The following is a 50,634-nucleotide window of genomic DNA, read 5'->3' on the forward strand; positions in this document are numbered from 1 at the left end:
GGCCGAAGACGCCGTGCCCCAGGCTCGGCCAGTAGGCGATCTCGCCGTTGCCGATCCGCACCAGGTCGTGACGGCGGGCACCAGCGAGGAGTTGTCCACCAGCCGACGCAGGTGCGCGGGCTGGAAGTTGGAGACACCGGCGGCACGGATCCGCCCGTCGGCGGCCAGCTTCTCGATGGCGCTCCACGAGTCGAGGTAGAGGTCCCGCGCCGGCGTCGGCCAGTGGATCAGGTACAGGTCGACGTACTCCAGGCCCAGCTTGGCGAGGCTCGCGTCGAACGCGCGGAGCGTGGCGTCGTAACCCTGGTCCGCGTTCCACAGCTTGGTGGTCACGAAGAGGTCCTCGCGGGCGAGGTCCGAGGCGGCGAGGGCGGCGCCGACGCCGGCCTCGTTGCCGTAGATCGCGGCGGTGTCGATGCTGCGGTAGCCCGCCTGAAGGGCGTTGGTGACGGCGGCGGTGGTCTCGGCGTCGGGGACCTGGAAGACGCCGAAGCCGAGCTGGGGGATCTCGACGCCGTTGTTGAGGGTGACGGTGGGGGTCATGTGCGCTGTTCCTTTGCGGTGTTGTCGGGGCGGTGCGGTCGGTTCGGTGGTCGTCGGTTCGCTGTCGGCCGGTGTGGTCGGTTCAGTGCCGGGCGGCGACGGGGACGTCGTCGGCCGGGGCGGACGCGGCCACGACATGGCCGGTGGTGGTGCGGGTACGGCGGTCCAGGGCCGCGGCCAGGAAGGCCAGCAGCAGCGCCGCGCCGGACAGCAGGGCGCCGATCCAGTTCGGCGAGGTGTAGCCGAGCCCGGCGGAGATCACGACACCGCCCAGCCAGGCGGCCAGCGCGTTGCCGAGGTTGAAGGCGCCGATGTTGACGGCCGAGGCGAGGGTCGGGGCGGCGGACGCCTGGTCGAGTACCCACTTCTGCAGCGGGGGAACGGTGGCGAAGCCGAGCGCGCCGATCAGCGTCAGCGTGATCGCGGCGAGAACCTTGTCGTGCGCGGTCGCCGTGAAGAGCAGCAGCGTCGCGGACAGGGCGGCGAGCGCGGTGAACAGCATCGGCATCAGCGCGCGGTCGGCGAACCGGCCGCCCAGCAGGTTGCCCAGGAACATGCCGACCCCGAACAGCACCAGCAGCCACGTCACCGCGCCGGCCGAGTAGCCGGCCACCTCGGTCATCATCGGCGTGATGTAGGTGATCGCGGCGAAGACACCGCCGTAGCCGAGGACGGTCATCGCCAGCGCGAGCCAGACCTGGACATTGCGGAAGGCGGCGAACTCGGCTCGTACATCAGGGGACTTGGGCTTGCCCGCGTCGGGCACGAGCTTCGCCAGACCGAGCAGCCCGACGATGCCGAGCGAGGCGACGAGAACGAAGGTGACGCGCCAGCCGGCGGCCTGGCCGATGTAGGTGCCCAGCGGCACGCCGACGATGTTCGCGACCGTGAGCCCCATGAACATCAGGGAGATCGCGGAGGCCTTCTTCTCCGGGGCGACCAGGTCCGCGGCGACCACGGAGCCGATGCCGAAGAACGCGCCGTGTGCCAGGGAGGCGATCACGCGGCCGATCAGCATCACGCCGAAGCCGGGGGCGAACGCGGACAGGGCGTTGCCGACCACGAAGAGTCCCATGAGGAACATGAGCATCTTCTTGCGCGAGACCTTGGTGCCCAGGATGGTCAGCAGCGGCGCGCCGATGACGACGCCGAGGGCATAGCCGGAGACCAGCCAGCCGGCGGTCGGGATGGAGACCCCGAAGTCGTCCGCGACCTCGGGCAGCACGCCCATGATCACGAATTCCGTCGTGCCGATCCCGAAGGCCCCGATGGCGAGGGCCAGAAGGGCGAGAGGCATGGGAGGTACCTTCCAGGCGATTGCGTGTGGCGCTTACGAGCGTCGACAATAGTTGCAGGCGCGGGATAAATGCAAGTGCAGGGAAGTTCGGGGGCGGGTAGCGCGCGTCTGCAAGCATGGAGGCAAGCGAGAGCCCCCGTGGCGGCGGCACCTCGGGGGCTCGGCTTCAGAGGCGGAGGAAGTGCCCGGTGTCAGGCGGCCACGCGGAGCGTCTCGACCGCCTTGACCAGCGGGGCGAGCTCGGGGTTCGCCGCGGCCTCGTCGAGGGCCTCGCGCAGGGCGGCCTCGTTGGTCGGCCGGGCCTCTTCGAGCAGCTTGAAGCCGGCCTCGGTGACGTTCGTATAGATGCCGCGCCGGTCCGTGGGGCACAGGTAGCGGGTCAGCAGCCCGCGGTCCTCCAGGCGGGTGACCAGCCGGGTCGTGGCGCTCTGGCTGAGTACGACCGCGTCGGCGACCTGCTTCATCTGCAGATGTCCGCCGTCGCCGTCGTGCTGCCGGCTCAGGACGTCCAGCAGTGAGTACTCGCGCACGCTCAGGTCGTGGTCCGCCTGCAGGGCGCGCTCGATGTGCGCCTCGATCCTGCCGTGCAGCAGCGAGAGGGCGCACCAGCTCTGGGCGAGGGCGGTGAGTGCCGGGTCCGTCGCGGTCATGGCCTGGGTCCTCCGTCGCTTGGTGACTGGGATCCAGGATAGGGGATCGGTGAAATTACCGGCGGAAGCATGTAGCGCGCGCATGCAACGAGTGACCGCCGGTGCGGATCCGTGCCCGTCCGTGCGGCTGATATACACGTCGGGTGACGGACGACTCCCGTGGGTTCCAGGCAGGACAGACAGGTCTCGTGGTGCTGGTCCCAGAGGCCGAGCCGGTGGTCCGGACGTGGCGCGAACGCCTCGATCCCGCCGCCCGCGCGGGCGTCCCGGCCCATGCCACCGTCCTCTTCCCGTTCCTACCCGCGGACCTCGTCGACGACGGCACTCGCGCCGCCCTCGGTGAACTGGCCGCCCGGCACCCGGCGTTCGACGTCAGCTTCGAGCGCTGCGGCCGCTTTCCCGGCGTGCTGTACCTCGCGCCGACGCCGGACACCCCGTTCCGCCGCCTCACCGAGGCCGTCGTCGAACGCTGGCCGGAAGCCCCGCCGTACGGCGGCAAGTACGAGCCCGTGCCCCATCTGACCGTCGGACAGGTCCGCGACGAGGCAGCCCTTTCCGAGGCGGAGGCGGACATCGGTCCGAAGCTTCCCGTCGCGGCTCACGTCTCGTCGGTCGACCTGGTGGTGTTCAGCGGCACGGAGTGGCGGCTTGAGGCGTCGTTCCCTCTCGGGTAGCCGGGCGGAACGGGGCAGGCGCACCCCCTCGGTCGACCGTCACGGCCGCGCCAAGTGCCGCATCGCCAGCGCCAGTTGGAGCCTGAGCCGGCCCTGTGGTGTGCGTACCGGCCAGCCCAGCAGGTGCTCCGCCTGGGTCAACCGGTCCTGGAGCGTGGAGTGGTGGACGTTGATCTCGGCCGCGGCCGCCCGCTGACTCGCCGTCATGGCCACGGCGTTGAGCGTGGCCAGCAGCCCGGGCACGGCAGCGGCGGCCGCCTCGATGGCGTGCACGTCGGCCGGCGGCTCGGCGCCCGGTGCGATCAGCCCGGCGAGCAGGGCGATGCCGCCCAGCTCATCGGCGTACATCACCCGCGGGCCGGGGTCCTGCGCGGTGCCGTCGGCCGTGAAACGCAGGGCCGTGCGGGCCTCGGACCAGGAGCGCGGCAGGTCGAGTACGGGGACGGCGGGGCCGACGCCGACGCGGCCGGCGGGGAGTTCCGCGCCGGCGATCAGCAGGCGGGGTCTGCCGTCGGCCGGGGCGAGGGCGCGTACGCGGACGGCCGGGTCGGCGGGGTCGACGCCGATGAGACGGGCCGCGTGCAGCCGGGCGTCCTGCGGGACCGTCGCGTCCAGCAGCGTCTCCACCAGCGCCGGGTCGTCGGCGAGCGAGGCCGGGGCGCGGCCCCGGGTGCGGTCCAGGACGAGCCGGACGGCCCCCGCGGCCCGCTCCACGATCACGGCGTCGACGACGCTGGGCTGCCCGGCCGGACGCTCCAGCCACAGTGCCGGGACACCGCCCGGCTCCAGTGCGGCGGACGGCCAGGCCGGGTCCGGCGGGGTGTCGACGTCCTTGCGGGTGCCGTCAGGCTCGACCCGGACCCGTACGCGCCGACCGCCGTCGACGAGCCGCGCCGGGCAGCCGGCCAGCACGGCGGCGCCCCGCACCAGGGTCTCCAGACCGGCCCTGGCCTCGGCCAGGTGATCGAAGTAGGAGATGACCTGCACCGCGGCTCCGGCGTCCGGGTCCAGCGTGGTCAGTCGTCCGGCCAGCTCTTTCATACGTTCATGGTCCTCCATGGCGCGGATACCGGGGAGTCCGCGGACCCGTGGGATGTCGGCCCGGCGGCCGTGCGCGGCGGAGCGGCGAGCGGCTGCCCGGGCCGACGTGAACGGACCGGCCGACGGTGCCGCGAGGGGAGGGGCCGAAACTCCCCGCGGCTGCCAGGGACCGTCACTCGCCGATGAGCCGCCTCAGCCAGTTCAGCCGCGCCGCCCCGGTCGCCCGGGACACCGCCGCCTGCGGGGCGAAGCCGTCGTAGCCGTGGAAGCCGCCCGGCCATACGTGCAGCTCGGCCACTCCGCCGGCCTGCCAGATCCGGGAGGCGTAGGCGACTGCCTCGTCGCGGAAGGTCTCCGCCGAGCCGACGTCGATGAAGGTGGGCGGCAGGCCGGCGAGGTCCTCTGCGCGGGCGGGGGAGGCGTAGGGGGACACGTCCGGGCCGCCGCGCTCTCCACCGAGCAGCGCCGTCCAGCCGGTCTCGTTGGCCGTGTGGTCCCAGACGCCGAGGCCCGCCATCTGGTGGGAGGAGACGGTGTCGTTGCGGTCGTCGAGCATCGGGCACATCAGCACCTGGCCCATCGGCCGCGGACCCTTGCGGTCGCGGGTCAGCAGGCCGAGCGCGGCCGTCAGCCCGCCGCCGGCGCTGGCACCCGCGATCACGATCCGCTGCGCGTCGGCGCCGAGTTCGGCCGCGTGCTCCGCCGTCCAGACCAGCCCGGTGTAGACGTCCTCGATCGGCGCCGGATGGGGATGCTCCGGTGCCAGCCGGTACTCCACGGAGACGACGACCGCGTCCAGTTCCTTCGCCCAGTCGAGGGCCGCGGTCACGCCGACCTGGTTGTTGCCGATCACCATGCCGCCGCCGTGCACGTGGTAGAAGACGGGCCGCGGGCCGACGGTCGCGGGGGCGGTGGGACGGCAGATGAGCAGCGAGATGTCCGGCTCGCCCTCGGGGCCCGGCACCGTACGGTCCTCGACCTCGAAGAACCCGTCGAGGGTCAGGTCGAGCTCGCCCAGGAAGTCGACCCCCATTCCCTCGCGCATCGTGGCGATGTCGTCCATCGTGAGGCTGGGCGAGATCATCTCCTTGACCAGTTCGAGCGCGGCGGCGAGCTCGGGGTCGAACGGGGGCGGTACCTGGGTCATGACGTCTCCTCACGCGGGGCGCGGCGGCTCTCACCCGTCATGGTCCGCGCGCCGCTGCCGCCCGGTCCGCCGCCGTCCGGCGGAAGGTGCCCGCCGAATGGCGGGTGGACGCCGCGAAACCGCCTCATTGCCCGCTGTTCACCTGTACGTGGTGGAAGAGATCACAAGTCACGACAACGCTGACCAGACCCCCACCGCACCAGGAGTACCACCCGTGAACGTCTCCCTCACCGTCTGGCTGCTGACCGTACTGGCACTGTGCGTGCTCGTCGCCGTCGACTTCTTCATCGGCCGCAAACCCCACGATGTGTCGGTCAGGGAAGCCGGGGTCTGGACGATCGTCTGGGTCGTCCTGGCCTGTCTCTTCGGGGTGGGGCTGCTCGTCTTCGGCGGGGCGGGGCCCACGGGCGAGTTCTTCGCCGGGTACGTGACCGAGAAGTCGCTGAGCGTCGACAATCTTTTCGTCTTCGTCCTGATCATGGCGAAGTTCGCCGTGCCCTCGCAGTACCAGCAGCGGGTGCTGATGGTCGGCGTCCTCGTGGCCCTGGTGCTGCGGGCCGGCTTCATCGCGGCCGGTGCGGCGATCATCTCCACCTTCTCCTGGGTGTTCTACCTCTTCGGCGCCTTCCTGATCTGGACCGCCTGGAAGCTCATCCAGGACGCGCGCAAGGAGGGGCACGAGGAGGACTACGAGGAGAGCAAGCTGCTGAAGGCGGTGGAGAAGCGGTTCGGTGTCGCCGACCGCTACCACGGCACGAAGCTCTGGATCGAGGAGAACGGCAAGCGGGTCATGACCCCCATGCTGGTCGTGATGCTCGCGATCGGCTCCACGGACGTGCTGTTCGCGCTCGACTCGATCCCGGCCATCTACGGGCTGACCCAGGACCCGTACATCGTGTTCACGGCCAACGCCTTCGCGCTGATGGGCCTGCGGCAGCTGTACTTCCTCATCGGCGGCCTGCTCAGGAAGCTCGTCCACCTCAGCTACGGCCTGTCGATCATCCTGGGCTTCATCGGCGTCAAGCTGGTGCTGCACGCCCTGCACGAGTCCGGCGTGCACGTCCCGGAGATCTCCATCCCCTTCTCGCTCGGCTTCATCGTCCTGGTCCTGGCGATCACGACGTTCACCAGCCTGCGGGCGTCGAAGAAGCAGGAGGAGCGGGAAGCGAGGGAAGCGGCGCGCCCCTGAGCGAGAGGCGACCCGTCCCTCAGCGTGAGACGGCGCGTCCTTGACTTCGAGAGCGCTCGAAGATCTAACGTCACCCGGGTCGGCACGGGCCGGGGCGAACGGAGACGGACATGCGTGTGGGTGTGCACATCAACCGGTTCGACCACAGCGGGGGAGGGCCCGCGCTCGGGTCCGAGCTCGCCGCGGCCGGTCGCGCGGCCGAGGCGGCCGGGGTCAGCTGGCTGTCGGTCATGGACCACTACTTCCAGATGGAGTTCAACGGCGGGGCCGAGGCGCCGATGCTGGAGGCCTACACGACCCTCGGCTATCTGGCGGGCCAGACCTCCACGGTCCAACTGGGCGCGCTGGTAACGGGTGTGACGTACCGTCACCCGGGACTGCTCGCCAAGATCGCCACCTCGCTCGACGTGGTGTCCGGCGGCCGGGCCACCCTCGGCATCGGCGCGGCCTGGTACGGCCGAGAGCACGAGGGCCTCGGCGTGCCCTTCCCGCCGCTCGCCGAACGCTTCGAGCGCCTGGAGGAGGCCCTGCGCGTCTGCCTCCAGATGTGGGACCCGGAGAACAACGGCCCGTTCGAGGGCAAGCACTACCGGCTGGCCGAGACCCTGTGCGTACCGGCCCCGGTCAGCACTCCCCGCCCCGAGATCATGATCGGCGGTGGGGGCGAGAAGAAGACGCTGCGCCTGGTCGCCCGCTACGGCGACGCGTGCAACCTCTTCACGACCTCCCCGGACGAGGTCCGCCACAAGCTCGACGTGCTGCGCGCCCACTGCGACACCGAGGGGCGCGACTACGACACGATCCGCAAGACCGTCGCCCACAGCGGAGAGGCGGTCAACGAGGGCGACCTCGACACCGTCACGCGGGACCTGGAGGGCTACACCGGGCTCGGCATCGACACGGTCATTCTCTCGCCACGCCTCGGTGAGACCTCCGGCTGGCTGGAGAGCTTCGTGGCGCCGGCGGTTCAGCGGCTGGCCGGGCTCGACTGAGCGGCGGCGGGGCGGCTGCGCGAGACGATCCGCACACCGCGGTCGTCGACGCTCCTGACCTGGAGCGAACCGCAGCCGCAGCGCGTCCAGAGGGTGAGTCCCGTGGCGGTGGCGTGCCGGGACAGCACCTGGAAGGGGTCGGCGGCATCCGGCCAACCACAGTGCGGGCAGGCGGCGCCGGTCGGGCTGGTCATGGCAACTCCTCGTACCTCGTGGCTGATCGACCGTCGCGACACAGCCAGGGTGCCGCTGGACCTCCGTACACGTCCAGGTTGACTTTCCGGACCGGACCTTGAAGCGTGGGCTTCATGATTGATCTGCGCCGGCTCCACGTCCTGCGCGCGGTCGCGCACTACGGCACGGTCACCGCGGCCGCCCGCGCCCTGCACTTCACGCCGTCCGCCGCCTCCCAGCAGATCCGCCAGCTCGCCCGCGACCTCGACGTCGACCTGCTGGAACCGCAGGGCCGCGGGGTACGGCTCACCCCGGCCGCCGAGAGCCTGCTCGCGCACGCCGACGCCATCCAGACCCGCTGGGAACAGGCCGAGTTGGAGTTGCGTGCCGATCACGGTTCTCCCGGCGGCCCGTTGCGGGTGAGCGGCTTCCCGACGGCCGTGTCGGTGTTGGTGGCCCCGATGGCGGCCCGGTTGCAGCAGCGGCATCCGCGGCTGTCGGTGCGCATCCGGGAGGCGGGTGTGCCGGACAGCTTCGACCAGCTCTTCGAGGGCGAGGCCGATCTGGCGGTCGTGGAGGCCACTCCGTACAACCCGCCGTTGAGCGACGCCCGCTTCGACCAACAGCCTTTGCTGGACGACCCGTTCGACCTCGTCGTGCCCGACGACCATCCGCTGGCGGGGCGTGAGCGCGTCGACCTCTCCGACGCGGCGCACGAGGACTGGATCGCCCCGATGCCCGACAGCCCCTGCAGCCCGCACGTGCTGTCGGCGTGCGGCGAGGCCGGGTTCAGCCCAGGAGTCGTCCACTACACGGTGGAGTGGAACGTCACCGCCCACCTGGTCGCCCACCGGCTCGGCGTGGCCCTGATCCCGAGGCTCTCCCAGCTCACCCCGCACCTGCCGATCACCCGCGTCCGCTGCACTGGCAACCCGCACCGCACGCTCCTCACCTGCACCCGCACGGGCGGCCGGGAACGCCCCGCGGTCGCGGCCGCGCTGCGCGAACTGCGGGAGCTGGCACCGACGGTGGTGGCCTGAGGCCCAGAGGCCGGGCCGATGCGAACGACGGCCCCTGGCCGCGATGAGTTCCGGCCGCTTCGCGAGTCTGTTCCGATGAGCGTCGTAGCGCGCTGTGCGGCGCTGCCCGGTATCGGACACCACGGAGGACACCATGACGACCACGCCCGGCAACGCGAGCGGCGACCTTCCCGGCAAACCGCCGGTCGTCGACCTGGCCACCTGGCAGGCGGCGCGCGAGGAGCTGCTGGTCCGGGAGAAGGCGCACACCCATGAGGGCGACGCGATCGCAGCGGCCCGGCGGCGGCTGCCGATGGTCGAGTTCGACGGCAAGGTCGAGGTCACCGGCGCCGAGGGGCCGGTGCCGTTCCTGGACCTGTTCCAGGGCCGCGAGGAGCTCGTGGTCTACAAGCACATGTGGTACGACGGCGCACCCCACCAGGGACAGTGCGAGGGCTGCACCACCACGGCCTGGCACCTCCAGGACGCCGTCTATCTCAACGCCCGCGGCGTCTCGTTCGCCGTACTGGCCACGGGCCCGTGGGACGAGATCGCCTCGTACACCGAGTTCATGGGCTACACCGAGCCCTGGTACTCGGTGCGCGGTGTGGACGGGCCGGCCGGCGGTCACATGGGCTTCCTCACCAGCTACCTGCGCGACGGCGACCGCGTGTTCCTCACCTACTCCACGACGGGGCGCGGCAACGAGCGGGTCAACGGATCCCTCGGCCTGCTCGACATGACCCCCTACGGCCGCGGCGAGACGTGGGAGGACAACCCTGAGGGCTGGCCCGCGGGCGCACACGCGTGCTGGTCCTGGCGTACGGACGCGGACGGGAACCCCACCTGGGGCGGAACCAGCCGACCGGTGCCGCAGTGGAACCGCCCCGGCGTCACCCCTGCGGAGACCCTGGGCCGGAAGGGCCCCCACCACTGACCCGCCTCGCGTGCACAGATCGATCGGCCGGATTCGTAGCCGAGAAGCCGAGTAGCGGAGTACCCGAGTACTCGACTACCCCAGTACCCGAAAGAAGGAGGCCGGAGCTCAGAGCTCCGGCCTCCTTCGGGTGATGCGTTCGCGGATCAGGCGGCGACCGTCTCGCCCGCATGCCCGTGCAGACGGGCGATGACCTCGGTCACCTGCGCGGCGACCTCGGCGTCGTCGGCCGGGTGGGTCTCGGCGAAGCGGACCACGGAACCGGGGATGGAGAGCTTGAGGTCCTCGATCACCTTGCCGCCGGCGATGCCGACGGCCTTGCGGGCCTCGTCCTGCGCCCATACGCCGCCGAACTGGCCGTAGGCGGTGCCGACCACGGCGACGGGCTTGCCGCCGAAGCCGCTGGCGCCGTACGGGCGGGACAGCCAGTCGATGGCGTTCTTCAGGACGGCCGGGATGGTGCCGTTGTACTCGGGGGAGAAGAGCAGGAAGGCGTCGGCGGCCTGGGCGGCGTCGCGCAGCTTGGCGGCGGCGGGCGGCACATCGCCCTCGACGTCGATGTCCTCGTTGTAGAAGGGGATCTCGGCCAGGCCCTCGAACAGCACGACGTCAGCGCCCTCCGGGGCCAGCTTCACAGCGGCCTCGGCGAGCTGGCGGTTGTGCGAACCGGCGCGAAGGCTGCCGACGAGCGCGAGGATGCGAACAGACATGGGGGACTCCAGAGGGGGGTGCTGAAACATTGCCGTTACGATCCGGACCGAGGTCCGTTTAATTTCTAGCACTCTAAGCGGACTGCGGTCCAGTTTTGTTCCCATGCTTTACGCTGTCTTCATGTCCGCCACCCTGCCGCCCATACCGGCGCCTCAGGAGCCCGTAGGCGAGCCGGAGTTGTTGCAGCTCAGTGCCGTCGAGGACGAGCCCTGTCTGCGGGCCGACGCCGCGCGCAACCGGGCCGCGCTGCTGGAGGCGGCCGCCCGGCTGATCGCCGAGCACGGCGCGGCCGGGGTCACGATGGAGGCGGTGGCCGCCGCGGCCAAAGTGGGCAAGGGGACGGTCTTCCGTCGCTTCGGGGACCGGACCGGACTGCTGATGGCCCTGCTGGACCACTCGGCGAAGAAGCTGCAGGCCGACTTCCTCGGCGGCCCGCCCCCGCTGGGACCCGGGGCCCCGCCCCTGGATCGGCTGCGAGCGTTCGGCGTGGCGGTGCTGTACCGCACGCACGAGCAGTTGGACCTGCAACTGGCCGCGCAGCCGGAGCCGACCCGCAAGTTCGGCCTGCCGCCGATACAGGCGCTCACAATGCACGTCACCGTCCTGCTGCGGCAGCTCGTGCCGGACGCCGACTGCGAACTGCTGGCGCGGACGCTGATGGGTTACCTCGACCCGGCCCTGATCCACCACCTCACCAAGCAGTGCGGGATGCCCATGGACCGGTTGGAGGCCGGCTGGGTCGACCTGGTGAACCGGGTGACGGGCGGCGCGTAGCCGCTCCCCGGAGGCTCCCGCTCAGCCGTGGCTGGCGAACATGTCCAGCAGGCCCTGCGGCGCGTCGTCGCGGAACAGCAGCAGGCCGTTGTGCGCCGACTCGGCCGCGGAGATCTCGCTGCGGGGGAACAGCTTCTCCTCGTAGGCGGCGAGGGCGGCCTCCGTGTCGCCGGGGTGTGCGACGAGCGCGAGGGCCAGCTCGGCGCCGTCGAGCAGCGCGAGGTTCGCGCCCTCGCCCGCGAACGGGGACATCAGGTGCGCGGCGTCGCCCAGCAGCGTGACGCCGGGCACGCGCTCCCAGCGGTGGCCCACCGGCAGGGCGTGGATGCGGCGCGGCACCAGCGTGCCGTCCGCCTCCGCGAGCAGGGAGCGCAGGCTCTTGTCCCAGTCCTCGAAGTGCGCCAGCACGTACGCCTTGCCGGCCTCGGTGTCGGCGAAGTCGACGCCGTCGAGCCACTCCTCGGGGGCCACCACGGCGACGTAGACGTGCAGGCTGCCGTCGCTCTCGCGGTGCACGAGGAACCCCTTGCCGGCGCCGAGCGCGAAGAGGGCTCCGCCGCCGACGACCTCGGCGCCCACCGGGTGGCGCACGTCCGCGTCCGGGAGGTCCGCCTCCACGAACGACACGCCCGTGTAGACGGGCCGGGCGTCCGAGAGCAACGGCCGGACACGCGACCAGGCGCCGTCCGCGCCCACCAGCAGATCCGTGGTGAAGACGGTCCCGTCGGCGAGGGTCACCTCGTGCCGCCCCGCACCCAGCGGGCGCGCGCCGTCCACCTTCGCGCCCCAGCGGACGGTGCCTTCGGGCAGTGAGCCGAGCATGAGGTCGCGCAGGTCGCCGCGGTCGATCTCCGGGCGGTCGCCGTCGCCCTCGTCGGGCTGGTCCAGGCGGACCGTCGCGTCCTTGTCGAGGACCCGCGTGGCCTGCCCGCCCTGATGGACGAGGGTCAGGAACGTCTCGTAGAGCCCGGCGGCGCGCAGCGCCACCTGGCCGGAGTCGCCGTGGATGTCGAGCATGCCGCCCTGCGTACGGGCGGCGGGGGAGGCGTCCAGGTCGAAGACGGCCGCCTCGATGCCGTGCACATGCAGCACACGGGCGAGGGCGAGGCCGCCGACACCGGCGCCGACGATCGCGATGGGGTGGTGGGTGGTGGGGGTGGTCATGGCGTGCTCCTCGATGTGGGTCGGAAGGGTCTGGTGGGTACGGAGATCAGTCCGGTACGGCGGTCCGCTCTATGCCGGTGATCACCGCGCGCAGCGCCCACGACTGGCGGGCCTCGGGCGGCCCCGACAGCAGGTCGCTGGCGAGTGCGGCGACGCGTGGATGCGTGCGGTCGGAGGCGTCCCGCACGGCACGGCGTACGGCGTCCCACTCCTCGTCGGACGTGTCCTCCACGTGCTCGGCGGCCTGCGTGGTGGCGTGCTGCAGCAGCAGGTCCACGCCCCACGCGGCCTGCGCCGGCGGGACACCGCCCTCGTCGAGCAGGGTCAGCAGTGTCTCGATCAGGGTCAGGTAGTGCGGGCCGCTCGGCCGGGCGGTGAGCGCGGAGCGGGCCAGGCTCGGGTGCTCGAAGAGCATCCCGGTGTAGGCGGTGAGCACGCGCTCCAGCCGCTCGCGCCACGGGCCCTCCGCCGGGACGGGACCGAGGGTGCCCAGCAGCTCGTCCAGCACCAGCGCGTGCAGCTCCGCGGTGTTGCGCACGTAGACGTACAGCGAGGCCGGGCCGGTGTCGAGCTCCTGCGCCAGGCGCCGCATGGTCACCTTCGGCAGACCCTCGGCACGCAGCACGGTCAGGGCGGCGGCCACGATGCCCTCCCTGGACAGGGCGGGCTTGGCCGGACGCTCACGGCGGCTGCGGGGGATCTCGGGGCGGTCTGTCATGCCTCCACGGTAACGAACATGTTCGTTGAGAACAAGTTCGTGACGAACATGTTCGTCGTGGACCGGGTGTGGCCTCCGACACAGGTTCTGCAAAGATGCGTCACGTCATGGTGCAGATACCGAACACGCCCGCGCTCGCGTCCCCAGCCGCGCGCCCCGTGCCCACGAGTGCCGATGTGGCCCGCCTCGCCGGAGTCTCGCGCGCGACCGTCTCCTACGTCCTCAACAACACCAGCGCCGTACGCATCAGCGAGCCCACGCGCCGCCGCGTCCACGAAGCCGCGAAGGAACTCGGGTACGTGCCCCACGCGGCCGCCCGCAGCCTGCGCGCCGGACACAGCCGCCTGGTCCTGATGCCGGCCCCGACCATCCCGGTCGGCCCGCTCTACAGCCAGTTCATCAACGAACTCCAGTGGGCGCTCAGCCGCCTCGACTACACGGTGGTCCAGTACGGCACCGTCGGTCTGCAGGGCGACGAGGCCGCCCGCGCCTGGGCCGAACTGCGGCCCGTCGCCGTCCTGGTGCCCGGCGCTGGCCTGGGCCCGCAGGGCGTGACGCTGCTCAAGCGCTCCGGCGCCCGGGCCGTCGTCACCCTCGGCCCCGAGTCCGTCGAGGGCGCCCACGCCCTGCTCATGGACCACGAGGCCGTCGGCTTCTGCGCGGGCCGCCACCTGTACGACCGAGGCCGGCGCCGCGTCGGTGTCCTCGTCCCCGAGGAGGGCGGCCTGGAGCCCTTCTCGCTGCCCCGCCTCAAGGGCGTGCGCCGAGCCCTCGACGACACCGACGCCGTGGTCACCGACCTGCCCCTCGCCTACGAGGAGCAGGCCGCCGCGCGCCTCGCCGCCCGCTGGCGCGACCTCGACCTCGACTCCGTGTTCGCGTACAACGACGAGTACGCGATGCTGCTGATGCGCGCCCTGCAGGACGCGGGTGTACGAATTCCCCAGGACACGGCCGTGATCGGTGCCGACGACCTCGTGCTCGGCCGGCTGCTGCGGCCCCGGCTGAGCACGGTGCACATCGAGCTCCCGTCCGGCCGGGACCTCGCCGAACTGGTGGACCGCGCGGTGCGCGACCCGGGCGCCGGGCCCGAGACGCACGAAGTGCTGGGCGCCACGGTGGTCCACCGAGACTCCAGCTGAACCCTCAGGAGGCGCCCATGCGCACGACGGTCGGCATCATCGGCGGCGGCCCCGCCGGGCTGCTCCTCGCCCGGCTGCTGCACCGCGCGGGCCTGGACTGTGTCGTCCTGGAGGCCAGGACGCGGGAGTACGTCGAGCAGCGCCAGCGCGCCGGGATGCTGGAGCAGGGCACGGTGGACGCCCTGCGCGAGGCCGGCGCCGCCGACCGACTCGGCGCCGAAGGCCTCGTGCACCAGGGCATCGAGCTGCGCTTCGACCGCGAACGCCACCACATCGACTTCCCGGCCCTCACCGGCGGCCGCACGGTCACCATCTACGCCCAGACCGAGATCGTGAAGGACCTCGTCGCCCTCCAACTGGCCGAGGGGCCACCGCTGTTGTTCGAGGCGGAGGCCCTCACGGTCGAGAAGCCGGAGACCGACACGCCTGTCGTCCGGTTCGTGCACGAGGGCCGCGAACAGACGCTGAGCTGCGACTGGGTGGTCGGCTGCGACGGCTTCCACGGCATCTCGCGCGGGACCTTCCCCGCCGAGGCCGGACGCTCGTACGCGCACGACTACCCGTACTCCTGGCTCGGTGTCCTGGCCGATGTGGCGCCGTCCTGCGACGAGTTGATCTACGCGCGCGGGGAGGGCGGCTTCGCCCTGCACAGCATGCGCTCGCCGCATGTCTCACGCCTGTATCTGCAAGTGCCCAACGACACCGACCCCGACGACTGGCCGGAGGAGCGGATCTGGGACGAACTCGCCGCGCGGTTCGCCGTCGACGCCGACTGGACCCTCAAGCGCGGCCCGATCACCGCCAAGTCCGTGACGCCGATGCGCAGTTACGTCCACGAACCGATGCGCCTGGGCCGGCTGCTGCTGGCGGGCGACGCCGCGCACATCGTCCCGCCGACCGGCGCCAAGGGACTCAACCTCGCCGTCTCCGACGTCCGAGTCCTCGCCCGCGCCTTCACGGAACTGCACCGCACGGGCTCCGAGCGGCTCCTGGACACGTATTCCGAGGCATGCCTGGCCCGCGTGTGGCAGGCCACGCGCTTCTCGTACGACATGACCCGGATGCTGCACACTCAGCCGGACGGGGACGCGTTCGAGAACCGGGTGCAGCTCGCGCGTCTCCGCCGGATCACCTCGTCCCGGCACGCGGCCGCCGAACTGGCCGCCAACTACACGGGACTGCCGCTCCTGGGCTGAGGCCTACTCGCCGTTCTGCTCGGCCTGTGCCTGCTGCTCGGCGACGGACTTGCGGACCTCGTCCATGTCGAGCTTGCGGGCCTGGCCGATGACGTCCGTCAGGGCGGCCTCCGGCAGGGCGCCCGCCTGGGCGTACACGGCGACCTGGTCACGCACGATCATCAGGGTCGGGATCGACTGGATGCCGAAGGCCGCGGCGAGCTCGGGCTGCGCCTCGGTGTCGATCTTGCCGAACACCAGGTCCGGGTTCTCCTCGGCGGCCTTGTCGTAGATCGGGGCGAACATACGGCACGGCCCGCACCAGGCTGCCCAGAAGTCGATCAGGACGAATTCGTTGTCCGTGACCGTCTGGTCGAAGTTCTCCTTGGTGAGCTCCACGGTGCTGCTCATGACGTGTATCCCTACTTCCTCGTGTCGGGGCGAAGCCGTCGGCACAACGCGGCCGGCCGGTCACGTATTCCGCGCCCCTACCCGTGTGGCCACCGGCCACACCACCGAGCAGACTGGCCCCATGACGGAAACGGAAGACATCGCGTACGACGTAGTGGTGCTCGGGGCCGGGCCCGTGGGGGAGAACGTCGCGGACCGCACCCGTGCGGCCGGACTCTCCACCGCGATCGTGGAGAGCGAACTCGTCGGAGGCGAATGCTCGTACTGGGCGTGCATGCCCAGCAAGGCCCTGCTGCGCCCGGTGATCGCCCAGGCGGACGCCCGCCGGCTGCCGGGCCTGAGCCAGTCAGTGCAGGGCCCGCTCGACGCGGCAGCGGTCCTCGCCCGCAGGGACTACTTCACCTCCCACTGGAAGGACGACGGGCAGGTCGGCTGGCTCGACGGCATCGGCGCCGACCTCTACCGCGGCCACGGCCGCCTCGCCGGACCCCGCACGGTCACCGTGACCGGCTCCGACGGCACGGTGACGACGCTGACCGCCCGGCACGCGGTCGCCGTCGCCACGGGCACCGGCGCCGGACTGCCCGACCTGCCCGGACTGGCCGAGGTCCGCCCGTGGACCAGCCGCGAGGCCACCAGCGCCCAGGAGGTGCCCGGCCGGCTCGTGGTGGTCGGCGGCGGTGTGGTCGCCACCGAGATGGCCACCGCCTGGCAGGCCCTCGGCTCGCACGTCACCCTCCTGGTCCGCGGCAAGGGCCTGCTCAATCGCATGGAGCCCTTCGCCGGCGAACTGGTCGCCGAGGCGCTCACCGCGGCCGGCGTCGACGTGCGCACCGGCACCTCGGTCGAGTCCGTGACCCGGGAGAACGGCACGGTCGTGGTCGTCACCGGCCAGGGCGACCGCATCGAGGCCGACGAGATCCTCTTCGCCACCGGTCGCGTCCCGCGTACCGAGGACATCGGCCTGGACACGGTCGGTCTGACCCCCGGCTCCTGGCTCACCGTCGACGACAGCCTCCGCGTCACCGGCAGCCAGTGGCTCTACGCGGTCGGCGACGTCAACCACCGCGCCCTGCTCACCCACCAGGGCAAGTACCAGGCCCGGATCGCGGGCGCCGCCATCGCCGCCCGCGCCTCCGGCGTACCGCTCCTGGAGACCGACCCGTGGGGCGCGCACGCGGCCACGGCCGACCACAGCGCCGTCCCGCAGGTCGTCTTCACCGATCCGGAGGCGGCGTCCGTCGGTCTCTCGCTCGCGGAGGCCGAACAGGCCGGGCGCCGGGTGCGCGCCGTCGACGTCGAGTTCTCCTCGGTGGCCGGCGCGGGGCTCTACGCGGACGACTACCGCGGCAAGGCCCGCCTCGTCGTCGACCTCGAACGCGAGATCCTGCTCGGCGTCACCTTCGTCGGCCCCGGTGTCGGCGAACTCATCCACTCGGCGACCGTCGCGGTCGCGGGCGAGGTGCCGATCAGCCGGCTCTGGCACGCGGTGCCGTCCTACCCGACGCTCAGCGAGGTATGGCTGCGCCTGCTGGAGGCGTACCGCGACAACTGACGCGCGGGACAGGGAAGTTCACGCGGGGACCATCGACTCCAGGTGGTCCCCGCGTCGCATGTGAGGGTCGACCCGCGTCCGGGTCACGGCAGTTCGAAGCCCAGCTCCCGTGCGGCCTCCTCCGGCGTCGGGAAGGTCCACCGCTCCGCCATCGCCTCGTTCGAGGACAGTGAGCGCAACTCGGCGCGGTCCAGATACAACAGGCCGTCGAGATGGTCCGTCTCGTGCTGCACGATCCGCGCCGGCCAGCCGCTGAACACCTCGTCCACCGCGCGCCCGTGCTCGTCCTCGCCCGTCAACCGCACCTCGGCGTGCCGGGCCACCACCGCCTGCCACCCCGGCACGCTCAGACAGCCCTCGAAGAACGCGGCCCGCTCGCCGCCGACCGGCTCGTACGACGGATTGACCAGCACCCGGAACGGCTGCGGCACCCGGCCACGGGCGATGCGCACCTCGTCCGGCACCGGCGCCGGGTCCTCGATCACCGCGATCCGCAGCGGCACCCCGACCTGCGGCGCGGCGAGGCCCACGCCCGGCGCCGCGTGCATGGTGACCCGCAGGGCCTCGACGAAACGGGCCAGCAGCGCCGGGGCCAACTGACCGTCGAAGCGCTCGGTGCTCTTGCGCAGGACCGGGTCACCGGCGGCCACGATCGGCAACGGGCCATCGGTCGCGAGGAGTTCCTCGACCAGGTCGACAAGGGGTGCGGGGTCACGGGGAGTTGCCATCGGGCCAGGATGCCATGACGTTCCGCCACCACCGTCGCGCCCTGTGACGTACGCCACTTGTGTCGCCGGGAACTCGACGCCCTCCGCCCCCGACTACTGGACCGCTACAGCCACACACCGTCCCCCGTCCCCCGGAGACCCCGCCGATGTCCACCGCTCCCTCGACCGCCACCGACGAGGCCCCGCAACCGGCCGCCGCCGTCCCCGCGCCGACCCCCTCCAGATGGGCCCCGCTGCGCCCCCTGGTGCTGCGCCTGCACTTCTACGCCGGCGTGTTCGTCGCACCGTTCCTGCTCGTCGCCGCCGTCACCGGCTTCCTCTACGCCGGCGCGTTCCAGGCCGAGAAGCTCGTGTACGCCCACGAGATGACCGTCGCGAAGGTCGGCGAGACCAAGCTGCCGATCTCGGAGCAGGTGACCGCCGCCCGCGAAGCCCACCCCGAGGGCACCGTGTCCGCCGTACGCCCCTCCCCGGAGTCCGACGCCACCACCAGGGTGCTGCTGTCGGGCGTCGCGGGCGTCGACCCGGACCACACGCTCGCGGTCTTCGTCGACCCGTACACCGGCAAGGTGCGCGGGGCCCTCGAACAGTACGGCTCGACCGGCGCGCTGCCCCTGCGCACCTGGATCGACGACTTCCACCGGGACCTGCGGCTCGGTGAAACCGGCCGGCTCTACAGTGAGTTCGCGGCGAGCTGGCTGTGGGTCATCGCGGGCGGCGGTCTGGTGCTGTGGTTCTCCCGCCGCCGTGCGCTGCGCAAGGTGCGCGGCACCAGCGGCCGGCGCCGCACGCTCGGCCTGCACGGCACGGTCGGCGTCTGGGCGGCGGCCGGGTTCATCTTCCTCTCGGCGACCGGTCTGACCTGGTCGACGTACGCCGGCGCCAACATCGACGTACTGCGCACCTCGCTCGGCCAGTCCACCCCGTCGGTCTCGGCCGCGGCCGGCGGCGAGCACGCAGGGCACGGGTCGGCCACCGCCACCGGGGACGCCGAACACGGCATCGGCCTCGACACCGTGCTCGCGGCGGCCCGCGCGAAGGGCCTCACCGACCCCGTCGAGATCGTCCCGCCCGCCGACGAGAACTCCGCGTACGTCGTCCGCCAGGTCCAGCGCAGCTGGCCCGAGAAGCAGGACTCCGTCGCCGTCGACCCCACCAGCGGCAAGGTCACCGACGAACTCCGGTTCGCCGACTACCCGTTGCTCGCCAAGCTCACCCGCTGGGGCATCGACCTGCACACCGGTTCCCTGTTCGGCCTGGTCAACCAGATCGCCCTGATGCTGCTCGCGGCCTCCCTGGTCCTGCTGATCGTCTGGGGCTACCGCATGTGGTGGCAGCGCGGCCGCGGCTCCTCCTTCGGCCGACCGATCCCGCGCGGCGCCTGGCAGAACGTGCCCCCGCAGATCCTCGTCCCGTGCGTCGCCGTCATCGCGGTCCTCGGCTACTTCGTACCGCTGCTCGGCATCCCCCTGGCCGCGTTCATCGTGGCCGACATCCTCCTGGGCGAGATCGCCCACCGGCGGGGGACAGCGGCGGCCAAGTGACAGACGACCCCCGGGCCACCTCGATACGGAGGCGACCCGGGGGTCGGTCATGCGGTGTCGGTTGTACGGTGCCGGTCGTGCGGTGTGGCTCAGACCTGCTCGAAGTCACCCGCGAGCGCCGAGGCGATCCGCAGGTGCGAGTCGGCCTCGTCGTCCCGGCTCTGCCGCTGCAGCGTGCGGCCGAGCAGCAGCCGGGCGTAGTGCTCCACCGGGTCGCGCTCGACGATGACACGCAACTCGCTCTCCGCGCGCTTCAGTTGGGCCGAGTGGTAGTAGGCCCGAGCCAGCAGCAGCCGGGGTCCGGTCTGCTCCGGCACCTCCTCGACCAGCCCGCCCAGCACCCGTGCGGCGGCCGTGAAGTCCTTGGCGTCGAAGAACATCTGCGCGCGCTCCCAGCGCTCCGCCGGTGTTCCGTGGTCGTAGTACGTGGTGTCCACTCGTTGCCTCCTTCGGCCTGCACAACCGGAGGAGTTGATTGAATATTCCACTATCTCGGGAGGGGGTACGTAGCCCGGGAGGGGCGGGTGCGTCAGGCGCGGCGCGCGGCCAGCTCCGCGTTGGCGCGCTCGGTCACCTGGGCCAGTACGCCTCCGGCCACGGCCAGGTCCTCGGCCGGGATGCCGGCGTAGAGCCGGGCGGATATCGCCCCGACCTCGGCCGACACCTCGGCGTGGAACGCCTTCCCGGTGTCCGTGAGCCGGACCTGCGAGCCCTCGGTCACCAGCAGCTCCTTGCCGATCAGCTCGTCGACGACACCCTGGATCTCGGCGGTGCCGACCTTGAGCGCGTCGGCGACCTCCTCGGCGAGCGCCGCACGCTCGACCGGACCTCCGGTGACGCGGTTGAGCGTGATCTGCTGTTGGAAGGTGGCGCCGTGGAGGGCGAGGACGCTCTCCAGGACGGCGCGCCCCGCGTAGTGGGCGAGGCCGATGACCTGGCCGTTGACGGTAGGCGTGGTGGTGGTCATGACTGCTCCGTCTCGATGTCGTCGTGCTCGATGTCTTCGTGCTCGTTCTCGTCGTGCTCGTTCTCGTCGTGCGCGGCGGACGCGAAGGGGTCCAGGGGTGCGTCGAGCAGGGTCGCCAGATCGCGCGAGAACTCCTTGGCGCGGGGGCTGTCGAGCCCGCCGAGCGGCGCCAGCAGTTGCTGCAGCAGCCCCTGTACGACCTTGATCGCGCGCCCGGTGACCTCGCGGCCCTGCTCGGTGAGTGCCAGTTGTACGGCGCGGGGGTCCCGGGGGTCCCGGTCCCGCTCGACCAGGCCGGCCGCCTCCAGGGCGCGCGCCAGCTTGGACACGTAGAGCGGCTCAAGTCCCGAGACGTCGGCGAGGCGTCGCTGGCTGGGACGCTCTCCGGCCCGCCGCAACCCGTACAGCGTGGCCACCAGGACGTACTGCGCGTGGGTCAGCCCCAGCGGGGCCACCGCCCGGTCGACCGCGACCCGCCACTTCATCGACAGCCGCCACACCAGTGCGCCGGGCGTCGCCTTCTCGGAACCTGTGCTCGAACCCTTGCTCATGACAGTTACAGTACATGGCTACTATATCCATGGCTACTATTTTCACCCGGACTGACGGAACGGCTCCGACGGGGCTAGGTTGTGGGACATGAGCAATCTTGATCGCGAGGCGGTTCCCGCCCTGTGCGGTGGTCGTGGCTTCGTGGTGGCGGAGCCCGTGCGTGAACTTCTCAGCCCTCGCCGGGTGCAGCTCGGCGCCTCGACCGAAGTCCGTCGTCTACTGCCCAACCTGGGCCGCCGGATGGTCGGCGCCTGGTGTTTCGTCGATCACTACGGCCCCGACGACATCGCCGACGAGCCCGGCATGCAGGTCCCGCCGCACCCGCACATGGGCCTGCAGACGGTGAGCTGGCTGCACGAGGGCGAGGTGCTGCACCGCGACTCGACGGGCAGCCTGCAGACGATCCGCCCGCGCGAGCTGGGCCTGATGACCTCCGGCCGCGCGATCAGCCACTCCGAGGAGAGCCCCCGCCCGCACGCGCGGCTCCTGCACGGCGCGCAGTTGTGGGTCGCCCTCCCGGACGGCCACCGCCACACCGACCCGCGCTTCGAGCACCACGCCGAACTCCCGGTCGTCACGGCACCGGGCCTCAAGGCCACGCTGATCCTCGGCGACCTCGACGGCGCGACCTCGCCCGGCACGACGTACACCCCGATCGTCGGTGCCGACCTGACGCTCTCCGCCGGGGCGGACGTACGCGTTCCGCTGGAGCGGGACTTCGAGTACGCCGTGCTCGCCATGTCCGGCGAGACCCACGTCGACGGCGTGCCCCTGCTGCCGGGCTCCATGCTCTACCTCGGCTGCGGCCGCGACGAACTGCCGGTGCGGGCCGCGTCGGACGCCGGCCTGATGCTCCTTGGCGGTGAGCCGTTCGAGGAGGAGTTGATCATGTTCTGGAACTGGATCGGCCGCACCCAGCAGGAGATCGAGCAGGCCCGCGCGGACTGGATGACGGGGACCCGCTTCGGCGAGGTGAAGGGGTACGACGGCGACCCGATGCCGGCACCCGAACTGCCGCCGGTGGCGTTGAAGCCGCGGGGGAGGGTGCGCTGACTTGCTGGAAGGGCCGGTGGGGCCACCGGGGGCGGGGAGGCGGACGGTAGCACTCCGTGGATCCGGTGCCCCGGCAGGGTGTGCGAGCTGCAGGGGGCGAGGGCGCTCGCACGGACGGGTCGTCGATTCCAAAGTGTGGCCGTGCGCGGGCAGCTCTGACGGCTGGCGGCATGACCCTCGACATTCCTGACCAGGTCCGCAGGACGGTCACGGCCGACGGGAACGAATCCTGGCTGGACGAGCTGCCAGGCCTGGTCGACTCGCTGGCCCAGGAGTGGTCTCTGAAGATCGGGTCCAACTTCGCAGGCGGTCACGCCGCCCTGGCCGTCGAGGCGACACTTGTCGACGGAACTCCGGCGGTCCTCAAGATCGGTGTGCCAGGTCGGGACATCCGGCCGGAGGCCACGGTGTTGCGGCTGGCGAACGGAGGGGGATGCGCCAAGCTGTTGGGCGAAGACGTGGGTCGACGAGCCCTTCTGCTGGAGCGCCTGGGGGCTCCGATGTCCGACCTCGTCGTCGACCCTGCGAGCCGCCACACCTTGCTGTGCGAAGTGGCGGCTCGCCTGTGGCGTCCGATCGGTCCCGACATTGACCTTCCGACCGGCGCGCAGTTGGCTGAGCAGTACGCCGATCGGCTGCCGGAACTTTGGGAACAGGCGGGGCGACCGTGTTCGCAGGCCACTGTGGCGGACGCGCTGCATTGCATGAATCGTCGTCGCCTTGCCCACGACGATCGGTCCGCGGTTCTGGTCCACGGTGATATCCACGAGATGAACGCCCTGCGGGCGAGTGACGGCAGCTACAAGCGCATCGATCCAGCCGGACTGCGAGCCGAACCGGCGTGTGATCTCGGCACAATCGTGCGTTGCAACCCAGACCTCGGCGATGACCTCTGGGCGCGGACCGAGCAACTGGCTTCTCGCACGGGCGTGGACGCCACCGCCATCTGGGAATGGGGAACTGTCCACCGAGTCGTCAGCGGCGTCTATGCCTGCAGTATTGGCTTTCAGCCCTTTGGCGATCTGCTGCTGGCCGAAGCGGACCGCCTCACTCCGTAGTCACCTGTCGGCGGGCCGGCCCGCACGCCTCGTCGCCCTCCGGGCGTGGAACGGACGGTGCACACGACCGGCATGGAAGCAGGCGTCGTAGGCCACCCGGTCGGAACACCTCCGCTCGCGGAGACGGCGAACTGCGCGATGCGTTCCGGGTGTCGCCGTGTGCCTGATCCTCCACCACTGTGTCCAGCGTTTCGAACATTATTGAAATCTTTGCCGATCGCGGAGCGGTCACGCGAGTATCTGAAGGCGATGCCAGAGTGACGCTTTCGTGCCGGGACGGGCGGCCGACCGGGATAAAACAAAGGAGGCAATGGTGACCGCATTCCGGCGAACTCCCGGCGCAAGAAACCGCTTTGTCGTGGTCGGCGTCGCGTGCGTGACCTTGGTCTTGACAGGGGGAATTCTTACGTTTGCTGTTTCCCCGTCGACCTCCTCCACTGCTGCGGCTGGAAGAGAGCCGCGTGAGCCGTCACGGCAGGAGTTGAGTCTTCTGCATGAAGCCGGCCAGATTTTTCTGCGTGACTGCATGCAGCGGAAGGGCTTCGAATACCGGCCGGTCAAAGAGAACCCGATTCCAGAGGCTCGGGACTTTCCTTACGTGCTCAACGACGTGGCATGGGCCAAAGAACACGGTTACGGCACGGACATACAACACGATCTGTCCGAGCTGAGGAAAACGGATGTCAATCAGCGGTACTTTCGTGGGCTCCCGGCCAAACAGCAGGCAGCGGCTCTGACCGCAGCCAACGGTTCTCGCCCTCTGACGGTGACGGCCAAGACCCCCGACGGCATGCAGTATCAACGCAGCCCCAAGGGCTGCCAGTCGGAGGCCGATGCGACCCTCTACGGCAACCTGGAGAAGTGGTTCCAGGCGAAAGTCACCACCGACGCGGTCACGGAGATCCGGCATGCCAAGGTCACCGAAGATCCGCGATTCGCCGAGGCGGTCAAGCCCTGGTCCACGTGCATGCGGGCAGCCGGTCATCCGTATACGAGTCCGACCGACCTGCGAACGGCGACCGGCTCGCGCAGGCCTCCCCTTCCCAGGAGCGAGGAAATCGCACTTGCCGTCACCGAGGCGCGGTGCGCCCGCACGTCAGGATTGGCCAAGACCGCACAGGATTTGGACCGGCACTACGCCCGCAGCCTTTCCCGGCAATACAGGGACGTGCGTACCTACCGGGAAATGCAACTGAACGCACTCTCCCGTGCCCGCCATCTCACACAGAAGGCCGGCACATCCTCATGAACCCGAAATCCGCAACGAGAGGAAAGAACATGGGTAAAGTGCGCAGAACACTGATCGGCACGGCTCTCGCCGTTGTGACGGTGGCAGCCACTCCGCTGGCCGCTCAGGCATCGCAACCCGCTCCCGTGCCTGCAAAGAGCCAGCTCGCCGACGGATATCTCCACGTCTACTACAACACCGGCTACACGGGATGGTGCGACGACTGGTCGGGAGAAGCCCCGGACTGGGGCAGCTGCCGCAACCAAGTGAGCTCGCTCTGGAACAACGGTTACCCCGGCAGCCTGGACGACATCTGGGTGTACTGGGGCCTGAACTACACAGGTGCGCGTCGGGGCGTCTACAACGGCGTAGGACTCAGCGACCTACGCCAGTGGACCTTCGACGCGAACACGGGCCCCGGTTCAGGGGAGTGGCTCAACGACAACATCTCCTCGCATCGATGGACGAACCTGCCCTGAGGCATCCAGAGTTCAACGAGATCGTCGCGCGGGAGGACTGAGCAGGCTGGTGGGGCTGCGGGTGCGGGCCCACCCGCAGGCTCGCATCGTCTCGGTCACTCAGTCCTCGAAGAGCTTCTCCGGTCGCCGCCCGTGCGTCAGGCGGCGCCGATCGGGCCGCACATCAGGTTGCCGGGTTCGGCAGGGTCGTCGCTGGTCCAGAACTGGGTCCAGAGTGCGGCGAACTCAGGGCGGCTGAGGTAGCCGTCGGCGTCCTGGTCGAGCCGGTCGAAGACACCGTCGGTCTCCACGGGCCGCCCGTGCCAGGTGTCGACCAGACGCTGGTGCTCGCCGCGCGAGATGCGTCCGTCGGCGTTCTCGTCGACCGCGTCGAAGATGGTGTCGGCGGTGGCGGTGACCGCCTCGGGGATGGTCGGCAACAGGGCCACCATCGCGAGGAGGTCGTCCATGTCGATCTGGCCGTCCCGGTCCGTGTCCACGGCCTCGGACAACTGCTGCCACCAGCCTTTCAGTACGCCGTCCACGCGCGCGGCCAGTTCAGCTCCCTCTCTCACTCGCGGCAATCGGCCCCAGCGGTCCGCCAGGGCCACGAAGTCCGCCTCCTCCAGATAACCGTTGCCGTCCGCGTCGAACGCCTCGAACATGGCCTGGAGCTTGGTCCGCTGGAACTCGCTGGACATCACACGCCTCCTCACTCGCTGTACTGAGGTCACTCGCAGTACTGAGATCACTGGCAGTACTGGGGACATGCTGTCCGCGGCCGGCCGCGCTGCAACGGCGCTCACGCTCACCGCGGCAGGTGTCCGCGCGCCCGCGAGCCGGCCCGGTGCGCCGGGCGCCGGTTTGCCCGCGGTGGATGGAGGTCCGTGTCCCGGCAAACATCCATGCCCGCCGCGGGCCGCCGCCGATTCCGTACCCTGGCGGCATGCGCATGCGCCCCACCCTGAGCTGGACCCCCGCTGCGGCGGACCTGCTGCCGGGCACCACCGACCTGGAGCCGGTCGTCGACGCGCTGAGCGCCGGCGGTGTGCTGGTGCTCAGCGGGGCGGGCATCTCCACGGAGTCGGGCATCCCCGACTACCGGGGCGAGGGCGGGAGCCTGAGCCGGCACACCCCGATGACCTACCAGGACTTCACCGGCAGCGCGCACGCGCGGCGCCGGTACTGGGCGCGCAGCCATCTCGGCTGGCGCACCTTCGGGCGGGCCCGCCCCAACGCGGGACATCTGGCGGTGGCCGCCTTCGCCCGGGACGCCCGCGTCTCGGGCGTGATCACCCAGAACGTCGACGGCCTGCACCAGGCCGCCGGCAGCGAGGACGTCGTCGAACTCCACGGCGGCCTCGACCGGGTCGTGTGCCTCTCCTGCCGCGCGATCAGCCCGCGCCGCGAACTCGCCCGGCGCCTGGAGGCCGAGAACCCTGGCTTCGACCCGGTCGCCGCCGGGATCAACCCGGACGGTGACGCCGACCTCACCGACGCGCAGGTCGGGAACTTTCGCGTCGTGCCGTGCGCCGATTGCGGGGGAGTCCTCAAGCCGGATGTGGTGTTCTTCGGCGAGACGGTTCCGCCGCAGCGCGTCGAGCACTGCCAGCGGCTGGTCCGCGAGTCGACCGCGCTGCTGGTCCTCGGCTCGTCGCTGACCGTGATGTCCGGGCTACGGTTCGTCCGTCAGGCGTCGCAGGCGGACAAGCCGGTACTGATCGTCAACCGGGACCCCACCCGGGGCGACCCGCACGCCCGTACCCGGATCGCCCTGCCACTGGGAACGGCCCTGACGACCGTCGCCGACCGATTCGGCATCCCGGTCGAGGGGTCGGCGGGCTGAGGAACCGGTCTGGATGACGGACTTGAACGAAGCCGGGTTCACCGAGGTCAGCGTTGATGTGCTGCGCACCTTTTCAACTCCGTTCTGTCGCGCTTACTCCCCGTCCTCCAGATGCGTGGCCGCATGGTGAAAGCGGATCACCGTGTACGTCTCGCCCTCCCTCGGCGGGCGAGTCCATGAGCGGGTGGTGAATGTGTGCAGCCGCCCGTTCATGAGGGCATGACGCGGTAGAGACGCACCGAACTCCCCGGCGACCGCTTCCAGCAGCGCCCGTTCCACAGCGGCCCCGTCCCCCGGGTCACCGAAGAACTGGCTCGGATTCAGCGACTGCGGTATCTCCCCGCTCCGCTGGATCTCTCCGTCCGCGTACGTGAATGCGTACAACTCGGTACCGTCTCGTGCCACCGAAAGGTGGAAGAACGGTTGACCGTGCTCTGCCCGCAAGCCGCTCCACAGCACCACGGAGCGGGTGTCCACGCTGGCGGTTGCGGCCGGGGAAACCAAGCGCCGCTGGTCGAACGAGGCGGGATCGCTCTCGAAGGCGAAGCTCCAGCCGGTGCCGGCCCGGCCGACCGCCATGAGTGCCCGGTCGTCGTAGGACGTGAACTCCCTCCGGTTCTGCCTCGATTCGAGGCGCGCCTCCCAGGAGGTCATGGGGACGTTCAGCGCGGTGCCGTCCCCGTCTCCGTCCGCGTCCCCGTCCCCGTCCCCGTCCGTGAGACGTCCGGGCAACTCCTGCGGCTCCGCACCTTCCACCAGTACGAATCGATAGGACGTGCGGTTGTTGCCCGGGTCCGGTTCCGCGAGCCACGCCAGGCCGCCAGGATCGACGTCGGCCGTCGGTCCTGGTGCCTCGCCGGTCTGCCCGCCCCTCGGCGTGGACAGCAGCTCGCGGCCCCGCTCCAGGGTCAGCAGCGACCCGAGCACAGGGTCGGCCACCCACCCCAGCGGTGCGAGATGGTCCGGTCCCAGCGGCTCCCACAGAGGAAGAGCGTCCCTCAGCGTCCGCCATGCTCCGTCGGAGTCTCCCCACCGCGCCAACTCCCGTGCCCGCTCGACCGCTTCCCCGTATGGTCCGGCCGCTGTGTACCGGTACGTGCCGTCCCTCACCTGACCCAGCGTCGCGTAAGCCAGTGACACAAGGTCGGCGTCGGCGCCCCGCAGGTTGAACGTCAGTGCGGAGTCGCCCCGGTACGAGTGCGCCGCGTGCTCGGCGACCAGCGGGGGCAGCAACTCGGGCGCGTACTGAGGGTCCGTCACCAGGCCGTCGAAGTGCACCGTGTGGGCCTGTCGGAGCAGTCGGCGTATCTGATCACCCAGCCCGGCGGCCCGCGGTCTGCCGTACCCTCTGGCCTCGTCCAGTGTCTTCACGGCCTGTTCCCAGTTGCCGCGCAGCGCCTCCAGCCGGGCCTCCTCCACCAGGGCGTCCAGCTTCCGCGTCGTATCGTTGACGAACTCCGGCTCCCCGTCGTTCCGATGAGACCGCAGGCTGTGGAACTCCCTGTGCATGCCCCGCATGAACGCGAGGAAGTTCGCGTACCGTTCGGGCGGCGCGGCCCGCCAGCCCGCCCAGGTGTACACGGCCCACTCACCGTCCTCGTCCACGTCCTCGGGATCGAAGACGACGTACATGGCGTCGGACTCGACACTGAGTTGCAGTCCGCGCCGCCAGGTGTCCGCCTCCCGCCGCTCCTCGGGCCCGGCGTCCTCGTCCAGGTACTCCTCGAACACGTCCGCGAGCCCTGACTCGTTGTGGTGCCAGTGCGCGTCCTCGGTCCCCGCCAGCAGCCAGACGAACCCGCCCGCGTGCCGCCACCCGTCGCTGACCTTGAGGAACTCCCGGTACGACGGGGGCACTTGTCGACCCAGGCGCTCCTCCATGGCTGAGATCCGGTCCTCCGCCGCGGGCGGGAACCCCAACCAGCGAGCCTGTCGCGCAGCTTCGTCGACCGCGCCCCGCGCCTCGCCGTCGCGTAAGGAATCCGCCCACTCCCCGCTCCACCCGAGCAGGAAGGGCCGCCAGTCGAATGCCGTGGAATCCGTCATACGTCGATGCTGCCACCCACCACTGACAGCGCCACGAGGCTTCGGGCTCGTGGACGCGGACCTCGGCGACGGCCGGCATCGCGCGGTAGCGCTCCTCGCGACCGGGACCGCGAAGCTGCGGGCCGGGCCTCGGAGCCGACTGCGGCGGTCGGTCCGGTTGTCCGGGTATGTCGGTGGCGTCCTCAGTCCTCCAGGTGCCGCAGCAGAGCGCTCAGCGGCTGATCGCGCAGGGTCGGACCGCTGATGACTGCTCCTACGAGCTGTAACGCAAGGGAGAGGCCGCCGACGAGACAACTCGGCCTTTGCCGAGAGTCTCAGACCACTTGTCGATGCGTCCACGGTCTTCGCCCGCACACCGATAGAGCCATGCCGGTAGAGAAAGATTTCGCTCCGCAGGCGAATTGGTAACAACCGGAGGGCATAAAAGGCATGATCGAAAAGACTCTTGCTTCGGCCGTCAAGGCTCTGGCGCTCACCTCACTCGTCGCCAGTCTCATGGCATTAACGCCGAACGCGAACGCTCAAACGCAAGCCGATCACCCTTCCCGTGACGTTCAGGTGGCAGCAGGTCCGAGCGGTGAGGCGACGCAGAGAATCGCCGACAGCCTGGGAGACTCCCGCACCGCCGGAATATACCTCGACCAGGACAGACAGAGATTCGTCGTCACCGTCACCGACAGCAAGGCCGCGGAAGCGGTCAAGGACGCCGGCGCCATCCCGGAGCGGGTCACGTACGACACTGCATACCTGGACTCGATCAAGCAGCAGCTCGATGACACGTTCAAAACGCCCGGAACGATGTGGGGCGTTGACATCCTGGCCAACCAGGTGATCGTCCACGCGGACAGCACGGTCAGCGACACGGACTTCGCCAAACTGGACGAATTCATCGCGCCGTACGGCGACGCCGCGCGCATTGTGCGCATCGCGGGAGAAACCACGGAGACGGCATCCCCCATCAACGGGGGTGATTACATCCAGAACAACGCCGTATCGTGCTCGTACGGGTTCACCGTCCGCAGCAAGACCAACCCCGAGTACAAGTCGATCCTCACCGCCGGGCACTGCACCATTGAAGGAGGAAATGACTGGAGCAAGTCGGATGGAACGTACATCGGCTACACGACGGGACACTACTTCTCGGACGGGAACGACTTCGGTCTGATCCGCGCCTACAACACCAGCCAGGTGACCTACTACGGGAACGTCGAGGCGCAGAACGGCGAAGCCCAGGACATCACCTACTCGCGCGACAGCCGCGCCGGAGAACACGTTTGCGCCTCCGGGTACAACAGCAAGTACGGCTGCGGCATCGTGGGGCTCAAGAATCAGACCATCACCTACTCCGACGGTCACCAGGTCACGGGCATGGACGTGGCGAACATCTGCCGTGGCTCCGGCGACAGCGGTGGACCCCTCTTCGATCTCGACGCCGCGCTCGGCATTCTTTCGGGAGCGAACAGCAGCGAGTGCTACAGCTACTACCAGCCGGTGAACGAGGCGCTGGCCTGGTACGGAGTGGAAGTCGTCTGATCACCTGATCGTGTACCGCGCCACGATCCCTGCGATCACCAGGGCCGGCCCCGTATCGAAGTGCCGGTGGTAGTCCTCGAAGATCTCCGCGGCCGCCGGATGGCCGACAGAGGGAAGTTGGCCATCCGGCGGGCGTGTTCGTCCACGTCGTATTCGCGCCGGTCGCGTCCGTTGCGGTTCGGGGGGCGGCAGGGTGCGGTGCGTTGACCTGGGCGGTTCACGGGTTCTGGGCGCGAGGGGCGTCGCGGGCGCGCGAGGCCGTGCCGACTGGCCTCACGCGCCCTTCGTCGCTGTTCTCATCGGTGCTTCCTGGAACGGCGGATGAGCAGCAGCGCGATGATCGCGCCGGTCGCGGCGAGCAGGGGGACGCGGTTGGCCCGTGCCGCCTGGAGACCCTGGTCGGCCTTCTCGAGCACCGGCGCCGGGGTGTTGTCCTGCACCACGTGGACCGCGTGTGACGCCTTGTCCCGCAACTGGGCCTTGGCCTGTGCGGTCTTCTCCTGGACCTGTTGTTTGACGGCGTCCGTCTTCTCCTCGACCTGCTGCTTGACGGCATCGGTCTTCTCCTGGGCGCGGGCCTTGACGTCGGCCTTGGCCGCGAGCGCCTCGACGGTCTCGCCGAGTTCCTCGCGCGTCGCCTCGACCTGCTCGCGCAGTTCCTCCGTGGAGGGTGTTGCCTCGTCGCCCGCGTGCGGCTTGTCCTGGGTCATCGGTGTGCCTTCTCCTTGATTTCGGCCACGTCGGCCTTGACGCTGTCGATGGTCTGTTCCGGCGTCGGCGGAGTCGCCCTGCTGATCTGCTGCTTGCCGAGAGCCGCCATCAGCGCGGCGACGGCGCCCAGGGCGGCGGTGACGATCAGTGCCGCCGCCCACACGTCCATGACGAGCGAGAGCGCGGCGATCACGGTGACGACCAGCGCCTGCAGGGTGAGAACGCCCAGCAGCCCGGCGCCGCCGAACAGCCCGCCGCCCTTGCCGAAGCGCTTGCCCTTCTGGACCACCTCCGCCTGTGCCAGGCGCATTTCGTCGCGGACCAGCTGGGACAACTGCTGCGAGGCGCGTTGGACCAGGTCGCCGACCGGTTCCTGTGCTCCGGCGCCGGTGCGAGGGGTGCCTTCTGTGGTCATGGGTACTCACCTGTCCTTCTCGGCGATCAACTGGCCTTCTCCTGTCACCGCCTGATCGTGTGTCCGGGTACCCGGACAACGGCGCCTCACCGCTCGGCGGAGAGAATGCCCGTCGGCTGATCGCCGGAAAGGGCATCAGGAAGTGCGGGGGCTGAAAAGCGTTCCCGGGGGCACTCGGTGCTCTGCGGCACCGATGGGCGCCGCTTCCCGAAGGAAAGAGAAGCTCGTGTACATAGGTCTGGGTACCGTCGTCCTCATCATTGTCATTGTCCTCATCGTCATGATGCTGCGCCGTCGCTGACCTGTGCCTTTTGACCGCACGATCAGCCATGACCGCGGCTCGCCCTGATATTCGGTGGTGCAGGGTTCGCCATCAATAAATGGATGAGTGTGTGGGACGGGAAACGAGGGGCACCCGTCCCGCCGAGGGTCGCCCACCGGAATAACGGACGGGCTTCCTCGATATTCACGCATTGCAAGGGGAGGTTTTGCATGACGGACAACATGTGGGGTTATCAGGCCGAGTCCGGCCACCAGACGGGGATGGACCTGACCGGGTTCAAGGTCGAGGCGAGCGACGGCTCGATCGGCAAGGTCGACAAGCACTCCGAGGACGTCGGGGCCGCGTTCATCGTCGTCGACACCGGAGTGTGGATCTTCGGCAAGCAGGTTCTGCTTCCCGCCGGAGTCATCTCGTCCATCGACGTCGCGGAGCGGACCGTGCACGTCGGCCGCACCAAGGAGGAGATCAAGAACTCCCCCGAGTTCGACAAGGACAAGCATGTCGGCGACGCCGGCTACCACGAGCAGGTCGGCGGCTACTACGGAGACCGACAGGTCTGATCGTCACTCCGCAGCACACGTGGGCGGGCACCCGCATTCTGCCGGTGCCCGCCCACGGCTGCGCCAGGACAGTCCGGAGGCCGTTCCACGCCCCTCGGATTCACGACATTCAAGGCAGTCAAGGAGAGTGAGCCTGATGGCCACCGTGTCCCTCACCGGAGCGTCCAAGGAGGACGCCGCCACCGTGTTCGCCGTCCTGCGGATGGCGTTCCCCACCGACCGACCCCCCGAGGACGTACCCCAGGACCAGCCGGGGGACCGGTCCGCCGTCTGGACCGCGGAGTTCGAGCCGACGCAGGAGTGGATACCGACCGGTCCGGTCCCGCTGGAGGGCCTGGTCTCCGCCACGCTGCAGGGTGGCTACCTCGCCGTGGACCGGCTGCGCGAGGCACTGGGCGTCGCGTTCGCCGTACAGGAGCGGGGCACGGCGTCGGGAGACCAGGAGAAGGAGATCGACCTGCGGCTCGGCACGAAGCAGCGGTGAGGTCAGCCGGCGGTGAGTACGGAGTCGTCCTGGGGGCGCGCGCCGGGCAGTCGGTGCCGGGCGACGGCGAGGGCGGCTTCGACGTCCCGGGTACCGGTGGACACACACAGCGTGTAGGCGACGTCGTCCATCCGGCGTCGTGCGGCGGGGGTGCCGTTCTCGGCGTCCAGCGCGCGCAGGGTCTCGTACTGCTCGACCAGGTCCTTCAACACGGCGGGGTGGGCCATCAGCACCAGGGGTCTCCATTCACGTGAACCAGACATACGTGATCCGAGTACCCCCGACTTGCACGCCCATGCGGTTCGTCGGCTCAACTACCGGGCGTGAGCTGCAGCGTGTCGAGCACCCCGTACACCCCGAGGAACAGGATCGCCACGCTGCCCAGGACCAGCGCCGCGGTCAGCCAGGGGTTGGCGCGGAAGCGGGGCGGGACGCAGCACCGAGACGCCCGGAGCGGAGCAGGTCGGCGAGCGCGTGTTCGTCCACGAGGCCACCGCGCGCGGCGTTGACCAGCACCGCACCCGGCTTCATCGTCACCAGGCGGGCCCGGTCGAGCAACGGGGTGCCGGACGGATCGGGCGGAGTGCGCAGGCTGACGGCGTCGGCTCGCACCAACAGGTCGTAGAGTTCGGTCGGTTCGGCGCCGTGCGCGCGGACCTCGGCGTCGGGGACGTACGGGTCGTGGGCGAGGAGTTCCATCCCGAAGGCGCGGGCGTAGCCGGCCAGCAGGCGGCCGATGCGTCCGAAGCCGACGACGCCCAGTGTCCTGCCGTGCAGTTCGGGGCCGAACACCTTCGGCCAGCAGCCCGCCGCCACCGCCGTGTGCGAGGCGGTCAGGGAGCGGGTCGCGGACAGCAACAGACCGAAGGTGTACTCCGCCACCGCACGCGAGTTGCTGCCTGGCACGTACACCACCGGGATCCGGCGGGCGCGGGCGGCGGCCACGTCGATGGTGTCGACCCCGACACCGTGCTTGGCGATCACCTTGAGCCGGGGAGCCTGGTCACGGACAACTCGGCGCCCGAGGCGCAGATTCACGCCTTCGAGTCGCGCGGAGTACGCGTCGAGATCGCCTCGCCCGCGGGGACGTGAGGTGGGCGCCACGGGCCCACTCGGCCACCCATGTCTCGTAACTCCAGCAAATGCTCCCGCGCCGACGTCGCCACCTGATCACCGGACGGTCGTTACCCGTCCAGAGAGTCGTTCTTAGGTGGCGGGAGAGCCAGCATGAGGCAGTTTCCCTTGGAGGCACTCGACTTGGCGCCCGGGCGCCTGGTGGAGTGGCGGCTTGGGCGAATGGGGGAGCAGGCCGGCAGCAGCGGTGAAGGGCCGGTCAGGAGGGCCTCGTTCAACCAGGACAAGCATTTCAGCGTGGCCGAGGAAGGCCGCAAGGCGGACGATCTGTTCTCCTCCTGGCTCGCCGTCGCGTTCGAGGTGTCGGGGACCCTCGACCAAAGCGCGCTGGAATCGGCGCTGTTGCACTTCGCGCAGCGGCACGAGGTGCTGCGGTGCGAGTTCCGGCGGCTGGCGGGCGAGTTGGCGTGCGAGCCGCTCGGCCCGCAGGACATCGGTCTGACGCCCGTCGACGTGGGTGAGTTCGACTCCACGGAGGAACTCCGGACCTTCCTGTCCGAGAGCTTCAAGGAGCGTATCGACACGCTCTCCTGGCCGCTGTTCCTGATGGGAGCGGTGGTCCGGGACGAGTCCTCGACGGTGTACCTCGCCTTCGACCACATCGTGTGCGACGGCATGTCGATGCCGAATGTCGTCAGCGACATCCAGACCGCGTACGCCGCGTACGCGGCCGGCTGTGACGTCGTACTCCCCACGGTCGGCAGCTACTTGGACTTCGCGCAGGAACAACGCCACCGATACCTGGCGATCAGCGAGTTCGACGGCCGGCTGGACTACTGGAAGTCCTTCATCGCGCGCAACGGTGAGTTCTTCCCGAGGTTCCCGCTCGATCTCGGTCTCGAACCGGGACGCACGTATCCCACGGTGAACGAGGCGTTCCCACTCCTCGACGCCCGGCAGACCGCCGAGTTGGAGAACCGTTGCCGCGCGGTCGGCGGGAAGGCGTTCATGGGGGTGCTGGCCGCGGTCGCGATCTCGCTCCGGCAGGCGGGCGGTCCCGGTGTCTACCGGGGGCTGATGCCGGTCAGCGAACGCGGCAAGGGCGACTGGCTGGGCTCGATGGGATGGTTCGTCAACACCATGCCCATCGAGTTCTCCGCGGCGGAGGGGGAGAGTTTCGCCGAGGTGGTGGCCAATGTGCGGGTCGGCTTCGCGGACATGCTGCGCAGCATCGACGTGCCGTTCGTCCGAGTGTGGGAACTGTTGGCACCGGACGACTTCGCCAAGCGCACCTGGCCGTTCCCCGTGAACTTCTTCTCCTACGCCGACATGCGGAAGTGCCCGGGAGCGGAGAACCACGAGAACTGGCGGCCCACGACGCACGTATGGGCGTCACGCTCCAACGGAACCTCCTCCTGGTTCCAACGCGACACCTCCGGCCTCCACATGAACTCGATCTACGCCGACACACCGCAGTCCCGCCGAACGATGACGGAACTTCGCCGCACGCTTCAGCAAGTGCTGCTGGAGATCTCGGACTTCGGCACGATCCCGTCGCCAAGGGGTGAGCTGACCGGAGCGCGCGTGGCGGTGTCGACGAGGTGAGGCGGGCGCCGACCGGACCCCGCCCTGACGCCTGACCCCCTGCTCGCGCCTCAGCCCTGCGCGTCCGGCTTCCACTCGTGGACGAGGAGACCGAGCAGCACCTCGTCCATGAACTCGCCCATCACCCAGCCCGCGGAGCGCAGCACGCCCTCACGGACGAAGCCGTTGCGCTCGGCGGCGCGCAGCATCGCGCCGTTGTCCGACAGGGTCTCGATCTGGAGCCGCTGCAGGCTGCGCACGACGAAGCCGTAGCGGCACAGCACCGCGACCACGTCGGTGCCGTAGCCCTTGCCGCGGAAGGAGGGCCGCAGCCCGAGTCCGAGGTGCGCGGACCTGTTGTGGGTGTCGATCCTCCACAGCGACGCGTCACCGATCAGCGTGCCGCCGTCCAGCTCCACCACGGAGAACGGGACGTACCCCTCGTTCTTGTCGTCGACCACGAGATGCGAGTCCTTCGAACCCGGCGTGATCGGTCGCCACGGCCGGCCGTTGGACCGGGAGAAGTTCGCCACGTCGTCGTGGAGTTCGGCCTGAAGGATCGGAATGTCGTCCTCGTGCCGGGCCCTGAGCCCGACCTTGCTGCCCGTTAGCATGCGAGTTTCCTATCCGAGCGGCCCGACCGGCGGCAAACGAATAAGCGGGCGCGATCATGCTGCCCCTGCCCTGCCCTGCCTGCCCTGACATGGAGGCGCCCGACGCCGACGAGCTGGGTCTTTTCGACGTCCCGCCTCCCGGCCGACGCGGCTGACACGGCGGCCGTAGGAGGCCGGGCCCGATTCTTTTCCTGCACGACCCTTGCCGTCGTTCGCGGCCCCTCCCTACAGTCTCGTCCCAGTCAATCGATACGCATCGACAGTGCGATCGACACCGAGGGATCCGAGGGAGGTGCTCCGCGTGGTCACGAGTCGGGATGTGGCGCGGTTGGCGGGCGTCTCCCAGAGCACGGTCTCCTACGTCATGAGCGGGCGCCGCTCGATATCCCCCGAGACCCGGCGTCGGGTCGAGGAGGCGATCGAGACGTTGGGGTTCCAACCCAACGCCGGTGCGCGGGCGTTGGCGAGTCAGCGCAGCCAAGTCATCGGCCTGGTCGTGCCGTTCGCGCCCGGAGCGGACATGACGGGGGTGCTGCCCTTCATCGAGACGATCACCAAGTGCGCCCGGGAAGAGGACCACAACGTCATCCTGGCCACCGAGGACGAGGGCGCCGAGGGCCTCACCCGGCTCAGCGACCAGTCCCTGTGCGACGCGATCGTACTGATGGAGGTCGGGTCCAAGGACCCGCGTATCCCCGTGGCGGCAGGCCTGAGCGTGCCGGTCATCCTGATCGGCGTGCCGGACGACCCCGCGGGCCTGTACTGCGTCGACCTGGACTACACCCTGGCCGGACGCATGGCGGTGGACGAGCTGGCCGCATCCGCGCACGACCGCGTCGTCCTGCTCGGCTACCCGCGTGACGTGATGGAGCGTGACGTCAACTTCGTCCGCCGCTTCCTGCGCGGAGCCGAGGACGCGGCCGCCGCGCACGGCATCGCCTACGCCGAGGTCAGCCCGCCGGACACCAGCCGGGCCGGGGCCGAGGCCGCCCTGGACGAGGCGCTCGCGGAACAGGCGTCCGGCGGGGGAGAGCGGCTCGGACTCGTCGTCCCCGACCCGCAGTTGATCCAGCCGACCCTGCAGAGCCTGCTGGACCGCGGTCTGGTCCCGGGCCGCGACCTGTCCGTCATCGGACTGTGCACGGACCGGACGGCCGAGACCTCCACACCCCCCGTCACCAACCTCTCGCTGGAACCCAGGGACGTCTCGCGCCGCGCGATGCGGATCCTGTTCCGGCTGCTGAACCGCGAGAGCGTGCCCACCGCTTCGACCGTCGAACTCGTCACCCCACGTCTGACCCTGCGTCGGACCAGCCTGCCCGCCCGCTGATCCCCACTGTTCCGGCTCAAGGGGGATGACGCGTCATTGCTGTCGATACGCATCGACACCCCCGCGCGGTCCGCCCGAGACAGCGCCGACCGAGGAGAGAACGAACATGGCTCAACGACGAGCGATCCTCAGCAGAACGACACTGACCGTGACCCTCGCGCTCATGGCGCCGCTCGCCCTGAGCGCCTGCGGCTCGAACAGCGGATCGTCCGGCGGCGCCGACACACTGCGGGTGATGGACTACTACGCCGATCAGCCCGACAAGGGGATCTACGCGAAGGTCCTGGACGCGTGCGGGAAGCAGAACGGCGTGACGATCAAGCGGGAGGCCGTGGCCGGGCCGTCCCTGATACCCAAGGTGCTGCAGCAGGCCTCGTCGCGGACCCTGCCCGACGTCCTGATGCTCGACAATCCCGACCTGCAGCAGATCGCCGCCAGCGGCGCCCTCGCCCCGCTCAGCGACTTCGGCCTGAAGGCGGACGGATACGCCGAGGGCGTGGTCGACGCCTCGACCTACCAGGGCAAGCTCTACGGCCTGCAACCGGTCACCAACACGATCGGCCTCTTCTACAACAAGGACATGCTCGACAAGGCGGGGGTCAAGCCGCCCACCACCTGGGCCGAGCTCAAGTCGGCCGCCAAGAAGCTCACTTCGGGCAAGCGGTACGGCATCGCCTTCGCTGCACCGGCCACCTACGAGGGCACCTGGCAGTTCCTGCCCTTCATGTGGTCCAACGGCGGCGACGAGAAGGACATAGCAACTCCCCAGACGGCGCAGGCACTTCAGCTCTGGGTGGACCTGGTCAAGAGCGGCTCGGCCTCCAAGTCCGTGGTCAGCTGGGCCCAGGCCGACGCCAACGACCAGTTCGCGGCGGGCAACGCGGCCATGATGATCAACGGCCCCTGGCAGTTCCCGGTCCTGGACAAGAAGACGAGCCTGCACTACGACGTCGTCCAGATCCCCGTGCCCAAGGCCGGCGGAACTCCCGTCGTCCCGTTGGGCGGTGAGACCTGGACCATCCCGCAGACCGGCAACGCGCAGCGCCAGGACAAGGCGGCCAAGGTCGTCGCGTGCCTCAACTCCGACAAGAACCAGCTGGCGCTCGCCGAACAGCGCCAGACCGTGCCGACCAAGACCGCACTGATGGACAAGTTCGCCGCCGAACAGCCCAGGATGAAGGCGTTCACCGACCAGGTGCGCAACGCCCGTGCCCGCACAGGTGAGTTGGGCAAGGACTGGCCCAAGGCGGCCACCAAGATCTACACCGCGATACAGACCGCGCTCACCCAGGGGGCGACTCCGACGAAGGCGCTGAAGCAGGCCCAGGATGGCTGACGTACTGCGCCGCGCGGTGCGGGCCAAGGAGCACGCGGTGCCGGCCACGGACAGTGCCCCGGCGGGCCGGAGACTCGGGAAGCTGCGGAATCGCGGTCGACGGGGCCAGTCCCACCTGCTGTTCCTGCTGCCCGCCGTGGCCTACATGGTCGCCTTCTTCGGCTACCCGGTCGTGAAGAACGTCGTCATGGGGTTCCAGCACTACACGACGACCACCTTCTACACCGGCCAGGCACCCTGGGTCGGCCTCGCCAACTACCGGGCCGTCATCTCGTCCTCCGTCTTCGACAAGGCGCTCCTCAACACGCTGCTGTTCACGGTGGGTTCGATCGCGGGGCAGTTCCTCACCGGCCTGGCCATCGCCCTGTTCTTCCGCCGCAGGTTCCCGCTGAACGGCGTACTGCGCTCCCTGCTGCTGTTGCCGTGGCTGGTGCCGCTGATCGTCTCCAGCGCGGTGTGGCGCTGGATCCTCGACCAGGACAACGGCGTCCTCAACCGCTTCCTCGGCGCCCTCCATCTCGTACAGGACCGCCCCGGCTGGCTGACCAGCACCTCGCTGGCGCTGTTCGCGGTGATCGTGGTCAACATCTGGATCGGGATCCCGTTCAACGTCGCGATCCTGTACGGCGGACTCCAGGACATCCCCGAGGAGTTGTACGAGGCGGCGGCCCTGGACGGTGCCACGGGCTGGCGGGCGTTCCGGCACGTGACCTGGCCGCTGCTGCGTCCCGTGGTGAGCGTGGTGCTCGTGCTCGGGGTGGTCTATACGGTCAAGGTGCTGGACGTCATCCTCGGGCTCACCAACGGCGGTCCGGCGAACGCGACGCAGACCATCGCCAGCCAGTCCTACCAACTCTCCTTCCAGCAGTTCGACTTCGGACAGGGTGCCGCGCTCGGCAACATTCTCATCGTCATCTCGCTGGTCTTCGCCGTCCTCTACCTGCGCGCGAACCGTCGCGCCGTCGAGCAGTGAGGCCGTCATGGCAACTGTGACGCACACACCGGTCCGACCGGTCACGCCCGCACCCGTCCACCGGCGCCGCTCCCGGCGGCCCTGGGGATACACCGCGATCGGCGCACTGATCCTGGCCGTGATGCTGTTCCCGGTCTACTGGATGGTCAACGTCTCCCTCCAGCCGGCCAACACCGCAGTGAGCACGCCCTGGTTCCCGACCCACCTGAACTTCGACGGGTACTCCACCGCGCTGAGCCAGCAGGGTTCCAACCTCCTGACCAGCCTGATCGTCGCGGTGGGCAGCGTGGTGTTCAGCCTGATCATCGCCAGCCCGGCCGCGTACGCGCTCGCCCATGTCAACGCGCGCTGGGTCGGCCCGGTGCTGTTCGGGATCCTGATCAGCCAGATGGTCCCGGGCATCGTCGTGGCCAACGCCCTCTACAGCGCGTACAACGATCTCGGGCTGCTCAACTCGATCCCCGGCCTGGTCCTGGCCGACTCCACCGCGGGCATCCCGTTCGCGATCCTGATCCTGCGGGCCTTCATGGGCAACATCCCCTCCTCGGTGATCGAGGCGGCCCGGGTCGACGGGGCGGGCAGAGTCAGGGCGTTCGTCTCGATCGTCCTGCCGATGAGCAGGAACGCCCTTATCACCGCAGGGCTGTTCACGTTCCTGTTCACCTGGAGCGACTTCCTCTTCGCGCTGACCCTGACGACGACCGAGGACGTCCGCCCCGTCACCCTCGGCCTCTACCAGTACCTCGGCGCCCACGTCAGCGACTGGAACGCGGTGATGGCCACCGCGACCCTCGCCTCCGTCCCGGCTCTCGTGCTGCTCCTGGTGGCACAGCGCTACATCGCCACCGGCGTGACCGGCGGAGCCGTCAAATGACCCGCCCCCAGGGCGACTTCGGAGAAAGGCAGAACACCCCTGTGACCACGTCTTCCGCACCGCCCCCGGCCCCGATCCGCGTGACCGTGTGGGGGGAGAACCGCCACGAGAAGATCGAGGAGCACGTGGCCAAGATCTACCCGCAGGGCATGCACACCACGATCGCCGAGGGCATCAAGGAGAACCTCGGCGACGCCTGCACCGTCCGCACCGCCACACTCGACGACCCCGAACACGGCCTGACCGAGGAGGTGTTGGCCTCGACCGACGTCCTCACCTGGTGGGGACACGCGGCCCACGCCGAGGTGTCCGACGAGGTCGTGGAACGGGTGCACCGGCACGTCCTGTCCGGCATGGGCCTCGTGGTCCTGCACTCCGGCCACTGGTCGAAGATCTTCGTCAAGCTCATGGGCACCAGCTGCACCCTGCGCTGGCGCAACGAGCACGACCGCGAGCTGGTGTGGACGGTGAACCCGACTCACCCCATCGCCAAGGGAGTTCCGCATCCGCTCGTCGTCGACGAGGACGAGATGTACGGGGAGTTCTTCGACATCCCGGTCCCGGACGAGTTGGTGTTCGTCAGCTCGTTCACGGGCGGCGAGGTGTTCCGCAGCGGCTGCACGTTCCGCCGCGGCCACGGCCGGATCTTCTACTTCAGCCCTGGCGACCAGGACTACCCCGTCTACCACAACAAGGACATCCGCAGGGTGATCGCCAACGGCGTCCAATGGGCGCGCACGGACCGGCCCGAGCGCAGCCACCCGGTGCTGCTGCGCTACGACACCGACGACTTCTTCAACGGCGTGGACTACTCGGGGCCGCTTCGATGACCCACCGGACCATCCCCTGCGGGCCCGACAACCCCCTGCGCGTGGTCGTGGTCGGTGCCGGCTCCATGGGACAGCAGTGGCTGACCACCCTCATGGCCGCACCTGAGGCAGAGCTCGTGGGCATCGTCGACCTCGACCTGGACGCGGCCCATCGGTCCGCCGCCGGTCTGGGCCTGCCGGACCTCCCGGTCGGCGCCGACGCGGTCGCGCTCGCGGCCGACACCGGCGCTCAGGCGGTCGTCAACGTGACGGTTCCGGTGGCCCACCACCCCGTCACCACCGCGGCGTTGTTCGCCGGGCTGCCTGTCCTCGGCGAGAAGCCGATCGCCGACACCCTGGCCCACGCCCTGTCCCTCGCCGCCGCGGCCGAGGTGAGCGGCGAGCTGTTCATGGTGAGCCAGTCCCGGCGCTGGAACCCCCAACTCTTCGCCCTGCGCGGGATGTTGGGAGAACTCGGGGCGATCGGCACGCTGACGACCGAGTTCTTCAAGGCTCCGCACATGGGCGGCTTCCGTGAGGAGATGGCGTACCCGCTGCTGATCGACATGGCGATCCACGCCTTCGACTCGGCCCGTTTCCTGCTCGGCGCGGACCCGGTCTCCGCCTACTGCCAGGCGTACAACCCGCCGTGGAGCTGGTACGCCGGCGACGCCGCCGCGAGCGCCGTCTTCGAGATGGAGGGCGGTGCGCGCTATGCGTACAACGGCAGTTGGTGCAGTCCGGGCGCCGAGACCTCGTGGAACGGTACGTGGCGGGCGAGTGGCGAGAAGGGCTCGGCGCAGTGGGACGGCGACACCGAGCCCGTGCTCGTCGCCGATGTCCAACCCGCCGAGCGGCCCCGCTCCCCGTACTCCGACATCGCCGGAGCGCTGCGGGTCTTCGTCGAGTCGCTGCGGACCGGCAGCGTGCCCATGGGCGAGGTGCACGAGAACACCATGAGCCTGGCGATGGTCGAGGCCGCGGTGGAGTCGGCCAGGACCGGCCGGCCCGTGCTCGTCGACGACGTCCTCGACCAGGCGTACGCGACGGCCCTGCGCGAGGAGAGACGCCCCGACGTACGCGCTGCTCTTGCCGGTTGGCCGTCGGTCCGCGCCGCCCTCGCCCCGCACCAGGCACCGCCCGCACCCACCTCCGCCTGACGCCCTACCGATACGGAGATCCCGTGCCCCGCCCTTCGCCCGACCCCGTGTCCGGCCGCCCCCGCCTCGGGGTGGCGATGATCGGCCACTCGTTCATGGGAGCCGTGCACTCCCAGGCCTGGCGCACCGCTCCCCGCGTGTTCGACCTGCCCTTCGACGTCGACATGACCGTCATCTGCGGCCGTGATCCGAAGAACACGGCACGGGCCGCCGAGCGGCTGGGGTGGGGCGACTGGGAGGCCGACTGGCGGCAGGTGGTGCGCCGCGACGACGTGGACGTCGTCGACATCTGCACCCCCGGCGACTCGCACGCCGACATCGCGGTCGCCGCCCTGGCCGCCGGCAAACACGTGTTGTGCGAGAAGCCCCTCGCCAACACGGTGGAGGAGGCCGAGCAGATGGCCGCCGCCGCTCAGGTCGCCGCCGAGGCGGGCGTCCGGTCGATGGTCGGTTTCAACAACCGGCGGGTGCCCGCACTGGCCCACGCCGCGTGGCTGATCGCCGAGGGCGTGATCGGCGAGGTGCGGCACGTCAGAGCCCAGTACCTCCAGGACTGGATCGTCGACCCCGAGTTCCCGCTGGTGTGGCGGTTGCGGAAGGAGCGGGCCGGGTCCGGCGCGCTGGGGGATCTCGGCTCGCATGTCATCGACCTCCTCCAGCACCTGACCGGCGAGCGGCTCACCGGGGTGTCGGCGGTACAGGCCACGTTCGTCACCGAGCGCCCGCTGCCGACGGAGTCCAGCGGGCTGTCGGCGAGCGCCGGGGAACAGCGCGGACAGGTGACCGTCGACGACGCGACCGCGTTCACCGGCCGACTGGAAGGGGGCGCCCTCGTCGTGGTCGAGGCGACGCGCTTCGCCACGGGACGCAAGAACGCTATGCGGATAGAGGTCAACGGCTCACGGGGGTCGCTCGCCTTCGACTTCGAGGCGATGAACGAGCTCCAGCTGTACGACGCCACCGATCCGGAGACGGAGGCGGGATTCCGCCGGATCCTGGAGACGGATCCTGAACACCCGTACCTGAGCGCCTGGTGGCCGCCCGGGCACGGCCTGGGCTACGAGCACGCGTTCGTCCACCAGGTCCACGACTTCGTGACGGCGCTTGCGGAGGACGGAAGCCACCCGAGCCCGTCCTTTGCCGACGGCCTCCAGGTCCAGTACGTGATGCGGGCCGTCGAACGCAGCGCCGCGGACTCCTCCCGCTGGACGAGCGTCGACTGACCGCCCGGGCGGGGTGCGGGAGGGTTCAGCACGCGCGCGTGGGCGGTACAGGACCCACGCACGCGTGGGCGGTACAGGACCCACGCACGCGTGGGCGGCAGGCGCACGCATCACGCGCGCGTGGAGGGCGATTTCACCCCGCGTCGAGCAGCCGCAGCCCCAGCGGAGTCGCCGAGTGCAGGACGTACTTGCCCGCGCGCCGGCTGTCGACCAGGCCGCCCTCGCGCAGCACGCCGAGCTGCTGGCTGACGCTCGGCAGGGAGAGGCCCACCGCTTCGGCGACCTCGGAGGTGGTCCGGCCCTCCCGCTCGGCCACGTCGGCCAGGACCGCGGCACGCGTGCGTCCCAGCAGCCGTACGAGAGCCTCCCCGGTCCGCAGGGAGACGTCCAGCGGGGTCTTCGACACCGGGTAGACCAGCACGGGCGCCAGCTCCGGGTCGGCCAGCGCGGTCGGCCTGCCCCAGCAGAAGTACGAGGGGACCAGCAGCAGCCCGCGCCCTTCGAGATGCAGGTCGCGGTCCACGGGGTAGTCCACTTCAAGGACCGGGGAGTGCCAACGCGCATGCGGATGCAACCCGTTGAGCAGCGCGACGGTGCCGCCGTCCAGGAGCGTCTGGGTGCGCCGGTCGAGGTCGTCGCCGACCATCGCGCGCACCTGGGACCAGTGCGGCTCGACCAGGGTGCGGAAATAGACCCCCAACGCGTGCGTGAGGGCGGTGAGTCCGCCGTCGCCGGGGCGGCCGAGCCCGGTGGTCCAGCCGGGCAGCGAACGGGTCCCGCTCAGCCGCGTCAGCTCGCGCACCACCCGTCGGCGCGGAGTGGCGCGCACCTCGTCGAGGCCTGCGGTCAACTCCGCGCCGGAGATCGGCGGAGTGAGGAAATCGGGGATGTAGCCCACGCTGGGGATCAGTGACCGCAGCGGTTGGAGGGCCTCTCTCAACGCCGGTTCGGCGGCGATTCTCGAACGTGCCGAACGACGCCACTGACCGAATTCCAGCGGCCCCTGTCCGGTCTTCAGCCGACACATACTGCAGACGAGCTCCCACAGCGGGTCCGGGCGCCGCAGGATCCGGATGCTCTGCAGGTCGTGGGGGGTGAAATGAATACGGAGCATTACGTCCTCGCTCGCTCGGGACATGCCGGACGCGAGCCGCCCTGCTCTCGCCCGGCGATTCCCGTTATATCAACGAACGCAATTCCGTGGCCCCTTCCCGCCCGGCCGCCCGAACCCCGTTGTCAGTGCCGCGTCCTACGCTCGAAGCATGACCTACAGCGTCTGGCACAGGGGCCTCGGAATCACGCTCGACCTCACCGAGGCCGATCTCGGGCACCCGGAATACCCGGGGCTGCTCGACGAGATCTACGGCAATTACCAGCCGGATCTTCTGTACTGCCTGGAAGCCCATGAGGACGAGGGCTTCATCTGCCCCGGTTTCATGGCGATCCGCAAGGTCGACGGCCGTCCGCACGGGATGCATGTGGCCAAGGGCGAGCGCCCCGAGACGAAGGCCGAGAGCGATCTCCACAAGGCACTTGAGGAATACACCGCGCAGGTCGCCGGGGGAGAGGGATTCCGGGTCACGCGCCCGGACGGCGCCCGGCGCGGGAAGCAGCGCACCGACGTGACCGTGGAGGGCACCGACAGCCGGCGGTTCGGCTACGAGATCCAGCTCTCGGCGATAGCGGGCGGATCCGTCGACGAGCGCACCCGCGGCGCGCGCGAGGCCGGGCTCACCCCGCTGTGGCTCGTCAACAACGAGAACGCGATCCCCATCGACCGAGCCCCCTGGGCCCGGCTGAATGTACAGAGCTGGCGAGACGTGACCGACCGCGCCGCCCTGCCGGTGCGCGGCGGCATCAAGCACCTGCAGATGTCCCGCTGCGACTGGACCAACCCGGTCCCGTGCCCACGCCAGGGCACCAGCAGGTGCGGCGGCCGGCACGGGCTGTGGGAACCGGTACGCGGTCTCTACTACGACGACGTCATCCGGCGCACGGCCACCGGCGAACTCGTCTCGCTCTACCTGCCCCACCCGGCAGGCCGCCGCGGCTGGCACATGTGGGTCACCCCGGCAGACAAGGAGGAGTTCCTCGAAGGCCGCCCGGAACCCCTGCCGGGGGTGCCGACGCAACGCCGGGGAGGAACGGCGGATCCCGTACGCCGACCGCTCGTCCCCGGCGCCGAGGACGGCACGGAGGCGGATGTCCGCGCGGAGCTCGCTCGGGCGCGTGACGACGAACGGCCGCTCGACGCCTCGCTGTGGCACACGGAACCGCCGTCCTGGGAGTTCTCCCGGCCGTTCACCGTGGGCGAGTTCGTCATACCCGGCGACCTGGTCGCCGCCCGGCGCACCTTCACCAGGGCGCTGGCCCACTGCCAGGACATCGCCTCGCACCTGCCGAGCGGCGCCGATGTGGCGGCGGGACGGGCCGAGATCACCGGCGAGCAGCGGGAGCGGCTGTCGGACGCGCGCGAGCGGTGTCGCCGGCTGGCCGAGGAGATGCACACGCACACCTGGTGGGAGACGGTCGGCGACCGGCACGCGGCGAGGGAGGCGCTGCTGCACGCGGCGACGCACGACTCGGTGTCGTAGATGGACGGCGTCCGTGCGCGGAGGGACTGTGGATGGCATCTGGACTTAAAGTCCAGAGATTGGACGTGTAGTCTAGGGTTCTGATGTGGCACTGAACGCCGGAGCCACCGCATCACCGGACCGGGGAAGAACGGGGGACAGGCCATGGACGCCGACGAGGCACCCGCATACACGCCCACACCCACACCCGCACCCGCGCTCACCGCCGAGCGCGACGCGATCATCGCCGCCCTCGGACCCGTCGTCGACGGCCTCGTGGCGACCTTCGGGCCGATGTGCGAAGTGGTCCTGCATGACTACCGGCAGCCGGAGAAGTCCGTCGTCGCCCTCGCCGGCTCGGTCACCGGACGGGCCGTGGGTGGGGCGATGAGCGAGATCGGCCTGCGGATCGTCGCCCGTGGCGACGCGGCGGCCGACGACCTCAACTACGTCACCCGCACCCCGACCGGCCGACTGGTCAAGTCGTCCACGATGGTCCTGCGGGACTCCACGGGCGCGGTCTTCGGCGCGCTGTGCGTCAACGTGGACGTGACCGCCGTGGGAGAGGCCCACGCGCTGCTCGGCGCGCTGGCCGGCCTCGGCCGGGGCACCGCCGAGGCGCCGGTCACCACCTTCGGCAACGACGTCGACTCCGTCGTGGACGCCATCCTCGACACCCACCTCGCCGGACAGCACCGGTCCTGGACCGGATTGGACCGCGCCGGACGGCTCGAACTGTTCCGGGGCCTCGACGAGCACGGCGTGTTCGCGGTGCGCCGGTCCGTCGAGCAGGTCGGCGCCCGCCTCGGCATCTCCCGCGCCTCCGCCTACAGCTACCTCTCCCAGGCCCGCGCCGCCGCGGCCCCGACGCCCGAATCCGATGGAGGACCCGCGTGACGACCACCACCCCGCCGATCACCCTCGACGCCGTCCGTGACGCCGCCGCGCAGATCAAGGGCATCGCCCACCGCACCCCCGTGCTCCGCTCCCGCACCCTGGACGCGCTGGTCGGCGCCGAGGTCCACATCAAGTGCGAGAACTTCCAGCGGATCGGCGCCTTCAAGTTCCGCGGCGCCTACAACGCGGCCTCCCGGCTCACTCCGGAGGAGCTGGCCCGCGGCATCGCCGCCTACTCCTCCGGCAACCATGCCCAGGCGGTCGCCCTGGCGGCCCGGGAGCTCGGCAGCACCGCCGTCATCGTGATGCCCGAGGACACCCCGCGCTCCAAGCGGGACGCCACCGCCGGATACGGCGCCGAGATCGTCACGTACGACCGCTACACCGAGGACCGGGTCGCCGTCGGCGAGGCCCTCGCCGCCGAGCGCGGGCTCGCCCTCATCCCGCCGTACGAGCATCCGCACGTGATGGCGGGGCAGGGCACCGCCGCGCTCGAACTCCTTGAGGAGGCGGGGGAGTTGGACGCGCTGGTCGTGCCGGTCGGCGGTGGTGGGCTGATCGCCGGGAGTGCCACGGCGGCGAAGGGCCTGTACGCGGGGATCCGCATGATCGGCGTCGAGCCCGAGGCCGGGGACGACACCAAGCGGTCCCTGGCGGCGGGCCGGCGCGTCAGCATCCCGGTGCCGCGCACCATCGCCGACGGCCAGGCCGCGGACATCCCCGGCGAGCTGACGTTCTCGGTGAACCAGCGGCTCGTCGACGAGATCGCCCTGGTGTCCGACGACGAGATCCGGGACGCGATGCGGTTCGCGTTCGAGCGGCTGAAGATCGTCGTGGAGCCGAGCGGGGCGACTCCGCTCGCCGCGCTGCTCAGCGGGCGCGTGGGTGCGCTGCCGCGCAGGGTCGGCGTGATCGTCTCCGGCGGCAACATCGCCGCGGACCGCTTCGCGGAGCTGTGCGGCCATTGATCGGCGAGGGGCTGCCGTCCCTCGAATGGCGCCATCCGTTTGACAGACCGACGATGGAGTGGTGGGCGGGTTCGAACGGAAGGGAGCCGTCATGATCGAGGTCAAGTCGGTGGACAAGCCCGACGAACGGCGTGATTTCCCGCGCGGCCACCTGGAAGCGGTCCATCTCACCGGGCTCGACTTCGCGGTGGGCACCTTCGAACCCGGCTGGCGCTGGTCCGAGTCCGTGGCGCCCATCGCCGGTACGGAGAGCTGCCAGGTCCATCACAACGGATACGTCGTCCAGGGGCGCATGGGCGTCCGCATGGACGGCGGTGGCGGTGAGAGCGAGGTCGGACCGGGCGATGTCTTCGTGATTCCGCCCGGACACGACGCGTGGGTGATCGGCGACGAACAGGTCATCGTGTACGACTTCGCGGGCGGGATGGCCCAGGAGTACGCGAAGGCGAAGGACTAGGCACCGCGTTCGGTCGAGAAGGCCGGAGAACAGGCGCCCTTGCTTGGCCCTCTCGCGGCCTTCTCACACCGTGATGACGATCTTCGCGCGTGCGTGCTCCACCTCCATGTGCCGCATCGCCTCCGGCACTTCACTCAGCGGGTACGTGCGCTCGACGACCGGCGAGAGTTGCCCGGAGTCGGCGAGCCTGCGCAGCTCCGCCAGGTTCGCCTTGCTCTGTTTCGCCGGGAGTTCGCGCAGCCGCTGCCGGACGAAGGGTGCGGTCAGCCGCCCCTTGATGAAGAGCGTCATCGGCCCGAACAGGCTGCCGCCCTCGTAGAAGCCCCCGCCGGACAGGACGAGCGTTCCGGTGGGCGTGAGGGCGCGCCGGAAGTCAGTCAGTGAGCGGTTGCCCACCAGGTCCAGGACGACGTCGTAGCGGCGCCCGGCCCGGGTGAAGTCCTCCTGCGTGTAGTCGACGACGTGGTCCGCGCCGAGCGAGCGCACCATGTCCACGTTCCGGGTGCTGCACACGCCGGTCACCTCGGCGCCGTACGACTTGGCGATCTGTACGGCGAACGTGCCCACACCGCCGGACGCGCCGTTCACCAGCACCGACTGACCCGCCACGACCTGCGCGATGTCCCGCAGGCCGATGAGTGCGGTGTTCGCCGCGAGCGGCACCGCGGCCGCCTGCTCGAAGGTGAACCCGGCCGGCTTCACGTCCACCGAATGGTCGGCCGCGCAGACGAACTCCGCGAACGCGCCGTCGGCCTCCCCGTACACCTCGTCCCCGGGCCGCAGCCCCTTGACCGCGCCGCCGACCGCCTCGACGCGCCCGGCGAAGTCCCGGCCCCTGATCCGCGCCTTCGGCCGCCCGCGACCCATGCTCAGCCGGGCGATCCTGGGATCGCCGCGCATGAAGTGCCAGTCGTACGCGTTGACCGAGGCCGCGAGCACCCGCACCAGCACCTCGCCCTCCCCGGGCACCGGCTGGTCGACCTCCTTGACCTCCAACGTGTCCGCCGAGCCGTACCGGTCCTGAACAACTGCCTTCATGGGATCCCCCTCCATCACTCCGGAGAGTAGGGAAAATCCGCGACCCCGGATATCCGGGACGAGCCCTACGTCTCCGGGATGACGCGCGCTCCCGCTTGCCCTTTGGAAACCGATCGGTTTACTGTGGTCGCGACATGGAAACCGATCGGTTTCCAGTCGGACCGTCTACCTAGTGTTCGCACAGTCGGGAGAACCCCCATGACCACCATCGAAGGTTCCGTCGCCCTGGTCACCGGCGGCAGCCGAGGCATCGGCAAGTCGCTGGTCGAGGCCCTCTACGAGCGAGGCGCCAAGAAGGTGTACGCCACCGCCCGGGACCCGCGCACCGTCACGCATCCGGACGCCGTGCCGCTGGCCCTCGAGGTGAGCGACCCCGACTCCGTGGCGGCCGCCGCCGCGCAGGCCCAGGATGTGACCCTGCTCATCAACAACGCGGGCGCGTCCGTGAACGCGAACTTCCTGGACTCGCCCATCGAGGACGTCCGCCGCGAGTTCGAGACCAACTTCTACGGACCGCTGCTGGTCACCCGCGCTTTCGTTCCCATCATCGAGCGCAACGGCGGCGGCCACATCCTGAACTTCCACTCCGTGCTGTCCTGGGTCGGCCTCCTCGGCTCCTACAGCGCCTCCAAGGCGGCCCTGTGGTCCCAGACCAACTCCCTGCGCCTGGACCTGAAGCCGCGCGGCATCGAGGTCACCGGTCTGCACGTCGGTTACGTGGACACGGACATGGCCGCCCACGTCGACGCGCCCAAGTCCACGCCCGAGAGCGTCGCCGCCCAGGCCCTCGACGGCATCGAGGCCGGCGCCTACGAAGTGCTCGCCGACGACCTCACCCGCCAGGTCAAGGTCGAGGACGTCGAGGGCCCGGTGGAGGTGGTCAACAAGTTCTGCGGCACCCTCTGGACGGCGACCTACGACCACTCGCCCCTCGACGTGGTCGCC

54 protein-coding genes are annotated in these 50,634 nt (G+C 70.1%); 31 read left to right on the forward strand and 23 right to left on the reverse strand.

Annotation, left to right across the window (positions count from 1 at the left end; genetic code table 11):
* The 3 genes from ACWDR3_RS27540 to ACWDR3_RS27550 form a co-directional block, all read right to left on the reverse strand.
* A partial coding sequence (locus tag ACWDR3_RS27540) for an aldo/keto reductase (protein WP_450355256.1) occupies window positions 1-543 on the reverse strand: 543 nt, incomplete at its 3' end.
* Between the two features lie 82 nt (window positions 544-625).
* The gene (locus ACWDR3_RS27545) at window positions 626-1,840 is read right to left on the reverse strand and encodes an MFS transporter (RefSeq protein WP_450355257.1); all 1,215 of its coding nucleotides are present in this window, start codon (window positions 1,838-1,840) and stop codon (window positions 626-628) included.
* A 191-nt stretch (window positions 1,841-2,031) separates the two neighbouring features.
* The gene (locus tag ACWDR3_RS27550; RefSeq protein WP_450355258.1) at window positions 2,032-2,490 is read right to left on the reverse strand and encodes a MarR family winged helix-turn-helix transcriptional regulator; all 459 of its coding nucleotides are present in this window, start codon (window positions 2,488-2,490) and stop codon (window positions 2,032-2,034) included.
* 143 nt (window positions 2,491-2,633) lie between these two features.
* Between ACWDR3_RS27550 and ACWDR3_RS27555 the strand changes: the two genes are divergently transcribed.
* A complete protein-coding gene (locus tag ACWDR3_RS27555) occupies window positions 2,634-3,164 on the forward strand; it encodes a 2'-5' RNA ligase family protein (protein ID WP_450355259.1) in 531 nt (176 codons plus the stop codon).
* A gap of 39 nt (window positions 3,165-3,203) precedes the next feature.
* Here the strand turns inward: ACWDR3_RS27555 and ACWDR3_RS27560 are convergent, their stop codons facing one another.
* A complete protein-coding gene (locus ACWDR3_RS27560; RefSeq protein WP_450355260.1) occupies window positions 3,204-4,205 on the reverse strand; it encodes a helix-turn-helix domain-containing protein in 1,002 nt (333 codons plus the stop codon).
* Window positions 4,206-4,377: 172 nt separating this feature from the next.
* The gene (locus tag ACWDR3_RS27565; protein ID WP_450355261.1) at window positions 4,378-5,352 is read right to left on the reverse strand and encodes an alpha/beta hydrolase; all 975 of its coding nucleotides are present in this window, start codon (window positions 5,350-5,352) and stop codon (window positions 4,378-4,380) included.
* A gap of 214 nt (window positions 5,353-5,566) precedes the next feature.
* Between ACWDR3_RS27565 and ACWDR3_RS27570 the strand changes: the two genes are divergently transcribed.
* On the forward strand, window positions 5,567-6,541 hold the full coding sequence (locus ACWDR3_RS27570; RefSeq protein ID WP_450355262.1) for a TerC family protein: 975 nt from the start codon (window positions 5,567-5,569) through the stop codon (window positions 6,539-6,541).
* Window positions 6,542-6,651: 110 nt separating this feature from the next.
* On the forward strand, window positions 6,652-7,533 hold the full coding sequence (locus tag ACWDR3_RS27575; protein ID WP_450355263.1) for an LLM class F420-dependent oxidoreductase: 882 nt from the start codon (window positions 6,652-6,654) through the stop codon (window positions 7,531-7,533).
* Here the strand turns inward: ACWDR3_RS27575 and ACWDR3_RS27580 are convergent.
* Window positions 7,509-7,727, reverse strand: a complete 219-nt coding sequence (locus ACWDR3_RS27580) for a hypothetical protein (protein WP_450355264.1) — start codon at window positions 7,725-7,727, stop codon at window positions 7,509-7,511. The genes ACWDR3_RS27575 and ACWDR3_RS27580 overlap by 25 nt on opposite strands.
* A gap of 114 nt (window positions 7,728-7,841) precedes the next feature.
* On the opposite strand from ACWDR3_RS27580, the gene ACWDR3_RS27585 reads away from it, so the two are divergent.
* Both ACWDR3_RS27585 and ACWDR3_RS27590 read left to right on the forward strand, forming a co-directional pair.
* Window positions 7,842-8,747, forward strand: coding sequence for a LysR family transcriptional regulator (locus ACWDR3_RS27585; protein ID WP_450355265.1), 906 nt, complete (start codon window positions 7,842-7,844; stop codon window positions 8,745-8,747).
* 133 nt (window positions 8,748-8,880) lie between these two features.
* Window positions 8,881-9,663 (forward strand): DUF899 family protein, encoded by a 783-nt coding sequence (locus tag ACWDR3_RS27590; RefSeq protein ID WP_450355266.1) that lies wholly within the window; start codon window positions 8,881-8,883, stop codon window positions 9,661-9,663.
* A 146-nt stretch (window positions 9,664-9,809) separates the two neighbouring features.
* On the opposite strand, the gene ACWDR3_RS27595 is transcribed toward ACWDR3_RS27590, so the two are convergent.
* A complete protein-coding gene (locus ACWDR3_RS27595; RefSeq protein WP_450355267.1) occupies window positions 9,810-10,373 on the reverse strand; it encodes an NADPH-dependent FMN reductase in 564 nt (187 codons plus the stop codon).
* A 103-nt stretch (window positions 10,374-10,476) separates the two neighbouring features.
* Between ACWDR3_RS27595 and ACWDR3_RS27600 the strand changes: the two genes are divergently transcribed.
* Window positions 10,477-11,148 (forward strand): TetR family transcriptional regulator, encoded by a 672-nt coding sequence (locus ACWDR3_RS27600; RefSeq protein WP_450355268.1) that lies wholly within the window; start codon window positions 10,477-10,479, stop codon window positions 11,146-11,148.
* 21 nt (window positions 11,149-11,169) lie between these two features.
* Here the strand turns inward: ACWDR3_RS27600 and ACWDR3_RS27605 are convergent, their stop codons facing one another.
* Window positions 11,170-12,312, reverse strand: a complete 1,143-nt coding sequence (locus tag ACWDR3_RS27605; RefSeq protein ID WP_450355269.1) for an FAD-dependent oxidoreductase — start codon at window positions 12,310-12,312, stop codon at window positions 11,170-11,172.
* Window positions 12,313-12,358: 46 nt separating this feature from the next.
* Window positions 12,359-13,030 (reverse strand): TetR/AcrR family transcriptional regulator, encoded by a 672-nt coding sequence (locus ACWDR3_RS27610; protein WP_450355270.1) that lies wholly within the window; start codon window positions 13,028-13,030, stop codon window positions 12,359-12,361.
* A 95-nt stretch (window positions 13,031-13,125) separates the two neighbouring features.
* On the opposite strand from ACWDR3_RS27610, the gene ACWDR3_RS27615 reads away from it, so the two are divergent.
* Together ACWDR3_RS27615 and ACWDR3_RS27620 are read left to right on the forward strand one after the other, a co-directional pair.
* Window positions 13,126-14,172: a LacI family DNA-binding transcriptional regulator gene (locus ACWDR3_RS27615; RefSeq protein WP_450355271.1), complete on the forward strand. Its 1,047-nt coding sequence runs from the start codon at window positions 13,126-13,128 to the stop codon at window positions 14,170-14,172.
* Window positions 14,173-14,189: 17 nt separating this feature from the next.
* Window positions 14,190-15,368: a 4-hydroxybenzoate 3-monooxygenase gene (locus ACWDR3_RS27620; RefSeq protein ID WP_450355272.1), complete on the forward strand. Its 1,179-nt coding sequence runs from the start codon at window positions 14,190-14,192 to the stop codon at window positions 15,366-15,368.
* A gap of 3 nt (window positions 15,369-15,371) precedes the next feature.
* Here the strand turns inward: ACWDR3_RS27620 and trxA are convergent, their stop codons facing one another.
* Window positions 15,372-15,758 (reverse strand): thioredoxin, encoded by a 387-nt coding sequence (gene trxA, locus ACWDR3_RS27625; protein ID WP_123996407.1) that lies wholly within the window; start codon window positions 15,756-15,758, stop codon window positions 15,372-15,374.
* Between the two features lie 121 nt (window positions 15,759-15,879).
* Between trxA and ACWDR3_RS27630 the strand changes: the two genes are divergently transcribed.
* A complete protein-coding gene (locus ACWDR3_RS27630) occupies window positions 15,880-17,313 on the forward strand; it encodes a dihydrolipoyl dehydrogenase family protein (RefSeq protein ID WP_450355273.1) in 1,434 nt (477 codons plus the stop codon).
* Window positions 17,314-17,396: 83 nt separating this feature from the next.
* Here ACWDR3_RS27630 and ACWDR3_RS27635 read toward each other — a convergent pair whose 3' ends face one another.
* On the reverse strand, window positions 17,397-18,041 hold the full coding sequence (locus ACWDR3_RS27635) for a peptide deformylase (protein WP_450355274.1): 645 nt from the start codon (window positions 18,039-18,041) through the stop codon (window positions 17,397-17,399).
* A 146-nt stretch (window positions 18,042-18,187) separates the two neighbouring features.
* On the opposite strand from ACWDR3_RS27635, the gene ACWDR3_RS27640 reads away from it, so the two are divergent.
* The gene (locus tag ACWDR3_RS27640) at window positions 18,188-19,585 is read left to right on the forward strand and encodes a PepSY-associated TM helix domain-containing protein (protein WP_450355275.1); all 1,398 of its coding nucleotides are present in this window, start codon (window positions 18,188-18,190) and stop codon (window positions 19,583-19,585) included.
* 89 nt (window positions 19,586-19,674) lie between these two features.
* On the opposite strand, the gene ACWDR3_RS27645 is transcribed toward ACWDR3_RS27640, so the two are convergent.
* The 3 genes from ACWDR3_RS27645 to ACWDR3_RS27655 all read right to left on the reverse strand — a co-directional run bounded on the left by ACWDR3_RS27645 (window position 19,675) and on the right by ACWDR3_RS27655 (window position 21,103).
* On the reverse strand, window positions 19,675-20,022 hold the full coding sequence (locus ACWDR3_RS27645; protein ID WP_450355276.1) for a tetratricopeptide repeat protein: 348 nt from the start codon (window positions 20,020-20,022) through the stop codon (window positions 19,675-19,677).
* Window positions 20,023-20,114: 92 nt separating this feature from the next.
* On the reverse strand, window positions 20,115-20,552 hold the full coding sequence (locus ACWDR3_RS27650; RefSeq protein WP_450355277.1) for a MarR family transcriptional regulator: 438 nt from the start codon (window positions 20,550-20,552) through the stop codon (window positions 20,115-20,117).
* Entirely contained in the window at window positions 20,549-21,103 is a 555-nt protein-coding gene (locus tag ACWDR3_RS27655; RefSeq protein WP_450355278.1) for a MarR family winged helix-turn-helix transcriptional regulator, read from the reverse strand. The genes ACWDR3_RS27650 and ACWDR3_RS27655 overlap by 4 nt, the downstream gene beginning before the upstream one ends.
* 88 nt (window positions 21,104-21,191) lie before the next feature.
* Here ACWDR3_RS27655 and ACWDR3_RS27660 point away from each other — a divergent pair, with 88 nt between their 5' ends.
* The 4 genes from ACWDR3_RS27660 (at window position 21,192) to ACWDR3_RS27675 (ending at window position 24,922) form a co-directional block, all read left to right on the forward strand.
* Complete coding sequence (locus ACWDR3_RS27660; RefSeq protein WP_450355279.1) at window positions 21,192-22,157, forward strand: pirin family protein; 966 nt, start codon at window positions 21,192-21,194, stop codon at window positions 22,155-22,157.
* A gap of 170 nt (window positions 22,158-22,327) precedes the next feature.
* The gene (locus ACWDR3_RS27665; protein WP_450355280.1) at window positions 22,328-23,215 is read left to right on the forward strand and encodes an aminoglycoside phosphotransferase family protein; all 888 of its coding nucleotides are present in this window, start codon (window positions 22,328-22,330) and stop codon (window positions 23,213-23,215) included.
* A 313-nt stretch (window positions 23,216-23,528) separates the two neighbouring features.
* Entirely contained in the window at window positions 23,529-24,464 is a 936-nt protein-coding gene (locus tag ACWDR3_RS27670) for a hypothetical protein (protein WP_450355281.1), read from the forward strand.
* 38 nt (window positions 24,465-24,502) lie between these two features.
* Window positions 24,503-24,922 (forward strand): hypothetical protein, encoded by a 420-nt coding sequence (locus ACWDR3_RS27675; RefSeq protein ID WP_450355282.1) that lies wholly within the window; start codon window positions 24,503-24,505, stop codon window positions 24,920-24,922.
* A gap of 137 nt (window positions 24,923-25,059) precedes the next feature.
* On the opposite strand, the gene ACWDR3_RS27680 is transcribed toward ACWDR3_RS27675, so the two are convergent.
* Window positions 25,060-25,602, reverse strand: a complete 543-nt coding sequence (locus ACWDR3_RS27680; protein WP_450355283.1) for an EF-hand domain-containing protein — start codon at window positions 25,600-25,602, stop codon at window positions 25,060-25,062.
* A 245-nt stretch (window positions 25,603-25,847) separates the two neighbouring features.
* On the opposite strand from ACWDR3_RS27680, the gene ACWDR3_RS27685 reads away from it, so the two are divergent.
* The gene (locus ACWDR3_RS27685; RefSeq protein WP_450355284.1) at window positions 25,848-26,747 is read left to right on the forward strand and encodes an NAD-dependent protein deacetylase; all 900 of its coding nucleotides are present in this window, start codon (window positions 25,848-25,850) and stop codon (window positions 26,745-26,747) included.
* Window positions 26,748-26,840: 93 nt separating this feature from the next.
* On the opposite strand, the gene ACWDR3_RS27690 is transcribed toward ACWDR3_RS27685, so the two are convergent.
* The gene (locus ACWDR3_RS27690; RefSeq protein ID WP_450355285.1) at window positions 26,841-28,793 is read right to left on the reverse strand and encodes an SMI1/KNR4 family protein; all 1,953 of its coding nucleotides are present in this window, start codon (window positions 28,791-28,793) and stop codon (window positions 26,841-26,843) included.
* A gap of 429 nt (window positions 28,794-29,222) precedes the next feature.
* Between ACWDR3_RS27690 and ACWDR3_RS27695 the strand changes: the two genes are divergently transcribed.
* Window positions 29,223-30,326, forward strand: a complete 1,104-nt coding sequence (locus ACWDR3_RS27695; protein WP_450355286.1) for a S1 family peptidase — start codon at window positions 29,223-29,225, stop codon at window positions 30,324-30,326.
* Between the two features lie 296 nt (window positions 30,327-30,622).
* Here the strand turns inward: ACWDR3_RS27695 and ACWDR3_RS27700 are convergent, their stop codons facing one another.
* Window positions 30,623-31,036: a DUF3618 domain-containing protein gene (locus ACWDR3_RS27700; protein ID WP_450355287.1), complete on the reverse strand. Its 414-nt coding sequence runs from the start codon at window positions 31,034-31,036 to the stop codon at window positions 30,623-30,625.
* Entirely contained in the window at window positions 31,033-31,452 is a 420-nt protein-coding gene (locus ACWDR3_RS27705) for a phage holin family protein (RefSeq protein ID WP_450355288.1), read from the reverse strand. Before ACWDR3_RS27705 ends, ACWDR3_RS27700 begins: the two co-directional genes overlap by 4 nt.
* Window positions 31,453-31,944: 492 nt before the next feature.
* Here ACWDR3_RS27705 and ACWDR3_RS27710 point away from each other — a divergent pair, with 492 nt between their 5' ends.
* The gene (locus ACWDR3_RS27710) at window positions 31,945-32,295 is read left to right on the forward strand and encodes a PRC-barrel domain containing protein (RefSeq protein ID WP_450355289.1); all 351 of its coding nucleotides are present in this window, start codon (window positions 31,945-31,947) and stop codon (window positions 32,293-32,295) included.
* 136 nt (window positions 32,296-32,431) lie between these two features.
* On the forward strand, window positions 32,432-32,779 hold the full coding sequence (locus tag ACWDR3_RS27715; RefSeq protein ID WP_450355290.1) for a hypothetical protein: 348 nt from the start codon (window positions 32,432-32,434) through the stop codon (window positions 32,777-32,779).
* 2 nt (window positions 32,780-32,781) lie between these two features.
* Here ACWDR3_RS27715 and ACWDR3_RS27720 read toward each other — a convergent pair whose 3' ends face one another.
* Window positions 32,782-33,012: a DUF5133 domain-containing protein gene (locus ACWDR3_RS27720; RefSeq protein ID WP_450355291.1), complete on the reverse strand. Its 231-nt coding sequence runs from the start codon at window positions 33,010-33,012 to the stop codon at window positions 32,782-32,784.
* 166 nt (window positions 33,013-33,178) lie between these two features.
* On the reverse strand, window positions 33,179-33,817 hold the full coding sequence (locus ACWDR3_RS27725) for an NAD(P)-dependent oxidoreductase (RefSeq protein ID WP_450355292.1): 639 nt from the start codon (window positions 33,815-33,817) through the stop codon (window positions 33,179-33,181).
* Between the two features lie 189 nt (window positions 33,818-34,006).
* On the opposite strand from ACWDR3_RS27725, the gene ACWDR3_RS27730 reads away from it, so the two are divergent.
* The gene (locus tag ACWDR3_RS27730) at window positions 34,007-35,458 is read left to right on the forward strand and encodes a condensation domain-containing protein (protein ID WP_450355293.1); all 1,452 of its coding nucleotides are present in this window, start codon (window positions 34,007-34,009) and stop codon (window positions 35,456-35,458) included.
* A 50-nt stretch (window positions 35,459-35,508) separates the two neighbouring features.
* Here ACWDR3_RS27730 and ACWDR3_RS27735 read toward each other — a convergent pair whose 3' ends face one another.
* Window positions 35,509-36,051, reverse strand: a complete 543-nt coding sequence (locus ACWDR3_RS27735) for a GNAT family N-acetyltransferase (protein WP_450355294.1) — start codon at window positions 36,049-36,051, stop codon at window positions 35,509-35,511.
* A gap of 301 nt (window positions 36,052-36,352) precedes the next feature.
* On the opposite strand from ACWDR3_RS27735, the gene ACWDR3_RS27740 reads away from it, so the two are divergent.
* The 7 genes from ACWDR3_RS27740 to ACWDR3_RS27770 all read left to right on the forward strand — a co-directional run bounded on the left by ACWDR3_RS27740 (window position 36,353) and on the right by ACWDR3_RS27770 (window position 43,756).
* Window positions 36,353-37,381, forward strand: a complete 1,029-nt coding sequence (locus ACWDR3_RS27740; protein ID WP_450355295.1) for a LacI family DNA-binding transcriptional regulator — start codon at window positions 36,353-36,355, stop codon at window positions 37,379-37,381.
* A 106-nt stretch (window positions 37,382-37,487) separates the two neighbouring features.
* Window positions 37,488-38,717 carry a sugar ABC transporter substrate-binding protein gene (locus ACWDR3_RS27745; protein ID WP_450355296.1) on the forward strand — a complete coding sequence of 410 codons (1,230 nt, stop codon included), beginning with the start codon at window positions 37,488-37,490 and terminating at the stop codon, window positions 38,715-38,717.
* The gene (locus ACWDR3_RS27750; RefSeq protein ID WP_450355297.1) at window positions 38,710-39,690 is read left to right on the forward strand and encodes a carbohydrate ABC transporter permease; all 981 of its coding nucleotides are present in this window, start codon (window positions 38,710-38,712) and stop codon (window positions 39,688-39,690) included. Before ACWDR3_RS27745 ends, ACWDR3_RS27750 begins: the two co-directional genes overlap by 8 nt.
* A gap of 7 nt (window positions 39,691-39,697) precedes the next feature.
* Entirely contained in the window at window positions 39,698-40,564 is an 867-nt protein-coding gene (locus tag ACWDR3_RS27755) for a carbohydrate ABC transporter permease (protein ID WP_450355298.1), read from the forward strand.
* Window positions 40,565-40,605: 41 nt separating this feature from the next.
* The gene (locus ACWDR3_RS27760) at window positions 40,606-41,394 is read left to right on the forward strand and encodes a ThuA domain-containing protein (protein WP_450355299.1); all 789 of its coding nucleotides are present in this window, start codon (window positions 40,606-40,608) and stop codon (window positions 41,392-41,394) included.
* Complete coding sequence (locus ACWDR3_RS27765) at window positions 41,391-42,533, forward strand: Gfo/Idh/MocA family protein (protein WP_450355300.1); 1,143 nt, start codon at window positions 41,391-41,393, stop codon at window positions 42,531-42,533. Before ACWDR3_RS27760 ends, ACWDR3_RS27765 begins: the two co-directional genes overlap by 4 nt.
* 77 nt (window positions 42,534-42,610) lie before the next feature.
* Window positions 42,611-43,756 (forward strand): Gfo/Idh/MocA family protein, encoded by a 1,146-nt coding sequence (locus tag ACWDR3_RS27770; protein ID WP_450355308.1) that lies wholly within the window; start codon window positions 42,611-42,613, stop codon window positions 43,754-43,756.
* A 133-nt stretch (window positions 43,757-43,889) separates the two neighbouring features.
* Here ACWDR3_RS27770 and ACWDR3_RS27775 read toward each other — a convergent pair whose 3' ends face one another.
* Window positions 43,890-44,870: an ArsR/SmtB family transcription factor gene (locus ACWDR3_RS27775; RefSeq protein WP_450355301.1), complete on the reverse strand. Its 981-nt coding sequence runs from the start codon at window positions 44,868-44,870 to the stop codon at window positions 43,890-43,892.
* A 148-nt stretch (window positions 44,871-45,018) separates the two neighbouring features.
* Here ACWDR3_RS27775 and ACWDR3_RS27780 point away from each other — a divergent pair, with 148 nt between their 5' ends.
* The 4 genes from ACWDR3_RS27780 (at window position 45,019) to ACWDR3_RS27795 (ending at window position 48,651) form a co-directional block, all read left to right on the forward strand.
* Window positions 45,019-46,350 (forward strand): competence protein CoiA family protein, encoded by a 1,332-nt coding sequence (locus tag ACWDR3_RS27780; protein WP_450355302.1) that lies wholly within the window; start codon window positions 45,019-45,021, stop codon window positions 46,348-46,350.
* Window positions 46,351-46,494: 144 nt separating this feature from the next.
* The gene (locus ACWDR3_RS27785; protein ID WP_450355303.1) at window positions 46,495-47,226 is read left to right on the forward strand and encodes a helix-turn-helix transcriptional regulator; all 732 of its coding nucleotides are present in this window, start codon (window positions 46,495-46,497) and stop codon (window positions 47,224-47,226) included.
* Window positions 47,223-48,194 (forward strand): pyridoxal-phosphate dependent enzyme, encoded by a 972-nt coding sequence (locus ACWDR3_RS27790; RefSeq protein WP_450355304.1) that lies wholly within the window; start codon window positions 47,223-47,225, stop codon window positions 48,192-48,194. Before ACWDR3_RS27785 ends, ACWDR3_RS27790 begins: the two co-directional genes overlap by 4 nt.
* A 91-nt stretch (window positions 48,195-48,285) precedes the next feature.
* The gene (locus tag ACWDR3_RS27795; RefSeq protein ID WP_450355305.1) at window positions 48,286-48,651 is read left to right on the forward strand and encodes a cupin domain-containing protein; all 366 of its coding nucleotides are present in this window, start codon (window positions 48,286-48,288) and stop codon (window positions 48,649-48,651) included.
* Between the two features lie 63 nt (window positions 48,652-48,714).
* Here the strand turns inward: ACWDR3_RS27795 and ACWDR3_RS27800 are convergent, their stop codons facing one another.
* Window positions 48,715-49,689 carry an NAD(P)-dependent alcohol dehydrogenase gene (locus ACWDR3_RS27800; protein ID WP_450355306.1) on the reverse strand — a complete coding sequence of 325 codons (975 nt, stop codon included), beginning with the start codon at window positions 49,687-49,689 and terminating at the stop codon, window positions 48,715-48,717.
* Window positions 49,690-49,887: 198 nt separating this feature from the next.
* Here ACWDR3_RS27800 and ACWDR3_RS27805 point away from each other — a divergent pair.
* On the forward strand, window positions 49,888-50,634 hold a 747-nt coding region (locus tag ACWDR3_RS27805), incomplete at its 3' end, for an SDR family oxidoreductase (protein ID WP_450355307.1).

This window comes from Streptomyces sp. NPDC001002, assembly GCF_053599215.1.

Excerpts from the sequence above, each read along its gene's own strand:
- ACWDR3_RS27590 (WP_450355266.1), top strand. The coding sequence starts at position 8,881 with ATGACGACCACGCCCGGCAACGCGAGCGGCGACCTTCCCGGCAAACCG.
- ACWDR3_RS27600 (WP_450355268.1), top strand. The coding sequence starts at position 10,477 with ATGCTTTACGCTGTCTTCATGTCCGCCACCCTGCCGCCCATACCGGCG.
- ACWDR3_RS27665 (WP_450355280.1), top strand. The coding sequence starts at position 22,328 with ATGACCCTCGACATTCCTGACCAGGTCCGCAGGACGGTCACGGCCGAC.
- ACWDR3_RS27620 (WP_450355272.1), top strand. The coding sequence starts at position 14,190 with ATGCGCACGACGGTCGGCATCATCGGCGGCGGCCCCGCCGGGCTGCTC.
- ACWDR3_RS27685 (WP_450355284.1), top strand. The coding sequence starts at position 25,848 with ATGCGCATGCGCCCCACCCTGAGCTGGACCCCCGCTGCGGCGGACCTG.
- ACWDR3_RS27695 (WP_450355286.1), top strand. The coding sequence starts at position 29,223 with ATGATCGAAAAGACTCTTGCTTCGGCCGTCAAGGCTCTGGCGCTCACC.
- ACWDR3_RS27700 (WP_450355287.1), bottom strand. The coding sequence starts at position 31,036 with ATGACCCAGGACAAGCCGCACGCGGGCGACGAGGCAACACCCTCCACG.
- ACWDR3_RS27775 (WP_450355301.1), bottom strand. The coding sequence starts at position 44,870 with ATGCTCCGTATTCATTTCACCCCCCACGACCTGCAGAGCATCCGGATC.
- ACWDR3_RS27575 (WP_450355263.1), top strand. The coding sequence starts at position 6,652 with ATGCGTGTGGGTGTGCACATCAACCGGTTCGACCACAGCGGGGGAGGG.
- ACWDR3_RS27795 (WP_450355305.1), top strand. The coding sequence starts at position 48,286 with ATGATCGAGGTCAAGTCGGTGGACAAGCCCGACGAACGGCGTGATTTC.
- ACWDR3_RS27765 (WP_450355300.1), top strand. The coding sequence starts at position 41,391 with ATGACCCACCGGACCATCCCCTGCGGGCCCGACAACCCCCTGCGCGTG.
- ACWDR3_RS27550 (WP_450355258.1), bottom strand. The coding sequence starts at position 2,490 with ATGACCGCGACGGACCCGGCACTCACCGCCCTCGCCCAGAGCTGGTGC.
- ACWDR3_RS27735 (WP_450355294.1), bottom strand. The coding sequence starts at position 36,051 with ATGCTAACGGGCAGCAAGGTCGGGCTCAGGGCCCGGCACGAGGACGAC.
- ACWDR3_RS27640 (WP_450355275.1), top strand. The coding sequence starts at position 18,188 with ATGTCCACCGCTCCCTCGACCGCCACCGACGAGGCCCCGCAACCGGCC.
- ACWDR3_RS27595 (WP_450355267.1), bottom strand. The coding sequence starts at position 10,373 with ATGTCTGTTCGCATCCTCGCGCTCGTCGGCAGCCTTCGCGCCGGTTCG.
- ACWDR3_RS27635 (WP_450355274.1), bottom strand. The coding sequence starts at position 18,041 with ATGGCAACTCCCCGTGACCCCGCACCCCTTGTCGACCTGGTCGAGGAA.
- ACWDR3_RS27655 (WP_450355278.1), bottom strand. The coding sequence starts at position 21,103 with ATGAGCAAGGGTTCGAGCACAGGTTCCGAGAAGGCGACGCCCGGCGCA.
- ACWDR3_RS27730 (WP_450355293.1), top strand. The coding sequence starts at position 34,007 with ATGAGGCAGTTTCCCTTGGAGGCACTCGACTTGGCGCCCGGGCGCCTG.
- ACWDR3_RS27560 (WP_450355260.1), bottom strand. The coding sequence starts at position 4,205 with ATGAAAGAGCTGGCCGGACGACTGACCACGCTGGACCCGGACGCCGGA.
- ACWDR3_RS27745 (WP_450355296.1), top strand. The coding sequence starts at position 37,488 with ATGGCTCAACGACGAGCGATCCTCAGCAGAACGACACTGACCGTGACC.
- ACWDR3_RS27585 (WP_450355265.1), top strand. The coding sequence starts at position 7,842 with ATGATTGATCTGCGCCGGCTCCACGTCCTGCGCGCGGTCGCGCACTAC.
- trxA (WP_123996407.1), bottom strand. The coding sequence starts at position 15,758 with ATGAGCAGCACCGTGGAGCTCACCAAGGAGAACTTCGACCAGACGGTC.
- ACWDR3_RS27690 (WP_450355285.1), bottom strand. The coding sequence starts at position 28,793 with ATGACGGATTCCACGGCATTCGACTGGCGGCCCTTCCTGCTCGGGTGG.
- ACWDR3_RS27680 (WP_450355283.1), bottom strand. The coding sequence starts at position 25,602 with ATGTCCAGCGAGTTCCAGCGGACCAAGCTCCAGGCCATGTTCGAGGCG.
- ACWDR3_RS27715 (WP_450355290.1), top strand. The coding sequence starts at position 32,432 with ATGGCCACCGTGTCCCTCACCGGAGCGTCCAAGGAGGACGCCGCCACC.
- ACWDR3_RS27800 (WP_450355306.1), bottom strand. The coding sequence starts at position 49,689 with ATGAAGGCAGTTGTTCAGGACCGGTACGGCTCGGCGGACACGTTGGAG.
- ACWDR3_RS27785 (WP_450355303.1), top strand. The coding sequence starts at position 46,495 with ATGGACGCCGACGAGGCACCCGCATACACGCCCACACCCACACCCGCA.
- ACWDR3_RS27750 (WP_450355297.1), top strand. The coding sequence starts at position 38,710 with ATGGCTGACGTACTGCGCCGCGCGGTGCGGGCCAAGGAGCACGCGGTG.
- ACWDR3_RS27705 (WP_450355288.1), bottom strand. The coding sequence starts at position 31,452 with ATGACCACAGAAGGCACCCCTCGCACCGGCGCCGGAGCACAGGAACCG.
- ACWDR3_RS27660 (WP_450355279.1), top strand. The coding sequence starts at position 21,192 with ATGAGCAATCTTGATCGCGAGGCGGTTCCCGCCCTGTGCGGTGGTCGT.
- ACWDR3_RS27780 (WP_450355302.1), top strand. The coding sequence starts at position 45,019 with ATGACCTACAGCGTCTGGCACAGGGGCCTCGGAATCACGCTCGACCTC.
- ACWDR3_RS27610 (WP_450355270.1), bottom strand. The coding sequence starts at position 13,030 with ATGACAGACCGCCCCGAGATCCCCCGCAGCCGCCGTGAGCGTCCGGCC.
- ACWDR3_RS27770 (WP_450355308.1), top strand. The coding sequence starts at position 42,611 with ATGATCGGCCACTCGTTCATGGGAGCCGTGCACTCCCAGGCCTGGCGC.
- ACWDR3_RS27565 (WP_450355261.1), bottom strand. The coding sequence starts at position 5,352 with ATGACCCAGGTACCGCCCCCGTTCGACCCCGAGCTCGCCGCCGCGCTC.
- ACWDR3_RS27755 (WP_450355298.1), top strand. The coding sequence starts at position 39,698 with ATGGCAACTGTGACGCACACACCGGTCCGACCGGTCACGCCCGCACCC.
- ACWDR3_RS27580 (WP_450355264.1), bottom strand. The coding sequence starts at position 7,727 with ATGACCAGCCCGACCGGCGCCGCCTGCCCGCACTGTGGTTGGCCGGAT.
- ACWDR3_RS27630 (WP_450355273.1), top strand. The coding sequence starts at position 15,880 with ATGACGGAAACGGAAGACATCGCGTACGACGTAGTGGTGCTCGGGGCC.
- ACWDR3_RS27615 (WP_450355271.1), top strand. The coding sequence starts at position 13,126 with ATGCGTCACGTCATGGTGCAGATACCGAACACGCCCGCGCTCGCGTCC.
- ACWDR3_RS27545 (WP_450355257.1), bottom strand. The coding sequence starts at position 1,840 with ATGCCTCTCGCCCTTCTGGCCCTCGCCATCGGGGCCTTCGGGATCGGC.
- ACWDR3_RS27710 (WP_450355289.1), top strand. The coding sequence starts at position 31,945 with ATGACGGACAACATGTGGGGTTATCAGGCCGAGTCCGGCCACCAGACG.
- ACWDR3_RS27605 (WP_450355269.1), bottom strand. The coding sequence starts at position 12,312 with ATGACCACCCCCACCACCCACCACCCCATCGCGATCGTCGGCGCCGGT.
- ACWDR3_RS27650 (WP_450355277.1), bottom strand. The coding sequence starts at position 20,552 with ATGACCACCACCACGCCTACCGTCAACGGCCAGGTCATCGGCCTCGCC.